Source organism: Bradyrhizobium sp. Ai1a-2 (assembly GCF_000426245.1).
GTDB lineage: Bacteria > Pseudomonadota > Alphaproteobacteria > Rhizobiales > Xanthobacteraceae > Bradyrhizobium.
Window position 1 is genome coordinate 159,248 of the sequence record NZ_AUEZ01000004.1, and the last position, 54,806, is coordinate 214,053.

The window sequence follows — 54,806 nt, forward strand, 5'->3', positions numbered from 1 at the left end:
CAGATTGTCGACTACTATGACGCACGGCGTGAAGCGATGGAGCATCCCGGTGGCGGCGCGATCTACAAGCCCTTGCCGCCGGACCGGCTGTATCTGACCGAAGCGGAATGGACGCAGCGCCTGAACGACGGCGCGGTGGCGCGGCTGACGCCGTTCGCCGTGCCCGAAGGCAGCACCGAGGTGTTCGATGCCGGCGCGCGGCAGGGCCGCAACTTCGCGCCGGAACGCGCCGACACGTCCGTCAACGTGTTCCAGGCCGTCGTCGCCCATGTCCAGGCCCTGCAAGCGCAGCGGAAGAAGGTCGTGATCGCGCTATGGAGCGAGGGCTCGCGCGACCGCATGGGCTCGATGCTGCAGGACCACAAGCTCCACAATCTCACCAACGTCAACACCTGGCGCATGGTGCAGGCCACGCCGCGCAACGAGGCGATGCTCGCCGTGCTCGGCATGGAAAGCGGCTTCGAAACCGACGACGTCGCCCTCATCAGCGAGCAGGATATCCTGGGCGACCGCCTGGTGCGGCCGCGCAAGGCGCACCGCAAGCTCGACAATTTCATCTCGGAGGTCACGAGCCTCGCGGCCGGCGATCTCGTCGTCCATGTCGAACACGGCATCGGCCGCTTCATCGGCCTGCAGACGCTGGAGGTTTCCGGCGCGCCGCATGACTGTCTCGAATTGCACTATGCGGCGGAAACAAAACTGTTCCTGCCGGTCGAGAACATCGAGCTGCTGTCGCGCTACGGCTCCGACGGCGCCAATGTCGAACTGGATCGTCTCGGCGGCACCGGCTGGCAGGCGCGCAAGGCCAAGCTCAAGAACCGCATCCGCGAGATCGCGGGCGAGCTGATCAAGATCGCAGCCGAGCGGATGCTGCACGAAGCGCCGAAGATGCCGGTGCAGCCGCATGTCTATGACGAGTTCTGCGCGCGCTTCCCCTATGAGGAAACCGAGGACCAGCTCGGCGCGATCAACTCGACGCTGAAGGACCTGGAGAGCGGCCGTCCGATGGACCGGCTGATCTGCGGCGATGTCGGCTTCGGCAAGACCGAAGTGGCGCTGCGCGCAGCGTTTGCGGTCGCGCTCGACGGCAAGCAGGTTGCGGTCGTGGTGCCGACCACGCTGCTCGCGCGCCAGCACAGCAAGACCTTTGCCGAGCGCTTCCGCGGCTTCCCGGTCAATGTCGCGCAGGCCTCGCGGCTGATCCCGACGAAGGAACTGACGCAGGTCAAGAAGGGGCTCACCGATGGCGGCGTCGACATCGTCGTCGGCACCCACGCGCTGCTCGGCAAGTCGATCAAGTTCAAGGACCTTGGCCTCCTGATCGTCGACGAGGAGCAGCATTTCGGCGTCGGCCACAAGGAGCGGCTGAAGCAGTTGCGGGCGCAGGTGCATGTGCTGACGCTCTCCGCCACGCCGATCCCGCGCACGCTGCAACTGGCGCTGACCGGCGTGCGCGAGCTCTCGATCATTGCCTCGCCTCCGGTCGACCGGCTTGCGGTGCGCACCTTCGTTGCGCCGCATGATCCGCTGATGATCCGCGAGGCCTTGCTGCGCGAGCGCTATCGCGGCGGGCAGGCGTTCTATGTGGTGCCGCGGATCGAGGATCTCGCTGGTGTAAAGGACTTCCTCGACAAGAACGTGCCGGAGATGAAGGTCGCGGTGGCGCACGGCCAGATGCCGCCGACGGTGATCGAGGACATCATCTCGGCGTTCTACGACGGCAAATACGACATCCTGCTGTCGACCACGATCGTGGAGTCCGGGCTCGATATCCCGAACGCCAACACGTTGATCGTTCACCGCGCCGACATGTTCGGCCTCGCCCAGCTCTATCAGCTCCGCGGCCGGGTCGGACGCTCGAAGCTGCGTGCCTACGCGCTGTTCACGCTGCCGGCGCAGCAGAAGATCACGGCGCAGGCGGAGCGGCGGCTCAAGGTGCTGCAGTCGCTAGAGACGCTCGGGGCAGGCTTCCAGCTCGCTTCCCACGACCTCGACATCCGCGGCGCGGGCAATCTTCTGGGCGAGGAGCAGTCCGGCCACATCAAGGAAGTCGGCTTCGAGCTCTATCAATCGATGCTGGAGGAGGCGATCGTCAACCTCAAGGCCGGCGTCGCCGAGCCGGCCGCCGACCGCTGGTCGCCGCAGATCACGATCGGCATGCCCGTGCTCATTCCGGAGGATTACGTCAACGATCTCGCGGTGCGATTGTCGCTGTACCGGCGGCTCGCCGATCTCGACACCGAGGAGGAGATCGACAATTTCGCGGTCGAGATGCGCGACCGCTTCGGCGTGCTGCCGGATGAGGTGCGCTACCTGTTCAAGGTCGCGACAATCAAGGCCTATTGCCGCCGCGCCAATGTCGAGAAGGTCGATGCCGGCCCGAAGGGCGCCGTGATCGCGTTCCGCGACAATGCCTTCGCCCAGCCGGACCGCCTGGTCGCCTTCATCCGCCAGCATGGCCAGGCCGCGAAGGTGCGGCCCGACATGAAGGTCGTGTTCTTCCAGGAATGGAAGACTCCGGAAGAACGGCTTGCAGGGACAACGGAAATCCTGCGGCAACTTGCCAATCTCGCCGAGAACAAGAAGGCGGCGTAAGCTTGCTTTCCTGTTCTGGGAAGCCGGTCGCACACGCGCTGCCGATCCCGATGTTTTGAGACAATAGCGCACTGTTAATATTACTGCTTAACTAACAGTTAAGTATGCGTTGGCGGCACGAAAGCGCATGGCCTAGCGTGCGCCGAGTGCGGCTCCGTAACCGGCGAGTTGGTGCGTACCATGAACTATCGAATCTATGGCGCGTTGATCGCGTCTGTTGGCGCAGCAGCGCTCCTGTTCGCTGCGAATGATGCATCGGCCAGGTCGGGAGGAGCAGCGCGCGCGGGGGTTGTTTCGGCGCCACCGGTTGCGCGTGGGCACGTCGGCCCTTCGTTCCGGCCGCATCGGAGAGGCTTTGTCGGCGGCTTCTGGCCGGGCACAGCAGGCTATTTCGATGCGCCTGCGGCCAGCGAAGGCTTCGCAAGCATTCCGCAATCGCAATCTGTCTCGGGTGACTTCCGCAACACCTACACCTATGACGTGCCCTGGGACTGGGCGCATCGCTATCCGCCGATGGTCGCACCGTCCGACCGACCCTACGTGTCGAGCTGCCCCTCGGAGAGCGTGACCGTGCCCGGACGTGGCGGCGAAGAGCACACCGTCAACATTACGCGGTGCTACTAGGCCAAATGAAGCGCACGTGGACCATCATCGGCGTCGTTGATGTGCCGCGGAGCTTCAAGTGGTACCAGTCGCTGCTTGGCCTGCCCGAGACGGCTCCCGCACACGATTACTTCGGGCAAATCGTCGACTCCGACGGAACGGTCTTGCTCTGCCTGCACGAGTGGGGTGCCCACGAGCATCCCACGTTGACAAGTCCCCAGGAGGCGAAGCCTGGCAACGGCCTCCTCCTGTTCTTCCGGGTCGACAACTTTGACGTAGCTCTGCCAAGTGCGCGAGCGCTCGTCAGCCAGCTGGAAGAAGAGCCGCATGTGAATCCCAACACTGGAACTGCGGAGTTTTCGCTCCGAGATCCTGACGGCTACTACGTCACCATCAGCGCGCTCGATCCGGCCTGACCCTTAGCCGAGAAGTTCCGTCAGGCTGTGGTGGCGGGTCCGATGGCGCTCGGCGCCTTGGGTTTGATACTGTCCGACCCTACCTTGCGGTTCAGCGCCGAAATCATGTTCGACGCCTTCAGAGAAGTCTTCCAGGCTGTGATCATATTCATGACCACGATCGGCGGCGTAGCTGTGGCACTTCCGGCGCAATCGTAGTGTGTCGGGAAGTAAGGCACCGTCTCCGAGACAACACGGAGATTATCCATGTCTCAGGCTGAACACTTCGATATCGTCATCCTCGGCAGCGGTCAGGGCGGAAAGCTGCTCGCATGGCACCTTGGTCGTTCCGGCAAGAAAGTCGCTGTGGTCGAGCGCCGCTGGGTCGGCGGTTCCTGCCCGGCAGTCGCCTGTCTCCCATCCAAGAATGAACTCTGGAGTGCACGGGTCGCCCACCTCGTCCGCAACGCGGCGCAGTTCGGGTCGATGACCGATGCCGTCAAGACCGATATGGCCAAGGTTCGCGCTCGCAAGCAGGGCATGGTCGATCGCGAGATCGCATTCCACCTGAATGCCTACAAGGAGAGCGGCGCGGAACTCATCATGGGCAGCGGCCGCTTCGTGGGTCCAAAAACGCTACAGGTCGCGCTGAACGACGGCGGCACGCGCATCCTCGCCGGTAATGAGGTTGTCCTCAACGTGGGTACGCACGCAGCCATTCCTGAGATCGCCGGTCTCAACGCAGCGCGCGCGCTCACTCATATCGAAGCGCTCGAGCTCGACTACGCGCCGTCGCACTTGATCGTGCTCGGGGGCGGCTATGTCGGTGTCGAGATGGCGCAGGGCTTCCGTCGGTTCGGCAGCCGGGTGACGATCATCGAACCAGGTCGCCAGCTGATGGGACGGGAAGATGCCGATGCCGCCGAAGAGATTCAGCGCATTCTGAGCGGCGAGGGGATTGAGATATTGCTGAACGCCCAACCTGTCAGTGTTCATGGCCTTTCCGGCGACACAGTCTCGGTGAGCGTGCGTACCCCCAAGGGTGAAGAGACGGTCGAAGGCAGCGACTTGCTTGTGGCGGTTGGCCGGGTCGCCAATACCGACGGCATCGGGCTCGACGAAGCAGGAATAGAACTCGATGCCCGCGGCTTCATTCGTGTCAACGAGCGTCTGCAGGCGACTGCTCCCGGTGTCTGGGCCATCGGCGAATGCTGCGGTAGTCCTCAGTTCACGCATGTCTCGGTCGATGACTTCAGGATTGTCAGGGACAACATGGCTGGCGGCAACCGCAGGACCGATGATCGCCTCATTCCCTATGTCGTGTTCACCGACCCGCCGCTAGCCCGTGTCGGCCTCTCCGAGCAAGAGGCCAAGCGGCAGGGCGTCCCTGCGCGTGTCGCGAAGCTGCCGATGAACAATGTCCTGCGCACGGAGGCAACCGACGAGACCGACGGCTTCATGAAGGTGGTCGTCAGCGCGAACGACGACCGTATCCTCGGCTTTTCAATGATCGGTTCCGAGGCCGGCGAGGTCATGGCCGTCATCCAGGCCGCAATGCTCGCCGAATTGCCGTACCCAAAGTTGCGTGATGCCGTCATCGCCCATCTCACCATCGCGGAAGGATTGGGCCCGCTGTTCGCAAACGTGCCGCCGAGGTCTTGATCGGACGCAGCCGCAATTGCGGCGAAGTACGGAAATGTCCGCTGAGCCTGACCAACTCGGCCGAGGCTCAGCCCGTTTTTGCGCGGTCGACGGTCGGGAGCCTATAGTCTCCATAGAGCTCCCGCAGTTTCGTCTTCAGGAGTTTGCCGGTTGCCCCATGCGGAAGCTCATCGACGAACAGCACGTCATCCGGCATCCACCATTTGGCGATCTTGCCTTCGTAAGAGGCCAGCAGATCGGCGGCCGTGAGCTGAGATCCCTTGCGTAGCACCGCGATCACAAGCGGACGCTCATCCCACTTCGGATGCTTGACGCCGATGACCGCCGCCTCGGCGACGTCGGGATGCGCCATGGCCAGGTTTTCGAGCTCAATCGAGGAGATCCATTCGCCGCCGGACTTGATGACATCCTTGGAGCGATCGGTGATCTGCATGTAGCCTTCATCATCGATCGTCGCGACATCGCCTGTGAAGAACCAGCCATCCTCCCGCTCGCTCTCAGGCATCTTGTAATAAGCGCGCGCAATCCAAGGTCCACGGATCACGAGATCGCCAAACGCTTTGCCGTCGTGCGGCAGCTCGTTATTGTCCCCATCGCGAATGCCGATTTCGACCCCGAACACAGCTCGCCCCTGTTTGACCTGCCGATTGCGGCGCTCGGTCTTTGACAGAGCATTATGCCTGGGCAGCGTCTTCGAGATCGTCCCGACGGGACTCGTCTCCGTCATGCCCCAGACGTGCAGCACCTCCACGCCGTAACGGTCCTGTAGCGCCTCGATCAGGGAGCGCGGGCACGCCGTGCCGCCGATCAGCACGCGATTGAGCGTCGTCGGCTTCACGCCCGCGATTTGCAAATACTGAACATAGCCGAGCCAGACGGTCGGCACGCCGTTGGCGAAGGTGACGCCGTGCTCCTCGAACAGCCTGTGCAGGCTTTCGCCGTCGACCTTCGGTCCGGGCATCACCAGCTTTGCGCCCATCGCCGGTGCGCAATAGGGCATACCCCAGGACATCGCGTGGAACATCGGCGAGATAAACGCGACCGTGTCGTTCAAGGAAATCCGGCAGGCGTCGGGGAGGGCTGCAGCAAAGGAATGCAGCACGGCGCTCCGATGGGCATAGAGCACGCCCTTGGGATTGCCGGTCGTTCCCGATGTGTAGCAGAGACCGCACGCCGTGTTTTCATCGAGTTGCGACCACGTGCAGGCATCCGATTGTCCAATCAGCAAATTCTCATAGGATGGGAAGTCTCCGGCTCCGGCCGCCTTGGCGTCCGCAGCCTCTCCAAGATAGATCCACTTTTCGACGCTCGCGCACTTCGGCATCAATGTCCTGACGAGGTCGACGAAGGTCAGGTCGAAGAAGACCAGACGGTCTTCGGCATGATTGATGATGTAGACGATCTGCTCGACGAACAGCCGCGGATTAACCGTGTGGCACACTGCGCCCATTCCGGAGATGCCGTAGTAGAGCTCGAGATGCCGATAGCCGTTCCATGCCAGGGTCGCTACGCGATCGCCGGGTTTGATGCCAAGCGAATTCAGGGCGTTCGCGAGCTGCGAGCTGCGGCGCAAGAGGCCGGCATAGTTCGTAACGTGATCCGGTCTGGCGGGGGAGCGCGAGATGATCTCGACGTCGGGAAAAGAACGCGCCGCATGCGCCAGGATAGATGACAATAGCAGCGGGGTTTTCATCATCAAACCAAGCATCGCGAATATCCCTTTGGTCCTGATAATCTGGCAACTTTGCCGTACAAAGCGCCCTGACCCCACGCATACGGCAGAGAAAATCATTCCAAAGCGAAATTTTGTTCTTGGTTCGCGCCGTGAGGGTAAAGTGCCAAATGAGCGCACTTTCCTCGATCTATCGCCCGCGGCGGCTACTCGTTAAGGTAGATAATATCATTGCTCAGGCAATCTTGGAAGATACGTGCCCGCACTGACCGAACCTTGCCCGACATGCCACCGCCGTCGAATGCGGCGACGGTGGCCGTGATTGCATTGAAGATCAACGCTTCGGCAGCGCTGCCATCACTTCGCCCGCGTCTGCGTCCTCTAGGCAAGGCGTGACGGTGAGCGGGAGCAGGTCGGCCCAGTGGGAAACCCAACGATACATGGCCTTTGGATCACTCGATTCGGAGATCGCAAATCCCTGACCGTTCATGCCATGCCAACGGCCCAACATCTTGACGCCGTCGGGTGGTCCGCCACCGGTCTCCAGGAAGCGTGCGACTGCTGCGTTGAAGGTGCCTTGAGGTACTGTCCAAGCGACTATGAACTTCATGCCAGTCCTCCATATCTGCAATCAATGGATGAATGTCGCGGCTTTGCCGCTTGTGCACGATAGCGCTTGCACGTCGAATAACAACGGCGAATGAACAGGTGTTGTGGGCAGAAGAACGCAGTTCATGTCGTTGCGCGGAATGCCTGTGTTGTGATCCAAATCGGTTAGCCTCAGATTTGGAAGAACACTTCCGCCTTGCCCACGAAGGCCCGTCGCGCGGGCGCGCTCTTCGCGGCCGTCACGACGCCGCGCGATGCGCCTCGTCATTTAGCCGCGCGAGCAGCGATCTTGCCGTGTCGTTGGGCAGCAGCGTAGCGACGCTCACGCTGGGCTCGGTGCGGATATCGCGCTTGCCGTGGCTGGTATGGCGCATGACGCTGGAGAGGCGACGCGCGATGACGTGGGCGTTGCGCAGGTCGGCGCCGGCGAACACGACGATGACCGATCCGTCTTCCTGGGCCGCGCCGAAATCCATCTGCCGCATCAGGCGGCTGATGATGCGCGCGCCGTCGAACTGCGCGCGGGGATGGACGGGATCGAAGGCGAAGCGCGCCACGCTCAACGCGCCGCCGTACTCGATGGTCTGATAGACAGCGGTGGCGAAATCGCGCTCGAAGGCAAAGCGGGTGAGCAGGCCAGTGCGCGCATCGATCAGGCCCTCGGCGTCGATTGCGCGGAGCGTCCGGCTCAAATGCATCTCGAATGCATGCTGGCGCACCAGGGGTAGCGCGATCGCGGCGACGTCGGCCGGCTCGCCGGCAACCAGCTCGAGATGCGGCAGCTCGTAACTCGGGGCGAGCCCGTCCGGCGTCACCACGACCGGCAGATTGCGGAAACGGGCGTCTTCCGCCAGCACCGTCAGGAAAGCATCGATCACACGCAGCGTGAAGCCTTCGCCGAGCACGATGCCGTCGACATCGCGGGAATTGAGATGCTTGGCGGCCGCCTCGATGCTGAGCGCGCCGACCACGCCGCAGCGCTCGCCGAGCACGACCGAGAGCGCCGGATAGGCACCGCCGCGGCCGATCAGGAGCACGGTCGCGTCGCGGCTGGTATCGATATCCGAAAGCAGGATCGGTGAGGGCGGCACCAAGCGGCGCATCACGGTCGAATGCAGCGAGCGGATGCGCAGCACCGCGTTGAGACGCGCGAGCAGTCGGTTGGGATGCTTCTGGGTGTGAAAGAACGGAATCGCATTGTCGGGCAACGCCACTTCGGGATCGACGGCGATCAGCGGCAGATAGGGCTGGCGCGGCGCCACCATCGCTGCCAATTCGGCGAGTCCTGCCTCGTCGGCAGTCGAGGCGGCGGCGATCACGGCGGCGGGCTGCACCTGGGCGACTGCGCGCGCGGCATCGGCCCATGTGGTCTCGACCACCGGAAACAGCCTGGCCTCGTCGAGCGCGCGCGCGAAGGCTGGCCGACCCGTGGTCGACGCAATCAGGATCGGGCGGCAAGCTTTGACCGCGATGCTAGTTGCAGCCGCTTAATGCAGCGTCAACGCCCGCTCTTGCGGCTATTCAGATGCCGCCGGCCCGATCGCGAAAGGCTTCGACCATCAATGGGTTGAGGCCGAGTTCTGTCATGGCGTTGCGGGCGCGTGCGTTGTCCTGGGCGCGCCCGGCGAGGCGATGGCCGGCGAGGCGGTCGGGCAGCGCGGTGAGCAGGGCGCCCTGGCCGAGTCGGCGCGACCATTCCTGCAGGTCGTTGGCGAGGAAGCGGTAACCACCAACTGCCATGATGCCGGACGGCGGCGCGGTGATATTGATGGCGCCGGTCGAACGGTCGAGCCGCGCTGCATATTCGGTGTCGACGTAATCGCGCGGCGGCGGGACTATCAGCGCGTCGTTCGGCACTTGCGATGGCGCATAGGCCGCGGCGGGCACCATTGGTCCGCGCAGGCCGAGCGTACCCGTTGGCGTCAGCAGGATCTCGCCGGCAATTGAGGAGCCTGGGAGCTCGCGCGGCGCACCGTGCGGACCGGGTTTGATCGGCGCCGGCGAGCCGTCCTCGGCGGTCCGGCGCGCGCCAAACAAGCCGGCTTCGCCGAACAGATAGACGTCCGTCAACGTCGCCCGCTGCGCGATCCAGGACGCGCCGGCGGCGACCTGCTCGGGTGCCCGCCACAGCCCGATCACGTTCCGCACGCTCGGCATGTTGGCGTCGAGGTCGAGTTCAGCCAGCCGCAGCGCCAGAGGCGCGGGCGCAATCAGCGTGTCGCAGGCATGGTCGTTGATCTGGGTCTGCAGCACCTCTTCGTCGAAGGGATGGTGCAGCACCAAGGTGCCGCCGGTGAGCAGCCAGACCGCAAGCGAAGAAGCAAGGCCCGCGAAGGACATCGGGGCGAAAGTTGACATGATGGTTGCGCCCTGAGGCACGTCGCTCTCCAGCGACATCGCAAGTCCGCCGGCGATCAGCGCGAAATGGGCGCGCGGTACCGGGCGGAAGCCATCGGCGGTCACATCGAAGGAGATCAGCGAGGCTTTTCGGCCGTCCTGGATCACCGCCCGCGTGGTCGAGGATTCCCGCAAGATGGCCTGGTCGAGCGAGGCCATGCCTTCGGGCAGATCGCTGCCGAAACCGCAGACATGGCGGATCGAGAACGCTTCCGCCGCCGCATTCATCGCGAAGTCGGCATAGATGACGCCGTCGACCCGGCTCGTCGTCACGATCGCCCGCGCGGCGGTGCGGTTCAATGCCGCGGTCAGTTCGGCGTGCCGCCAGAGCAGCGGCATCGGCGCGACCACCAGTCCGGCGCGATGGGCGGCGAGCACCGTCAGCGCGAATTCGACCGTGTTCGGCAGTTGCACCGCCAGCACCGAATTGGCCGGCAATCCAGCTTCAATGAAGTGCGCCGCGATCGCCGAGATCGCGCGGTCGGCTTGCGCGTAGGTCAGCCGCTTGCGTGTCTGGCCGGTGATGCGCGGCTTGTTGAGCGGATCGACCAGCGCCAGCGCATCCGGCTGTCGCGCCAGTACGCGCTTGAACAGGGAATCGAGCGTGGGCGAAGCGGACTGGGTCACGGGTTCAACGTCGGTTGCATCAGGTTGGCTGCGGCTACTTCGGTTGCGACTCTGGCCTCTGCCACCAAGTCTCCGGCAGGTAGCCGGTCAGGGCAGTGCTCTCTGGTCGTTCTATCCGATTCCAGCGCGCGATCCATTGCTCCGCGACGTTAAACAGCGGAATTGCGTAAAAGCCCGACATCAGGGTGCGGTCCAGCGCCCGCACCGCCGAGACGAAGGCGGGTCGCTCCCGCGCCTCCAGCAGCGCGGCGATCAGGGCGTCGATCGCGGGATCCTTGGCGCCCATGTAATTCCTGGTGCCGGGGATATCGGCGGCCTGGCTGCCCCAATAGAACGACTGCTCGTTGCCGGGCGATAGCGATTGATCCCACCGGTTCTGGATCATATCGAACTCGTAGCCGAGCCGGCGCTGGTCGAACTGGACCGGATCGACGGCGCGCACCCGCACCGCGATGCCGGCACGCTTGAGGTCGCGCTGGTAGGCGAGCGCGATTCGTTCCTGGTCGCGGGTCGTCACCAGGATCTCGAACGCAAACGGCACCTTGGTCGCGTGGTTGCGCAGCACCGTGCCGTCGACCTCGTAGCCGGCCTCCGACAGCAGCGCGAGGGCGCTGCGCAGCGCGGCGCGATCGCGGCCCGTGCCGTCGCTGACCGGCAGGTGATAACTGCCGTCAAGAATGTCGGGTGCAATATGCGCGCTTGCCCGCTGCAGCAATTCTCGTTCGCGCTCGTCGGCGGGGCGGCCATAGGCGGATAGCTCCGAGCCGGCGAAGAAGCTGCCGCTACGGGCATAGAGGCCGAAGAAGTAGTTGCGGTTGATCCATTCGAAATCGAACAGGAGTGTCAGCGCCCTCCTTACGCGGACGTCCGCAAACAGCGGACGGCGGGTATTGAACACCAGGAATTCGGAAGGCTGCGGCAACCCGGTCTTGATGGTGTCGCGGATCACCGCGCCGTTGCGGGCCGCAGGAAAATCATAGCCCTCATGCCAGCGTAGCGGCTCAGCCTCGACACGGAAATCGTAGAGACCGCGCTTGAAGGCTTCGAACTGGCCGTTTGCCTCGCGGTAGAAATCGAGCCTGATCTCGTCGAAATTGTAGAGGCCGCGATTGACCGGAAGGTCGCTGGCCCAATAGTCCGGATTGCGCACCAGCGTGACGCTCGCGCCGGGCTTCACCGCGCCGACGCGATAGGGGCCGGAGCCGATCGGCCCCGTCAGCGTCGTGTCCTCGAAGGTAGCTGGATCGACCGCGTGTTTTGGCAACACCGGCATTAGCCCCAGGATAAGCGGCAGTTCGCGGTCATTGGCGCCTGTGAGGTCGAAGCGCGCCGTGAGCGGGTCGGGGGAATCGGCTTTCGCGACCTTCGCATAATATTGCCGATGGTTGGGACGGCCGTGGTCGCGCAACAGCTCCCAGGAGAACAGCACGTCCTCGGCCGTGACGGGCTTACCGTCGGAAAAGCGGGCTCGGGGATCGAGATGGAAGGTGACGTAGCTTCTCGCATCGTCGGTCTCGACGGTCTTGGCGAGCAGGCCGTAGAGCGTGAACGGCTCGTCATTGCCGCGCGCGAGCAGGCTCTCGACGACGAAGCCCCTGATCTGCTGCACGGCCAAGCCGCGAACGATCAGCGGGTTGAGGCTGTCGAAGGTGCCAAGGATGCCCCAGGTCAGCCGGCCGCCCTTGGGCGCATCGGGATTGGCGTAGGGCATATGGGTGAAGTCGGCCGGCAGGGCTGGCGCGCCATGCATCGCGATGGCGTAGCTTTCCGCCGCCCCGGTCGGGCCGGTCCCGACCAGCGCGAGGGCGATACCGAGACCCAGCGCGGCGAGCGCGCCACGCCCAAATGCAACCCAGGAAACGCGCGGAGCAACGCGTCGATCTGATTCGCCAAATTTCACGGAACGAGCTTTACCACAGGACCTTGCAACTCGCCGTGACGTTGGGGCAAACCTGCTTGCCGGCATTGATCTTTTCGTCTGCCGCTGTATTGAAGGCGTGCAATTGAACAGGGCGGCAACGCCTGTCACGTATCCGCCTCAATTGACTAGGAGACAGCCGCCCCAAACGGCTAGGTGTCGGTGCCTGCAGCGGTTTCGGGCGCCGCCGTTGAGAAAGGGTTTTCCGCAATGAATTTCCGTATCTTGGCCGCGTCGGCCCGGCCGCGTGGGCGAATTTTCGCCGCCTTGGCAGCGACGGCCTTGTCGGCCGCGGTGCTGGTTCCCGAAGCGAGTGCCCAGCAGCCGGCGGCCCCGGCTGCGCCGAAGGCCGCGCCCAAGGCGGCGCCGAAGGCTGCCCCCAAGGCGCCCGCGCCCGCGCCGGCTGCTCAGGGGCAGCCGCCTGTCCCGGCCGCTCCGGGAGCGCAGGCCCAGCCGCAGCAGCCGCCGGCCCAGGACCAGCAGGTCCAGCTCATCTACGCGCCCTGGACCAAGTTCTGCCTCAAGGGCCAGGATGCCAACGCCAAGCAGGTCTGCTTCACCGGCAAGGACGGCCGTATCGAGTCCGGCCAGCCGGTGATCGCGGCCGTGATCATCGAGCCCGAAGGGGAGCCGAAGAAGATCCTGCGCGTGACACTGCCGCTCGGCATGCAGCTCGTGCACGGCACCCGCATCATCGTCGACAACAACCCGCCGCAGCAGGCGCCCTATGTGATCTGCTTCACCAATGGCTGCATGTCCGACTATGAAGCGACCCCCGAGCTGCTCAACAGCCTGAAGAAGGGCCAGAACCTGGTGGTGCAGGCGATCAACGCCAACGGCGCGCCGCTGACACTGCCGCTGCCTCTCGTCAACGAGTTCGCCAAGGCCTATGACGGCCCGCCGACCGACCCGAAGGTGTTCGAGGAGAATCAGAAGAAGCTGCAGGAAGAGCTGCAGAAGCGCGCGGAAGAGGCCCGCAAGAAGCTTGAGGCCAATCCGCCGGCAACGGGTGTCTCTAGCCCGCCAGCTGCTGCGAAGTAACGGCAAGATTTCCCAATACGTCAAAGGCGCTCCAGCAGGAGCGCCTTTTATTTGGGGAGATATCTGATCCGCGCCGCCCGGATGCAGTGCAGCATCCGCGTCGCGCGCGAGCTAGTTCAACGAGGGATTGCGAGGGCGGTAGCCGCCGGATTTGTCCTGGATGAATATCTCGGCCACCTGGGAGTGCCGGATCGGTTCGCCGGAATCGTCGGGCAGCAAGTTCTGCTCGGAGACGTAGGCGACGTACTCGGTCTCGGCATTTTCGGCGAGCAGGTGATAGAAGGGCTGATCCTTGTGCGGCCGCACCTCTTCCGGGATCGACAGCCACCATTCCTCGGTGTTGTTGAACTCCGGATCGATGTCAAAGATCACCCCCCGGAAGGAAAACACCCGGTGGCGGACGATTTGCCCGATCTGGAACTTAGCGGTACGCGCTTTTATCATAGTTCGTCGATAGACCATGATGGCGGCGGATGCTAGGGGCAAGCGGGCGAATTAACCTTTCGCCTCCTGCCGAATTTCGCGGCATTTCCCCTTGGAAAATCCCCCAAAAGACGTCTTCCGTGGTCGATATCCTCAATCTTGCACTGCCTTACTTCGGGCTGATCTTCATCGGTTTCGCCTGCGGCAAGGCCAAGGGCCTGCCCGAATCCGGGCTGGCCTGGATGAATTTCTTCCTGCTCTATGTCTCGCTGCCGGCGCTTCTCTTCGGCATCATGTCGAAGACTCCGTTCTCGGAGCTCAACAATCCGCCGTTCCTGGTTGCGACCACGCTTGGAACCGTGATCGCGTTTTTCCTGGCGATGCTGGTCGCCAAACTCCTGGGGCGGTTGTCGCTGCGCGAGGCGACGCTCGCAGGTCTCTCCGGCGCCTACGGCAATATCGGTTACATGGGCCCGGGCCTGGCGCTCGCGGTGTTGGGCCCGAAGGCCGCGGCGCCGACCGCGCTGATCTTCTGTTGCGACAGCATCTTCCTGTTCTCGATCGTGCCGCTGTTGATCGAGCTGACCGACCGCGAACATCCCTCGCTGTTGCACGCGTGCGGGGTGGTGGCACGCCAGATCGTGCTGAACCCGCTGATCATGGCGGCATGCTTCGGCGCGCTTGCCGCGGCATTGCACCTGCGTTTTCCGGTCGCGCTGGATAATACGCTTTTGTTCCTGCAGAACGCGGCGGCGCCGGTGGCGCTGTTCGTGCTCGGTGTCACGGTCGCGCTACGGCCGCTTGATCGGATTCCCTGGGACGTGCCGGGCGTGATTGCGGTCAAGCTTCTGATCCATCCGCTGCTCGCGTTCGGCTTGATGCTGGCGTTCGGCCCGTTCGCGCAGCCTTGGGCCGCGACCGCGGTGCTGATGGCCTCGCTGCCGCCGGCGCTGAACGTGTTCGTGATCGCGCGGCAGAACGACACCTGGGTCAAGCCGGCTTCGGTCGCCGTGCTGGTCGGCACGTTTGCGTCAGTCGTCACGCTGACCAGTGCGATGTGGATGCTGCAGACTGGACGACTGAGTTTTCCGTGAGCGTCTCGTTTTGATTTTGACGCGTTTTCCTAACGCGAGCCGGTCCCCACTTCGCTCGAAAACGCTTTGCTACGCCGCCATGATGGCGCGAGCCCCTCGCGCATGGCGAGCCGCCGCAGCGGGCCGATCGATCCGATCAGGTGCAGGCCCGCGGCGCGGATCGACTGCATCGGGAGGAAGTCGCTGAGCAAGGAGCGGTTGGCGAGGTCGATGACAAAGGTCCGGCTCATGACATCGCCCCGCCGCGCCGACTGGTAGCGCGCCAATACCTGCGGCGAGCCGGGGTCCTCGCCATGCGCGAGCGCTTCGCCGGCCAGCCCGGCGATATCGGTCGCATCCCGCAGCCCGAGGTTGAGGCCCTGCGCGCCGATCGGCGGCACCACATGGGCCGATTCGCCGACCAGCGCGATCCGGTTCCTGGCAAACTGCCTGGGCTGTTCGATCGCGAGCGGAAACACATTGCGGCCCGGCTCGACCTCGACGCGGCCGAAAATTGAATGCGACTGCTTCTCGGCGGCGTCGGACAGTTCCGCATCGGAGAGCGCCATCAGCCGCTCGGCTTCCGAAGGCGAGGAAACCCAGACCACACTGCAGCGGTTGCCGGGCAGGGGAACGAATACGACCGGGCCGTGCGGCGTATGGAATTCGGTCGAGATATTCTTGTGCGGCCGCGAGTGGGTGATGTTGAAGGTCAGGGCGGACTGCTTCAGCTCGCGGCGGCTGATTTCGATGCCGGCAGCCTCGCGCGACTGCGACTGCCGGCCGTCGGCGCCGACCACCAGCCGTGCCGCCAGCGGCTCGCCGCGGCCGGTCCGGATCGTGACGATGGCTTCTTCCGGATTGATCGCCTCGGCCTCGTCGTCGACGCGCGTGAGACCGGACAGTTCCGCCGCACGTTGTTCCAGCGCCGCGATCAACGAACGGTTGTCGACGTTGAAGCCGAACTGCTCAAGATCGATCTCGTCGGACGAGAACCTTACTTCCGGAGCGCGGATCAGCCGGCCAGTGTCATCGACCAGTCGCATCACCTTCAGCGCCGCCGCCTTCTCGGCCAGACGCCGCCAGACACCCAGCCGCTCGAGCAGGTCGACGGAGGCACCGAGCAGCGCGGTGGTGCGGTTGTCGGCATAGGGCGCGCGGCGGGCGAGCAGGGCGGTCTTCGCCCCGGCATCCGCAAGCGCGATGGCGGCGGTCAGCCCCGCAGGACCACCGCCGATAACCACTGCGTCATAGACATGCGGTGCATCGCTCATATCGGAACATTTGACGGGATTGGCGGCATTTTCAAGCCATCAAATTCGCTAAAATCTATCCACCGATTTGCGCGGCGGAACGCCGCAAGCGCGGATATGCAAACACAGGCGATTCCTGATAGCACTGCCGGGCGATGGAGATGGACCAGACCAGCCAGCCAGCTACGTTTCCGGCATCGCTGCGGATGCGGATGGCGGCATTCTCCGTGCATATCTTCACGGCGATGGGGGCGGGCGTTGCGCTGCTCGCGCTGATGGAGGCCGTGCGCGAGCACTGGGCCAACATGTTCGGCTGGCTCGGGGTGGCGCTGGTCATCGATGCGATCGACGGCCCGATCGCGCGCAAGCTCGACGTCGTGCGGCTGCAACCGAACTGGTCCGGCGAGGTGCTCGACCTCGTCGTCGATTTCCTCACCTATGTCTTCGTTCCCGCCTACGCGATCACGGCCAGTCATTTGCTGCTGCCGCTGGCGGCGCCGATCCTCGGCATCGGTATCGTGATCTCGAGCGCGCTGTATTTCGCCGACCGCAGGATGAAGGCCGCCGACAATCATTTCCGCGGCTTTCCGGGACTTTGGAATGCCGCGGCGTTCTATCTGTTCCTGCTGCATCTGCCGCCGGTATGGTCGAGCCTTGCGGTAGCGATCCTGATCGCGCTCACCTTCGCCCCGTTCCACGTGCTGCATCCGGTGCGCGTGGCGCGGCTGCGCTGGCTGACATTGTGGGTGATGGCCGTTGGCGCGGTGCTGGCGCTGTACACGCTCGCCTGCGACTTCGATGTCGGCGCGCCGATCGTCGTGGCGCTATGCGCGATCGCCGCCTATGTCGTCGGCAGCGACGCCGTCATCCGGTTGATGAGGTCGCTCAGAACATGATCGAACTGTTGGCCAGCCCGGAAGCCTGGGCGGCGCTACTCACGTTGACGGCGCTGGAGATCGTGCTCGGCATCGACAACGTGATCTTCCTGTCGGTGCTGGTCTCCCGCATCCCGCCGCATCAGGCGAAACGCGCGCGGCAGATCGGATTATTCCTGGCGCTCGTGTTCCGCATCCTGTTGCTCAGCCTGCTGGTGTGGCTGATCGGGTTGACGGAGCCGGTGTTCACGGCGAGGGGGCTCGCGCTGTCCTGGCGCGATGTCATCCTGATTGGCGGCGGGCTGTTTCTGATCGCCAAGGCGACGCATGAGATCCATGATGAAGTGGAAGCGCGGGAAGGTGAGGAAGAGGCGGCGTCGGGTGCCGGCAGCGCGTTCTTCTGGGTGATCGTCCAGATCATCATCATCGATATGGTGTTCTCGCTGGATTCGATCATCACCGCGATCGGCATGGCGCAGGATTTGGAGGTCATGATCGCGGCCGTCGTGATCGCCTGCATCGTCATGTACGTCTCGTCGGGGCCGGTGGCGCGTTTTGTCGCAGAGCATCCGACCACCAAGATGCTGGCGCTGGCGTTCCTGGTGCTGATCGGCGTGGCGCTGGTCGCCGATGGTTTCCACTTCCACATCCCGCGCGGCTACATCTATTTTGCGATGGCGTTCGCCGCCGCGGTGGAGATGTTCAACGTGCTGGCGAGACGTAACCGGAAGAAGACGGTCAGGTAGCCGATCCGGCCCGCGAGTTGACAACACGGCGCCGATGGCATTCGGTTCGGTGGCTACCGGATAGTTGAGGGAGAGCCCGACATGACCAAGGCCGTGCGCGTGCACAAGGTGGGAGGCCCGGAAGTCCTCACTTACGAGGATGTCGAGGTGCCGGCGCCGGCCGCGGGCGAAGTGCGGATTCGCCAGCACGCGATCGGGCTCAACTTCATCGACGTCTATTTCCGCACCGGCCTCTACAAGGCGCCCGGTCTTCCCTTCATCGCCGGCAACGAGGCGGCAGGCGAAGTGGTCGCGGTCGGACCGGGCGTAACCAACTTCCATCCCGGCGATCGCGTTGCCTACTATTTCAATCTCGGCGGCTACACAACCGAGCGCGTCATCCCCGCCGACAAGGTGGTGAAGCTCCCCGACCACATCACCTATGAGCAGGGCGCCGTGCTGATGCTGAAGGGGCTGACGGTTTGGTATCTCCTGCACAAGACCTTCAAGGTGGAGCCGCACCATCGCGTGCTGATCCACGCAGCCGCCGGCGGCATCGGCTTGCTCGCCTGCCAATGGGCCCGCGCGATGGGCGCCCACGTGATCGGCACCGTCGGCTCAAAGGAGAAGGCCGATCTCGCGCTCGCCAATGGCTGCGATCACGTCATCCTCTACAATGAGGAGGACTTTGTCGCGCGGGTGAAGCAGATCAGCCGCGGCGAGCTTTGCGACGTCGTCTATGACGGCGTCGGCAAGACCACTTTTCCGGGCTCACTGTCCTGCCTGAGGCCGCGCGGCCTGTTCGTAAGCTTCGGCAACGCGTCCGGTCCCGTGCCGCCATTCGCGCTCGCCGAACTCAACAACCATGGCTCGCTGTTCGCGACCCGGCCCAAGCTCAACGACTACGTCGCCACCCGGAAGGAATTGCTCGAAGGCGCCGATACGCTGTTTGCCGCCGTGATCAACGGCAAGCTGCACGTGCCGATCAATCACGCCTACGCGCTGAAGGATGTCGCGCGTGCGCATATCGATCTGGAGAGCCGCGCGACCACAGGGGCGTCGATCCTGAGGCCGTAGTTCGCCGCCGTCATTGCGAGCGAAGCGCAGCAATCCATCCCTCCGGCACGTGAGGACAGAATGGATTGCTTCGTCGCTTCGCTCCTCGCAATGACGATAAGACGGTCACGCCACTCGCCGCGCGGCGCCTGCTTGCGTCAGGATCGCATCGAGCGTCTCGATCATCTCGGAGACCTCGGCGCGCGACACGTTGAGCGCAGGCATGAAGCGGAGTGCGTCGGGTTGCGGCGAGTTGATCAGCAGCCCTTTCGAGAATGCCTGCGCCACGATCGCCGCACCGATCGGCAGCTTCAGATCGAGCGCCAGGAGCAGTCCGCGGCCCCTGATGTCGCCGAGGCCGTGCCGGGCCGAGAGCCGCTGCAACTCGCCTTCCAGGAACAGGCCGGTATCGGTGACTGACTTCAGGAATTCCGGCTTGCTGACCTGTTCCAGCACGGCAAGCCCCGCCGCGCACATCAGCGGATTGCCGTTGAAGGTGCCGCCCTGGTCGCCGTGCTCGAAGCAGGCCGCATGCTCGGTCGCGAGCAAGGCGGCGAGCGGTACGCCGCCGCCGATGCCCTTGCCGAGCGTCATGATGTCAGGCGCAATCCCGGCATGCTCGTAATGGAAGAGGTTTCCGGTGCGGCCCATGCCGGTTTGGATCTCGTCGACGATCAGGAGCAGGCCATGCTCGCTGGTCAGCGTGCGCAGCTCCTTCAGGAATTGATCGGTCGCGGGCCAGACGCCGGCTTCGCCCTGGATCGGCTCCAGCATGACGGCAACCGTGTTCGAGGAAATCAGCTTCTTCACCGAGGCGATGTCGTTGAGCCGCGCTTTCCGGAAGCCCGGCACCTTCGGTTCGAACAGCGGTTCGAACGCCTTCTTGCCGGAAGCCGACATGGTCGCCAGCGTGCGGCCGTGAAAGCCGCCTTCGAAGGTGATGATCTCGAAGGCGCCGCTTCTGTGTTTCGCGCCATATTTGCGCGCAAGCTTGATCGCGCCTTCATTGGCTTCCGCACCGGAATTGGCGAAGAACACCTGGTCGAAGCAGCTGTTTTCGACGAGCGCATTGGCAAGCTTGAGGCTGGGTTCGTTGTAGAAGGCCGGGCTCGGGGTCAACAGACAGTTGGCCTGCGCGGCCAGCGCTTCGGCGACAGCAGGCGGCGAATGGCCGAGGCAGTTGACCGCCCAACCCTGCATGAAATCGAGATAGCGGCGGCCAGTATCGTCCCAGAGATAGGAGCCTTCGCCGCGGACAAACACGGTCTTCGGACGTGCGGTGATGTCCATCAGCGCGTCGAACGGATGCGTAGCGTCAGGCATGTCAGGCTCCTTGGTCGGTTGGGATGAAAGGGCAGGCGGCAACGCAAGAAGGCCGCACTTTTGAGGGTGCGGCCTTCTCGAAAACCTTAGGCTGAACTAGCTAGTCAGCGCTGGCGTCGGACATGGCGCAACCCATCATCGTCGCGGGTGCGACGACGGAAAGTGGCGCGGCGGATGGTCCGGTTCAGCTTCATGGCGATGGGCCATACAGCCCAAGGGCGGGTAATGTCAAGTCGCGCGCGGCGCCTCTTCGCTTTCGTCCTCGCCCCAATCGGCGTCGGCAATCGAGGTGTCGAACAGTTCGCCACGGAGCAGGGCGAGCGGCGATTTGTAGTACAGCGCGATATTGTGGAACGGATCGGTCAGGACCTTCCAGACCCATATCAGCCCCGTCGGCACGTCCTTGATGACGAAGAGCTGGATCATGCGGGCGAGTCCGCCAGCGATGCCGATCGCGAGCCAGACCTCGCCGACATGGCGGATGAAATCGAGCCTGGTGGCCGGCGGTGAGAACAGGCCGAACAGCGTCGGAAAGGCGAACAGTGCGACCGGCGCGAGGCCCCAGACGACAAGCAGGACGATCTTGCGGCTCTGGTTGTACCCGACCTTGATCGCTTCCTTGTAATCGTTGGTGACCTTGTTCACGACGTCATAGCCGTTAGGCTCGAAGAAGAAATGCCCGGTCTGCCGCGTCAACATCGCGAGCCAGCCGACCAGACCGGCCATGGCCGGATCGGTGAACAGCAGCCCGTAGCAGACCAGGAATATGACGGCGCTGATCAGGTGCAGCGTCTGATTGATGCGGCTCTGGTGGTAGTAGCGGTAATCGTCCCAACGCTGTGTGCGCAGTGTCTTCGAAAAGCGGCTCATCGTTCACCCCTTGGATTTGAAGGTGCGCGAGCCATAGGCCGAGTCCGTGAATGCAACGTGACATCTTGAAGTTGTTATAACCTTCGATAGCAATCCAAGATGAGCGCGCGAAAGCGGCTTCGCAGGATGCGAACTATCAGGCAACGCCATTCCTTGCCGCCGGAGTGGCGGCAGGATTCTCTGAATTTTGAATATCGTTTCGCGGACGCTCACCGAGCATTGCGGTGGATCAAAACGCCCGAAGTGGCCGCAACTATCGTGATACGAAGGCGGCTCAGAATCCGGCGACGCTGCCGTGCAGGTCGTATTCGTCGGAGCGTTCGATCTTGGCCGTGACGATCTCGCCGATCCTCAGTGGACGGCGGCTCGAGAGATAGACCGCGCCATCGATCTCCGGAGCGTCGGCCTTCGATCGGCCTCTCGCCACGGTCGGGCCGACCTCGTCGATGATGATCTGTTGCCTTGTGCCGACCTTGCGCTTCAGCCGGCGCGCGGAGATATTCTGCTGGCGGGCCATCAGCGCGTTGTAGCGCTCCTGCTTGATCTCATCGGGCACCGCGCCGGGGAGCGCGTTGGAGGTCGCGCCTGCGACAGGTTCGTATTTGAAACAGCCGACGCGATTGATCTCGGCTTCGTCGAGCCAGTCGAGCAGATAGGCGAAATCGGAATCCGTCTCGCCGGGGAAACCGACGATGAAGGTCGAGCGCAGCGCGAGCTCCGGGCACTGCTCGCGCCATTGCTTGATGCGCGCCAACGTCTTGTCCTGCGCGGCTGGACGCTTCATGGCTTTCAGAACATCGGGGCTCGCGTGCTGGAAGGGGATGTCGAGATAGGGCAGCACTTTGCCCTCGGTCATCAGCCCGATCACCTCGTCGACATGCGGGTAGGGGTAGACATATTGCAGCCGCACCCAGGCGCCGAGTTCGCCGAGCTCCTTTGCAAGGTCGAAGAATTTGGCGCGGACGGCGCGGTCCTGCCACGGGCTCTCGGCATATTTCAGGTCGACGCCGTAGGCCGAAGTGTCCTGCGAGATGACCAGCAGTTCCTTGACGCCTGCATTTACCAGCCGCTCGGCCTCGCGGAGCACGTCGTTGGCCGGCCGCGACACCAGGTCGCCGCGCAGCTTCGGGATGATACAGAAGGTGCAGCGATTGTTGCAGCCCTCGGAGATCTTCAAGTAGGCGTAGTGGCGCGGCGTCAGCTTGACGCCCTGCGGCGGCACCAGGTCGAGATGCGGATTGTGCACCGGCGGCAGCGCGCGATGCACGGCGTCCAGCACGCTTTCATATTGCTGCGGGCCGGTGATGGAGAGCACGCCGGGATAGGCGCTCTCGATCTGCTCGGGTTCCGCGCCCATGCAGCCGGTCACGATCACCTTGCCGTTCTCGGCCATGGCCTCGCCGATCGCCGAGAGTGATTCCTGCTTGGCGCTGTCAAGGAAGCCGCAGGTATTGACGATCACGATGTCCGCGCCGTCATGCTTGCGTGCGAGCTCATAACCCTCGGCCCGCAGCCGCGTGATGATGCGTTCGGAATCGACCAACGCCTTCGGGCATCCAAGCGAAACAAACGAGATTTTTGGCGCGGCCGCCTGCTGCATATTCAAATCTGCCTGATTGATGGGCAGGAGCTAGTCCCAATTGTCCATAATTACAAGACTTTGAGCTGGCTTCCGTCGTGCTATGGATAGTTTTTAGGGAACACGAGTGAGCGATGGCCGCCGAGTCGTCTCCGAAAATCGTCATCGTCGATGAAAGTCCGATCCGCGCCGCGATCCTGGAGGAGGGCCTGCGGGAGGCGGGTTATACCAGCGTCGTGCATATCAGCGAGATGCACAGCCTGCTGGCGCGAATCTACGCCGTCGACCCCGATATCATCGTGATCGACCTGGAAAACCCCAGCCGCGACGTGCTGGAACAGATGTTCCAGGTCAGCCGGGCCGTGCGGCGGCCGATTGCCATGTTCGTCGACCAGAGCGATGCCGCCTCGATCCAGGCCTCCGTTGAGGCCGGTGTGTCGGCCTATATCGTGGACGGGTTCAACAAGCAGCGCATCAAGCCGATCCTCGACCTCTGCGTGTCCCGCTTCAACGCCTTCGCGCGGCTGCAGGACGAGTTGGACCGCACCAAGCACGCCCTGGAAGAGCGCAAGGTGATCGACCGTGCCAAGGGCATCCTGATGAAATTGAAAGGCCTCACCGAAGACGAGGCCTATGTGCTGCTGCGCTCGACGGCGATGCGCGAGAAAAAGAAGATCGGCGAGATCGCGCAGTCGATCCTGACCGCGTCGGAGTTGCTCAAATGACCACACCGCTTCGCATCGGTTTCATCCCGCTGGTCGACGCCGCCGCGCTGATCGTCGCCGCCGACAAGGGCTTTGCCGCCGCCGAGGGACTCGACATCACCCTGGTGCGGGAGGTGTCGTGGTCGAACGTCCGCGACAAGCTCAATATCGGCCTGTTCGATGCCGCGCATCTCTTGGCACCGGTCGCGATCGCCTCCAGCCTCGGCCTCGGCCACGTCAAGGTGCCGATCGTGGCGCCCTTCAATCTCGGCCTCAACGGCAACGCAATCACGGTCTCGCCGCCGCTGCATGCTGCGATCATGGAGGAGATCGACGGCGACCGTTTCGATCCGATGGCAACGGCGCTGGCGCTGGCGCGCGTGGTCGCGAAGCGGCGGAAGAGCGGGGCGGAGCCATTGATTTTTGGCATGACGTTTCCGTTCTCGACCCACAATTATCAATTGCGGTTCTGGATGGCGGCAGGTGGCGTCGACCCGGACGAGGACGTGCGACTGGTGGTGCTGCCGCCGCCTTACATGGTCGACAGCCTCGCCAATGGCCATGTCGATGCGTTCTGCGTCGGCGCTCCCTGGAACTCGGTCGCGGTTGATCTTCGCATTGGCCATATCCTGCATTTCGTTTCCGATATCCTGGTCGCCGCGGTCGAGAAGGTGCTGGCGATCAGGCAGAACTGGGCGGAAAAGAATCCGGATGTCGTCGCGGCGCTGGTGCGGGCGCATCTGCGCGCCGCCGAATTCATCGAGCGGCCGGAAAACCGCGCCGAGGCGGCTGCGCTCCTGGCACGGCCGGAGCGGATCGGCGTCGACGCCGAGGTGATCCAACGCACGCTCGATGGCCGGCTCAAGATTTCGCCCGATGGCGCCAAGCGCGAAAGCGGTCGCTACCTGTTGGTCGGGCGGCAAGGCGCGGCGCGACCCGACCCGGCGCAGGCCGCGTGGCTCTACGCGCAGATGGTGCGGTGGGGGCAGGCGGCCATGAAGCCGGATGCGCTGAAGACGGCCATGGACGTGTTCCGGCCCGACCTCTACGACGCGGCTGTGGGGCATCAACCGGCGAACGCCGATGCGCCCCAGCCGATCGGCGCTTTCGCCGGGCCGCCCTTCGATCCCAACGACATCCGGGGGCATCTGGCGGCATTCAAGATCGGTTACTGGAAACCGTAACGCCTGTGCTGCGATCGTAGGCAGCCCCCACGGCTCGGCTAAATTTTGAGCGGGCTGCTCGAAATTCGTTATGAGGCTGGCCGCCGGGTTTGCGGGCTGCTCGCCTAATATACTGAAACAGCGCAATATTTTCTGCGGCATCGTCTGGCACGCAACTTGAATGTTGCAGTGCGGCCAGCCTGTCGCAGATGCCTGCTGGCTCACGTCCAAGATGGATTTCCGCAGCAACGAAGCTGATCGGACCGTTTCCAGGAATCAAGCAAGGCAGTCCCAGGCCAAGCCGAATTCCGAACGGTCGCTTTCCACGTCGTTGACGCCACTCGCGGTGGCCGCAGGAGCTTCGTCGCAGACCATGAAAATCGAGCCGCTCTCAGTCGACTTCTCCGACGAGCAGAAACGCTACCTCGAAGGCTTTACCACCGGCCTGCAGATCAGCCGGGTCGGCCGCGGGCTTGGCGGGGGCGCCGCCAAAGCCAGTGCCGAGCCGACCGGCCCCGACGCCGTACATATCAAGGCGCAGGACAAGGTCATCGCCTCAGGAAAGAAGCTCGTCGATCAGGAAAAATTCAAACGGGACGAGCATCCCTTCGATGCCTATCCGCGCCTGAAGCAACAGGCGCTCGACAACGCGCCGCCATCGCCTGCCGATAATTTCCGCTGGCGCTATTTCGGCCTGTTCTACGTCGCACCGGCGCAGGATTCCTACATGAGCCGCCTGCGCATTCCAAACGGCATCCTGAAGCACTGGCAGTTTGCGGGGCTCGCCGATCTCGCCGAAGAACTCTGCGGCCCGTACTCCCACGTCACCACGCGCGCGAACTTGCAGGTGCGCGAAATCCCGCCGAAGAACGCCGTGAAACTGATCGAGGGCATCCAGGATCTCGGCCTGTGCTCGCGCGGCTCCGGCGCCGACAACATCCGCAACGTTACGGGCACGCCGACCGCGGGCATCGATCCGCAAGAGCTGTTGGACACGCGCGCTTACGCCCGCGAGTGGCACTACCACATCCTCAATGACCGCTCGCTCTACGGTCTGCCGCGCAAATTCAACGTCGCCTTCGATGGCGGCGGCCGGATCGCGGTGCTGGAAGAGACCAATGATATTGCGTTCACAGCGGTGGATGTGAAGGACGGGTTTGGCGTCGAGCCCGGCGTGTGGTTCCGACTCGGCCTCGGCGGCATCACCGGACACAAGGATTTTGCAAAGTACTCCGACATCATCGTCAAGCCGGAGGAGGCGACGAAGGTGGCGGACGCCATCGTCCGCGTCTTCATCGATCTCGGCGACCGCACCAACCGCAACAAGGCGCGGCTGAAATATGTCCTGGACGGGATCGGTCACGACCAATTCCTGAAACTGGTCGAGGAGCGGCTGAAGCAACCCTTCACCCGCGTGCCGACTGAGGCGCTGGCGCCGCGGCCTTTGACGGACCGCATGGCGCATATCGGTGTGCACAAGCAGAAGCAGGAGGGATTGAACTGGATCGGCGTGTCGCTGCCGCTCGGCAAGGTCACCTGCGAGCAGATGCGTGGATTGGCCAAGATCGCTCGCGATCTCGGCGACGGCGAGATCCGCCTCACGGTCTGGCAGAACCTGTTGATCCCAGGCGTGCGCAACGAGAATGTCGAACTCGCGATCGCGGCGATCAAGACGATCGGGCTCGCGGTCGAGGCCTCGCACATCCGCGCCGGGCTGATTGCCTGCACCGGCAATGCCGGCTGCCGCTTTGCCGCCTCGAATACCAAGCGCCACGCCGCCGAGATCGGCGACTGGTGCGAGCCACGCGTTGCCATGGACAAGCCGGTCAACATCCATGTCACCGGCTGCCATCATTCCTGCGCGCAGCACTACATCAGCGACATCGGCCTGATCGCGGCGAAGGTGGACGCCGGCGAGGACGTCGATCCGGTCGAGGGCTATCATCTCTTCACCGGCGGCGGCTTCGGGCCCGATGCCGATGTCGGGCACGAGGTCTATCACGACCTCAAGGCGGAGGACGCGCCGAAGACAGTCGAGAAGCTGCTGAAAGCCTATCTCACGCATCGTTCATCTCCCGATGAACCCTTCCTGTCCTTCGCGCGCCGCCATGATGGCGAGACGCTGCGCAAGCTCGCTGACGCCGAGGCATCCGCATGAACCAGATCACGCCGCCACCGAAACTCGACATCATCCCCGCCAGCGCGCCGTTCTCCGAAGCGCAGCGTTCCTGGCTCAACGGCTTCTTTGCGGGACTGCTATCGCCCGATGTCGCGACGCCATTGTCGGCAGAGCAGGGGGCCGCCGTCATGCAAGGCGCGGCCGGCGACGGCGATGACGGCGAGGTGCCCTGGCATGACCAGACCATGCCCATTTCCGAGCGCATGAAGCTCGCTGAGGGGCGGCCGCTGCGAAGGCGTATGATGGCAGCGATGGCGCAGCAGGATTGCGGGCAGTGCGGCTATAACTGTCATGACTACTCCGAGGCCATCGCCGGCAAGAGCGAAGCACGGCTCAACCTTTGCGTCCCCGGCGGCAAGGAAACCGCGAGGATGCTGAAGTCGCTGTACGAGGAACTGGACAAGGCGCCGTCAGCACCACCAGCCGCTGCCGCGCCCGTGACGGCGAACGTGACGCCTGCCGGCGAGCCCGGACGCTCGCGCGACAATCCGGTGCCTGCGAAGTTCGTCTCGCGGCGTCTCCTGAACAAGGCCGGCTCCGAGAAGGAGACCTGGCATATCGAGTTCGATCTCTCCACCTGCGGGCTCGACTATGTCGTCGGCGATTCCTTCGGCATTTTCGCCAAGAATGATCTCGGTCTGGTCGACCAGGTCATCGCACTGCTCGGCGCCTCGCACATGACCGAGGTCCGCGGCAAGACGCTGCGCGACGTTCTGCTCAATGACGTCTCGCTGTCGCCGGCGCCGGACTCCCTGTTCGAGTTGATCACCTATCTGACCGGCAGCGCACAGCGCGAGAAGGCGCGGGCGCTGGCGCAAGGCGAGGATCCGGACGGCGATGCCGCGACGCTCGACGTGATGGCGGTGCTGCAGAAATTCCCGAAGGTGCGGCCGCATCCGGAAGCTTTCGTCGAGGCGCTGGAGCCACTGCAGCCTCGGCTCTATTCGATCTCCTCGTCGCACAACGCTACGCCCGGGAAATTGTCGCTGACGGTCGACTGCGTGCGCTACGTCATCAACAAGCGCAAGCGGCTCGGGCTCGCCTCGACGTTCCTGGCCGAGCGCATCAGTCCCGGCGACGAACTTGAGGTCTATGTGCAGAAAGCGCATGGCTTCGCACTGCCGCAGGATCCGAAGACGCCGATCATCATGATCGGGCCGGGCACCGGCATCGCGCCGTTCCGCGCCTTCCTGCTCGACCGCCGCGCCACCGGCGCGCAGGGCAAGAACTGGCTGTTCTTCGGCCATCAACGCAGCGACTGCGATTTCTTCTACGCCGATGAGCTCAACGCGATGAAGACGGCCGGCCTGCTCACGCGGCTGTCGCTCGCCTGGTCGCGCGACGGCGAGAAGAAGTTCTATGTGCAGGACCGCATGCGCGAGGTCGGCCGTGAGCTGTGGACCTGGCTTGCTGAAGGCGCGCATGTCTATGTCTGCGGCGACGCCAAACGCATGGCCAAGGATGTCGAACGCGCGCTGGTCGATATCGTCGCCCAGTTCGGCGCCCGCTCGGTGGACGAAGCAATTGCCTTCGTCGCCGACCTCAAGAAGAAGGGCAGGTTCCAGCTCGACGTCTATTGATCACGAAATCCAGCGCAAATTCGAACGAATAATATTCTTTACGTGAAGCGGGCCGGAGAAGTTTTCTCCTCGAAGGAACCGGCCGGGAGCGCCGGCATCACTATTTTGCGCGTCGTCTTGCGTCAGAGCGCAAACGATATTCCATATGCGACGGATGTTGCACTGGAGATCGACGATGCGCGAACTTTCGGCGGAAGCCCGCCTGCATCTTTATGCGCGCAGCCTGTCGCGGAAATCGGGGACGGGATTCCACACGATTGCGCTCTATAGCGCGTTCGCCGTCATCGCGGCGATCGTGTTCGGCACGTTGTCCGTCCATCCATTTTGATTTGGTAGGTGGGCAAGGCGAAGCGTGCCCACCACGACGTCGAGCGGATTGTCAATGCGCTGTCTTGAACGGCGCGACCGCGATCCCGGCATCCTTCAAGGCCTGCCGCACGCCGCGCGCGATTTCCACCGCGCCGGGCGTGTCGCCGTGGATGCAGACCGTATCGGTGCGCATCTTGATCACCTTGCCTGATACCGAGACCACCGCGCCGTCCTGCACCATCCGCACCACGCGGTCGGCGATCGTTTTCGGATCGTGCAGCACGGCGCCCGGCTTCTTGCGCGAAACCAGATTGCCGTCGTCCTCATAGGCGCGGTCGGCGAACACTTCGTGCGCCAGGCGAAGGTTGGCTTCCTCGCCGGCGCGTACCAGTTTCGAGTTGGCGAGCACGACGAAGATCAGGCTCGGATCGACCGCCTTGATCGCGCTCGCGATCGCTTTCGCCGTCATCTCGTCCTCGCAGGCGACGTTGGAGAGCGCGCCGTGCGCCTTCACATGAGTCACCTTGTGGCCGGCCGCAGTCGCGATCGCCTGCAGCGCGCCAATCTGGTAGGCGACGAGGTTCTCGATCTCGGATGATTTCAGGCCAGGAACCGGGCGGCGGCCGAAGCCGTGCAGGTCGCGGTAGCCGGGATGTGCACCGATGCTCACCCCGCGCGCCTTTGCCAGATCCACGGTGTGGCGCATGATGTCGGCGTCGCCGGCATGGTAGCCGCAGGCGATGTTGACGGAGGTCGCAAGCTCGATCATCGCGGCGTCATTGCCCATCTCCCATGGGCCGAAGCTTTCGCCGAGATCGCAATTGAGGTCGATGGTAGCAGTCATGGTGCTTGTCCCGCTTTGAGTGGGTGGCTTTTGGCTAGCTAGTCGCAGATTCCGCCACCTGCCATGTCGCGGCGTCGACGGCATTGACGGCATGCCCTGCGACATTGGCCGCACTGAGCGCTTCGAGGTTCAGATCAAGGCTTTCGAGCATGCGCAGCCGGTCGGGCAGGGTACGGAGCAGTTCGGTGAATTTTCGGGCCTCCGCTTGCGCCTCGGCCATCGTGACCGCCTTGAACTGGAACGAGTGTCCGGCGGAAACCTGGGCAAAGCGGCCGAAATCCGCAGAGATCACGGTGGCGATCTTGGGATAGCCGCCGCTGGTGCCGCGGTCCGGCATCAGCACGATCGGCTGGCCGTTTCCTGGCACCTGGATGCTGCCGTTCACGGTGCCGTCGGAGACGATGTTGTGGCCGTGCAGATGCTTGATCACCGGGCCCTCGAGCCGGTAGCCCATGCGGTCGCTGGTCGCGGAAATCTTCCATTCGCTGTCGAGGAACAGTTTCTTGCTGTCCTCGGAGAATTCGTCGTCCTGCGGACCGAACAGGATGCGGATCGGCGCGTCCGGCCGTTCGGGCAATTCGATCCGCCGCTCGGCCGCGCCGCTGGCAGGATGCACCTGCAGTTCGTCGCCGTTCTGGAGCGGGCGCGGATAGGGGCTGCCGAGGCCTGCGCGCGCGTTCACGGCGAGGCTGCCGAACATCGGTTCGCCCGCAATCCCGCCCTCGATCGCGAGGTAGCTGAACGAGCCGCCCTTGGCAAAACCGAGCGTCAGCGTCTCGCCGTCGGCCAGCGTCGCCGAGGTGTCGAGCGCCATGGTTCGTCCCGCGATGTCAGCGCTGCGCGAGGCGCCCGAGAGCGCAATGCGGACCGCGCTGCAGCGCGCGGTGAAGCTCGCGCCGAACGGACCGATCTCCACTGCAGCAGCGAACGGCTCATTGCCGACCAGCGTATTCGCGGCCGCCAGAGCGAGGCGATCCATCGCACCGCTCGGCGTCAGCCCATAGCGCTGCGAGCCGGGACGGCCGCCATCCTGCACGGAACTCGCGGGACCGATCGAGGAGACGATGAGCTTGCTCATGCGGCGACCAGTTCGGCGACGAACTCGCCAGCTTCTGCGGCACGGTCCTGTTCGGCGAAAGTCTTGGCGTCGACCGGCGTGAAGCTGACGGTGTCGCCCGGCTCGAGCAGGAAGATCGGATCGCGGTGAAGCTGATAGGTGCGGACCGCGGTGCGGCCGAGCAGGTGCCAGCCACTGGGTCCGGCGATGCACTGGATCCCAGTTTGCACGCCCCCGATCGAAATCGTGCCGGCCGGCGTCAGCACGCGTGGATTCTGGCGACGCGGCATGTGCAGGAACTTGTCCAGGCCGCTGAGATAGGACCAGCCTGGGGTGAAGCCGATCATCGCGACGCGGTAGTCGCCGGCGACGTGGCGCCTGACGATTTCGTCCGGCGTGGCGTCGAGGGCCTTGGCGACGTCATCGAGGTCGATGCCATGTTCGCCGCCATAGGCCACGGGGATACGCCAGCGCCGGGTTCTTGCGGCGGCCGGATCGGGGCGCTGCGCCAGCGTCAGCAGTTGTTCCCCGAGCGCCCCGAAGCCGATCTGCACGGGGTCATAGTGCACCAGCAGCGAGCGATAGGTTGGAACGGTCTCGGTTACGCCCGCGATCTGCGCCGCGGCGAGGTTACGGTCGAGCGCCAGCACCCGCCCGTTGGCGGCGTCATCGATATCGCGGCTGAATTCCACCGTGACGGCGCTGTCGCCACTCGGCAGGAGACGGGGTTGGGCTACGCTTGCGGCCATGGCATCATTGCTCATCGAGCATCAAGCTAGCGTGTTTTGCTGCGGAGTGGAATTCGGCCTGTGAAAAATCACCAAGCAACTTCAATAAATTAAACCGCGGGCCGGCGATAAGCTAGCGTAATCGGTGATTGCATTCTCGCCCCCTTGACGCGAGTGTCGCGGCTCGCAAGATGCGGGCGCCAATTCATTCCCACCGGAGCCGATCTTTCAAGATGTCCCTCACTGCAGAAGCGATCGCGACGCTGTCGCACGTGTCCACCGCTACCATCACCACGGTCCTGCTCAAGAAGGGGCTGCGTAACGTCTGGATGCGCGGCACCAAGCCGCTCAAGCCGGGCCAGAAGCGGCTGGTCGGACCCGCCTTCACGCTCCGCTTCGTGCCGGCACGCGAGGACCTGGCGACGCCCGAGTCCTGGTCGTCGCCGATCTCGACGCGCACCGCGATCGAGGCGATGCCCGAAGGCTGCATCACCGTGGTCGATGCCATGGGCGTCAGTGACGTCGGAATCTTCGGCGACATCCTCTGTGCGCGAATGGTGAAGCGCGGCGTGAGCGCGCTGATCACTGATGGCGTCGTACGCGACGTCGAGGGCGTGCTCGGAACGGGACTGCCGGTGTGGTGCAACGGCTATGCTGCACCGCCGTCCGTCGCCGGACTGACCTTCGTCGGCTGGGGCGAGCCGATCGGTTGCGGGGGCGTGGCGGTGTTCCCGAACGACGTCGTGGTTGCCGACCAGGACGGCGCGGTGCTGATCCCACAGGCCTTCCTCGAGCAGGTGCTGGCCGAAGGGCCGGAGCAGGAACGGATGGAAGCCTGGATCGTCAATGAAGTGAACAATGGCGCGGCACTGCCGGGCCTCTATCCGATGAATGCCGAGACCAAGGCGCGCTACGCCGCGAGCAAGAAATAACTTTAAAAGAGCGAGGTAAGCCCATGGAAATCCATATCGCTGGCGCGCGGCCGACCCGCCGCGGGCCGGCCGAATATTTCACCGGCACGGTGCTGCAGGATCCCGTCATCATGGCGCCCGCGCCGGCGCGGCTGAATTCGTCGCGCGTCTCCTTCGAGCCGGGTGCACGCACTGCCTGGCACACCCATCCGCTCGGGCAGACGCTTTATGTGATCTCCGGGGTCGGCCGGGTCCAGGCCGAGGGCGGTCCTGTCAGGGAGATCAGGCCCGGTGACGTGGTCTGGATTCCGCCGAACGAGAAGCATTGGCATGGGGCTTCGGCCACCAACGCCATGACCCACATCGCGATGCAGGAAGCGCTCGACGGCGTCTATTCGAACTGGATGGAGCACGTCACCGACGAGCAATACAACGCGAAGGTCGGCTAAGTCTCGCGGCACGTTTCCGTAGCCCGGATGGAGCGAAGCGTAATCCGGGGGCAGGTTGAGCCGCGTGCCCGATTCCCGGGTTACGCTGCGCTTCACCCGGGCTACGGTTCGTCACCAACGCTCAGTTCACCCGCGTCCAGGTCTGGCCGCCGCAGAACATGCCGCCGAACGCGCAGCCCTGCACACGGAGGGTGTCGGAGCTCTTAAGCGCGATCGTTGAGTCGTAGGTGCTGCCGGAATTCGGATCGAGGATGCGTCCGCTCCATTTGTCTTTTCCCGGCTTCATGTTGATCAGGACCTGCTCGCCGTTCCGGTTTGAGTCCTTATCGACGGCATAGCCGCAGAGATTGGCGCCACATTGCTCGATGCGGACCTTGCCTTCCTTCTCTTCCGTCAGCCACACGCCGACCGGCGAATTGGCTTGTGCTGCCGCGGCTGATGTCACGGGCCTGGCGACCGGCGCCGGAGCGGCTGTGGCAATTGTCGGAGCCGGAGGCGGAGCGGGCACGGCGGTCTGCTGGGCGGGCGGCGCCGGTGGAGGCTGAGGCACGCTCGCGGCGTCGTTCGGCGAGACGGCTGCGGTCGTGCTCGAAGGTTCGGTGGAGGCCGCCGCCGGAGGCGGTGCGGCAGGAACGGGCGCCGCGATCTGCCCGGGTGCAGCGGGAGCGGCCGCGGCCGGCGCGGATTGCGAATCGGTTTTCGCTTCCTGCGACTTCTGCTTGCGAGTGCCTTCCTCGCTCTTGGCGCGCTTGGATTTGCGGCCAGTATTATCGTAGACGCCTGGGATCGAGACGGTGCCGCGGTCGGGGTCGATGCGGATGGTGTGGCCACCATATTCGAAGGTGTACTGGGCCTGCGCCGCGGTGCTGGCAAGCAAAAGCGCAGCGATAGCCAGAAGCTTCTTCATGATGACCTCCTGAGCAGGAATCCCCAGTCAGCGAAGCTACACATCAGCAACCTGATGCAACGTGACCAAGATCACTTTCAAAACGTAGGTCGTGTACTAGCGGCTTTGGTTCAAACGGCTGGCCCCCAAGTCTAGTTAGGGCTCATCAGGTGGTCAAACTTCCAGTCCGCCGCTGCCTGGATCATTCGAACCAGGCGGCGTAAATGCGCTTGAAGGTGCCGTCTTCCATCGCAATGTGCAGCCATTGGTCCACGAAGAACTTCAGCGCGACGTCGCGCGGCAGCCAGTAGGCCTTTTCCGCAAAGTCGAACGGTTGATCGGGATGCACCGCGCAGAGCACGCCGGGATGTAGCTTCTGCTGGTAACGCGTCTCGGCCGCATCCGTCATCATCAGGTCGGCATCGCCCTTGGCGATCTCATCGAAGATCCTGGTATTGTCGTTGAAAACCTTGATCTCGGCGTTCTTCGCATGCGCCCGCGCGAAGCGCTCGTTGGTGCCGCCGGGATTGACGATGACACGCGTGCCGGCACGGTCAATTTCGGCAAGCGTTTGGTATTTGTCGACATCCGCACAGCGGGTGATCGGCGTCTTGCCTTCGCGCATGAGCGGGATCGAGAAGAAGCCTTTCTTCTGGCGCTCGAGCGTGATCGAGACGCCGCTCATCGCAATGTCGAAGCGGTCGGCTTCCAAATCGTTCGTCATCTGCGGCCACGCCGTCTTGACATATTCGACCTTGACGCCGAGTGCCTTGCCGAGCGATTCCGCCATATCGACATCGAATCCCCTGAAGCCGGGCGTCGTCCTGTCGACAAAGCTGAACGGCGCGTAGTCGCCGGTCATGCCCACACGCAGCGTGCCGCGCTGGATGATCTCATCGAGCCGCGATGCGGCTCCTTGCTGGGCATGGGCGGAAGGCATCATCAGCATGGCTGCCACAAGGCCGACGAACGCGCGCAACATCAAAGTTTCCTCCATCGATTGCCGCGATGATAGTTTGCTGCAACGGCATTAAGTGAAACGGCTTTAGGTGAGATGCGTGCGTCGAGCCAATCAAAGGAAGTCAAATCGTGACAATCTCAGTTTACGAAGCATCGGTCGGCGTATTCGTGCCGTATCTTGGCAATCTTTCCGGGCTGCTTGATCGCGCCTCCGCCTACGCGAGAACGCGAAACATCGACCCTTCCGTGCTGCTCGGGATGCGGCTCTATCCGAACATGTATAGTCTCAGGCAGCAGGTGGGCGAAGCCAACCGCCATGCGATTGCCTGTTGCGCGCTGCTGGCCGGGCACGAGCCGCTCAGGTTCGGTGATATCGAGCCTGATCTTGATGAGCTCAAGCGCAGGATCGCAGCCACGATCGATTTCGTCCAAAGCCTGCCGCGCGCTGCGATCGACGAAGCCGGCGACAAGGAGGTGGCGTTCACCTTCAAGAGCGGCGCACGGCGCGCGTTCGACGGGCGGTCGCTGCTGCTTAGCTTCAGCGTGCCGCAGTTCTTCTTTCACGTCACGACCGTCTACGACATCCTGCGTCACGCCGGCGTCGATCTCGTCAAGAAGGATTTCCTGGGGCCGCCAAGACCGGCGTAGCTGCTAAGACTAGATCTCGCCGCCTTCCTCGCGGACCAGGCTCGCGACAGCGGCCCGGCTGGACATTTCTTGCTTCAAAACCTCAAAGCGGTGATGTGCCTCGGTCTCGCGGTCGTCGACGAACTTGATCGCGGCCTCGCTATCCATCGGGCCGCTGACCATGGGCTTCGAACTCTCGCCGATGGTCTCGTCGACATAATACTGGCCATCCTGCTCGCGCGCCGTCCATTTGAAGCGGAGGGCGGCCATCGGGCCGGGGCCGACCTTGGAATAGCCGTTGGCTTCCAGCGGCGGCGGGCTGGCGGGCTTGTCTTCGACCGCCGCCGGCTCGGCCTGCGGCTTCTCGATCGGTGGGGGCGCGTGCTGCTCGTCCAAAATGCTGGCGATGGCCGCAAGCGCGTTATCGGTAGGATCGCTCTGGCTCAAAATCTCTTTCCCCGGGGTTAGAGCATGATCCGGAAAAGTGGAGACCGGTTCTCCGAAAGATCATGCTCAAACAAAGAGCTAGAGCGGAATGACGAAGAAGTCATCACGCTCTGGCCGGCAACCATGGTTGCCGACACTTCGCCTCTACTCAACCCCGGAATGCGGCTGAGTTTTGGCTCTGCGGCTGCTTTTCCCCTACACACATATAGGCGGACGCTTGTCCTTCCAGGGCCGCACCTGCTCGAGCTGGCCGGCCAGGCGGAACAGCATTGCCTCCTCGCCAAGCTTGGCGGCGAACATCATGCCAAGCGGCAGGCCGTCCTTGCTCCAGGCCAGCGGGACCGACATCGCAGGCTGGCCGGACATGTTGAACATCGAGGTACCCGGCATGTAGCGCCGCAGGATCGGCCCGATATGCGCCAGGTCCTCCGACATGGTGTTGATCTCGCCGAGCCGGATCGGCGGCGTGCAGAGCGTCGGACTGAGGAACACGTCGCAGCCCTCGAAGAAGATCGCAAGACTGCGCGAGATCTGGAACGCCGCGAGCTGCATGGTGATGTAGTCCGCCGAAACGATGCCCTGCGCGTTGTGGGCGCTGGCGAGCGACAGTATCTCAAGATCGTCCCGCGTTACCGCGCGGCCGATGCGCTGCTCGATGGTCCGCACCGTGACCGCAGTGTTCGCGCTCACGATGGCGGTCATTACCACGGCGGGATCGGCGGGAAGGGTAGGCGCGCGCTCCTCGACATGATGGCCGAGGTCGGCCAGCAGTTTTGCGGTGTCGCGGACTGCTGCGGCGACCTCGGAGTCGATCGCGTCCCCATAGGGCGATTTGTCCGTGAAGGAGATGCGAAGCTTGCCGGGATCACGGCTGACTTCCTGCGAGAACGGCCGCGCCGGCGGCGGCGCAATGTACGGGCTCCACGGCTCCGGACCGTGGATTGCGTCCATCATCACGGCGCTGTCGCGCACGCTGATGCTGACGACATGCGCGGTCGAAAAGCCGCTCCAGCCTTCGCCGCGGTCGGGACCGACCGGATTGCGGGCCCGGCTCGGCTTCATGCCGAACACGCCGCAGGCGGAAGCAGGGATGCGGATCGAGCCGCCGCCATCGCTGGCATGCGCCACGGGCAGGATGCGCGCGGCGACAACGGCGGCGGCGCCGCCGGAGGAGCCGCCTGAGGAATGCGCGAGATTCCAGGGATTGCGGGTCGGCCCGAACAGGCGGGTCTCCGTGGTCGGCATCAGCCCGAATTCGGGGCTCGAGGTCTTGCCGAAGATGGTCACGCCGGTTTCGAGGAAGCGCTGGGTGAGGGTGCTGCTGTGGTCCGCGACAAAATCCCGATTGACGCTGGCGCCGGAGGTCGTGCGCGTGCCCTGCAGGAGATCGAGGTCTTTCAGCAGGAAGGGCACCCCCGTGAACGGCCCGTCCGGCAACCCTTTCTCGATCTGCTGCTCGGCATAGTTGTAGTGCTTGACGACGACGGCATTGATCTCCGGATCAACCCTGGCCGTACGGTCGATCGCTTCGTCGAGCAGTTCGCGCGCGGTCACCTGCTTGTCGCGGACCAGCTCGGCGAGGCCCACCGCGTCGTAATTGCCGAATTCCTTGAAAGCCATATTCCACACCTAGAGCCGAACGGCGCACCTTCGGGCGCGCTTCGTCCCTATCCCTTTTGTTGGAGCACGCCCCTTAGAAGAACCGGTATCCACGGGTCATTGCTCGAGTGACGGGCCGATCGTCGTCGGCCCGTCCGAAGATAGACGGTTTTAGCGGATTAGTTTAGCACGTCCAGGTTGACCACGTTCTGGCGCAGGGGCGCGCCGTCAAGGACGCTCAGGATATTGCGTGCGGTCTGCTCGCTCATCCGGTCGACAGCCTCGATGGTGACGCCGGCAACGTGCGGCGCCATGATCACGTTCGGCAGGCTGTGCAGGGGCTGACCGACCGGCGGCGGCTCCTGCTCGAACACGTCAAGGCCGGCGCCGGCAAGCCTGCCCGACACCAGCGCGTCGTGCAGCGCCTTCTCATCGACGATGCCGCCGCGGGCGGTGTTGATGAGGTAGGCGGTCGGCTTCATAAGCCTGAAGCGCGCCGCGTTGAACATGCCGATCGTTTCAGGTGTCTTCGGGCAGTGGATGGTGATGAAATCAGCACGCGGCAGCGCCGCGTCGAGATCAGTTACCGCCTCGCAGCCGGCGGCCGCGATTTCGCTGGCCGGCTTGTAGGGATCATAGACCAGCACCTTCATTTCCATCGCCAGGCACCGTTTGGCGGTACGGGTGCCGATGCGGCCGAAGCCGACGATCAACACCGTCTTGCCGTAGAGATCGAAGGGCAGCACGCCGAGCCGGTTCGCCCAGGTGCCGTCCCTGACCACGGCATGCATTTCCTGCGCGCGCTTGGCCAGGGTCAGCATCATGAACAGGGCCTGTTCGGCCACCGACGGCGAGTTTGCCGTGCCCGCTACCATCAGTGGCACCTTGCGGCGCGAGAGCGCGGGGACGTCGACCGCGTCGTAGCCGACGCCGATCCGCGTCACCACCTTCATGTCTCCGGACGCATCGAGCTCTGGCTCACCGAAAGGGGTAGGGCCAAGGGCGACACCATGTACCGGCGCATGCTGCTTCAGCAGGGCCTCGAAATCCTTGGCGGTGATCAGGTTGGGAAATTCGACGAGTTCGACGTCGTCCCGTTCGTTGAGGAGAGCCCGCGCTCCCGGTGAGAGTGTCTGGGTGACAAAAATCTTCTTCTTGTTGGTGGCCATTTCCTGCCCTTGGCTATTGCATCTCGCGCCGTCAGATCGTGGTCCGATTCCATGGAATCGGACCATGATCCTATCTCTATATTTAAGCATGGCCTTTTCGGAAAACCGGTTTCCACTTTTCCCCGCCATGCTCTAAAGGACGACGCCGGTCACCTCGTTTAGCAAATGCATGTTGTTGAGGTCCACAGCCAAGCGGAGCGGGGCGCCATCCTGCGCGCCGGCATTGGGATTGACCCGGCCGCAGATCTGGGTGCCTTCCAGGGTGAAATAGACCAGGGTTTCCATGCCCATCGGCTCAGTGACGTCGAGCACGGCGTCGAACGGCTCGATCCCAGGCTCGGTATGCGGCCGGGCCTCGGTGACGTGTTCCGGCCTCATTCCGAGCAGAAGCTTTTCGCTGCGCGGCACCGCCTGGTAGCGGGCGGCACGTGCCGGCGGCACCGGAAAGGCAAGGCGGTCGGTCAGGCGCACATGCAGCCGGCCGCCGACATCCTCGAGCCGGCAGGGCACGAAGTTCATCGCCGGCGATCCGATGAAGCTGGCGACGAAACGGGTCGCCGGCTTGTGATAGAGCTCGTTTGGCGTGCCGATCTGCTCGATGCGGCCGTGGTTCATCACCACCACGCGATCGGCGAGCGTCATGGCCTCGACCTGGTCGTGAGTCACGTAGACGGTGGTGGTGCGGACCTTCTGATGCACCTTCTTGATCTCGATCCGCATCTGCACGCGCAGTTTGGCATCGAGATTCGACAGGGGTTCGTCGAACAGGAACACCTTGGGATTGCGCACGATGGCGCGGCCCATGGCGACACGCTGGCGCTGGCCGCCGGAGAGCTGCTTCGGCTTGCGGTCGATCAGGTCGGTGATGTCGAGCATGCGCGCGGCTTCCGCCACCCGGCTCTTGATTTCGGCCTTGGGATAATGCTTCAGCCGTAGCCCGAACGACATGTTCTCGGCCACCGTCATATGCGGGTAGAGCGCGTAGTTCTGGAACACCATTGCGATGTCGCGGTCCTTCGGCGGCACGTCGTTGACGATGTCGCCGCCGATCGTGATATCGCCGTCCGAGATGTCTTCCAGTCCCGCGATCATCCGCAGCGTGGTCGACTTGCCGCAGCCGGATGGGCCAACCAGCACCACGAACTCATGGTCGGCGATGTCGAGATCGATGCCGCGCACCGCTTCGACCTCGTCATAACGTTTCACGACTTTTCGCAGCGAGACTTCGGCCATGCGTTCAACCCTTTGTCGCGCCGGCGGTCAGGCCGGCAATGTAATAGTCCATCAGGAAGGCGTAGATGATCAGTGGCGGCGCGGCGCCGAGTAGTGCCCCGGTCATGATCTGTCCCCAGTTGAACACGTCGCCCTTGATCAGGGTGGTGATAATGCCGACCGGCAGCACGAGCTGGTCGGTCGAGGTCGTGAACACCAGGGGATAGAGGAACTGGGCCCAGGAGACCGTGAAGGCGAAGATCGTCGCCGCGATCAGGCCGGGCAGCGCGACCGGAATGAAGATTCGCGTCAACGTCTGGAACCAGGACGCGCCGTCGATGATCGCCGCCTCATCCAGCTCCTTCGGGATCGAGGCGAAATAGCCGATCATGATCCAGGTGCAGAACGGCACCGTCAGCGTCGGATAGATGATCAGCAGCACGTACCAGCGGTTGACGAGCTGAATACCCGTGTAGTCGCCGAACAGCGCGAACATCTTGAACAGCGGGATGAACAACAGCGTGTCCGGAATGAGGTAGGTCAGGAACACGCCGGTCGCGAGCGTGGCCGAGCCCCAGAACTTCATTCGCGCCAGTGCAAAGGCCGCCGGCACGCTGATCAGCATGGTGATGGTCACCACAAAGATCGAGACCCAGGCCGAATTCCAGAAGAAGCGCAGGAACTGGTTCGATGTCAGCAACCCGATGTAGTTCTCAAGCGTCGGATGATACACCCACCATGGATTGGTCGCCGCCGAGATCTCGGCGCTGCTCTTCAGCGAAGTGATGAGCATGTAGAGCGGCGGCGTCAGCGACAGGATCGCGAACAAGATCAGGAAGAAGTACGACCAGCGCAGCGCCCAGGCGCGGTCGCGGCTGATGCTGCCATATTTGACCTTGCGGGTCGGTCCGGCCTTGTCGACGGTGATTGCGCTCATCAGGCTTCGTTCCCCCGCTTGGAGACATCACGCAGGATGAATATCGCGGCGACCGCGAGGATCGGCACCATGAACAGCGAGACGCTGGCGCCGAGCGGAATGTCGCTGCCCTCGATGCCCACCCGGAACGCCCAGGTCGCGAAGATGTGGGTATGATCGAGCGGGCCGCCGGCGGTGAGGATGCGCACGATGTCGAAATTGGCGAAGGTCACGATCAGCGAGAACAGCGTCGTGATCGCGATGATGTTGCGCATCATCGGAAGCGTCACATACCAGATGCGCTGCCACCAATTGGCGCCGTCGATCGCGGCCGCCTCATAGAGCTGTTCCGGCACCGATTTCAACGCCGCCAGATACATGATCATGAAGAAGGGGGCGCCGTACCAGACGTTGACGAGGATCACCGAGAAGCGCGCCCAGTTGGCATCGCCCGTCCACGGGATCGGCCCGATGCCGAAGAGGGCTAGCGTGTAGTTGAAGGCGCTGTACGACGGATCGAACAGCCAGAGCCAGGCGAGTGTGCTCATCGCCGGCGGGATCACCCAGGGCACCAGCAGCATGCCGCGCCATCTGCGCTGCTTGTTGGCGGGAACATTGTGCACGAAATGCGCGACGATGAAGCCGATCAGCGCCTTGAAGATCACGGCCGAGATCGCGAAGATGCAGGACTGCTTGACGACCAGCCAGAACGTGTCGCGCTTGAACAGGAACTCGAAATTGCCGAGGCCGACGAACTTCGTCATCGACTTGTTCAGCGTCGCCAGATGCAGGGAGTAGAAGGCCGGATAGACCACGAGTACGGCTATCAGAAGAATCAGCGGCAGCGTCATCAGGAACGCGACGGTCGACTTGCGCTTTAGCGCCTTGTGCAAACCGTTGCGTCTGCGCGCGGCTTTCGTCGCCTGAACGCGGTTCTGTTGAAATGCGACATCAACCATGATGCATTTCCTTGGCGCGGATGGTTCTTTAAACGAAAAAGAGCGAGGGCAGCTGCAAACGATGCGTCCCTGGCGGCGGCCGCGGCCACCGCCAAGCGATGCATCTCACGTCAGCTGCGCATGAAGCCTTCACACTCGCCTTCGGCCCAAGCGAGCGTCTTTTCCATGCTTTCACCTTGGTAGTACCTCAGGCACATCTTGGTCAGCGTCGCCTGGAAGTAGATCTGCTGCGCGATCTTGGGCGGAGCCGGTGAAGCCGCGATCGACAGCGTCTGGTGATTGTAGGGATTCGGGTAGTGGTAGAGCGTGCCCTTGGGCGGGCCTTCCTCCTGCCAGACTTTCAGCGTCGTCAGCTTTTCGTAGGCCGGGAGGTCATAGCCACCGCTGGCGACCACCATCTTCTCGATCGAGTCCGGCTTGGACAGCTGGACCAGCAAGCTCTTGGCGGCTTCCTTGTTCTTCGAGAACGACCAGATGCTCCAGAAGAAAGGCAGATAGGGCGCAAAGCGGCCTTTTGGCCCGGCCGGGAAGCCATGGGTCCAGCACTGCTCGGCCACCTGCGGCGCATCGCGCTTGGCGACGGCCCAGGCGCTTGGCGGGTTCATGATCAGAGCGCCCCTGCCGGAGACGAGCCATTTGTTGTTGGAGGCGTCGTCCCATGAGGGGACGTCTGGTGGCAGGAAGGCGAGCAGTTTTTTGTAGAATTCGAGCGATTGGCGCACCGCATCAGTCTTGACCGTAAGATTGCCCTTGGCGTCGACGAGATGCGCACCAAAAGACTGGAAGATCGCGCCGGCCGTGTCGACATTGTCGCTGGTCTCGCCGAGCCCGATGCCGAACGGCACACCGGCCTTGTGACAGGCCTCGGCCGCCTTCAAGAACGTATCGAAGGTCCAGTTGTCGGCCTTGGGCGGTGAACCGGCCGGATACATTTCCTGCACGTCAATGCCGGCGTGCTTCTTCATCAGGTCGATACGCGAGCAAGGACCCTTGATCTGACTGCCGACGGAGGCGGGGACGCCAAGCCACTTGCCGTTGGCCTGACCGAGGTAGGTGACGGTGCCGTTCACGTTGCCGTTCTGCTTGATGAGCGGCTCCATGATGTCGTTCACGGGTTCCAGCAATTCGGCATTTGCATGCGGCCACCAGGTCGGCATCTGGAAAATGTCGTGGCCTGATTTTGCCTGGGCTTCAGCGGCAATCGTCAGGATGTTCTTGTTTCCTTGGCTAGGAATGTAGTCGATGGTGACCTCGACCTTCTCCTTCTCGGCCCACTCGTTGACGATCTCGGTCGAAGCCTTGTTGGCGCCTGGCACCCAGTGATCCCAGAAGGCGATCGAGAGCTTGCCTGCGGCATATGCGCCGCGGATGTAAGGAGCCGTAATCAGCGCTGCCGATGACAGCGCTGTAGCCGCAACAAATTCTCGTCGAGACAGCTTCTTCCGTGACATGGCGTTCCCTCCCTGGTGAGCCGACGGTCAAAGGCTTGCGAATTCTCGTTTTTGTTTTTTGGCTCGCCGCATTCGAGGCGACGGGGCGATTTCCTTGTAATAGATCAGAGCAGAATTGTTGGCGCCTGTCGAGAAACCAGGTGCATGCTTTCGTAGAACTAACGTTGTGTACAAATCGCAGGCAGTCGCATCTGTTAATCTTCGCGCTATGCTTGCAGCAGGGCGCCGGCGAGAATCGTTTTGCGGCGCACGCGAGCGGCCGCAGACCCGCGAAGTCCGCGGTCGGGGTCTCTCGCAGCTTTTCGCCTTTGGCCCGAACGGGCGCGACGGTAGACCTGCTCACAGCGAGAACTATAAAGTCCGAAAATGGCGGCGCTTCAGCCGCAATCGAACGTCAGACTGGAAACCCACGATCGATCATGGAGACTCCGATAATGCCAAGCCTGGTATCGAAGCTGCGTGTGCGCTTGAGGCTCTGCGCCATGCTGGCGGCGGCGGCCATCCTGTGCGTCAACACGCCGCCGCGCGCGGAGGCGCAAGGGTTGGTTCAGGGCGTCCAGCAGGGCGCCCGTGAAGGCAGCAAGGCCGCTGGGCCGGTCGGTGGCGTGTTGGGCGGCGCGATCGGAGGTGTGGTTGGCGTGGTCACCGGGGTGACCGGCGTGCTGACCGGCACCAACCCTGGCAGCAACCCGGCGCCAGCCGACAAGCAAAGCGCTCCAGCCAGGAGCAAGGCCGCAAAGGCAGCCAAGGACAAGGCCGCCAAGCAACCGGCGCAGATGCTGACCCAAGCAGGCGTGCCGCAGCTCACGGCCGAACAGATCGTCTCCAACAGCGACTCCAACATCGAGCGGATCAAGAAGGAGCTGAACCTCACGCCGGAGCAGGAGCAGCATTGGGCGGGCTTCAATAGTGCGATGCACTATCTCGGTCACAACGGCGCCGATCGCGTGAACCTCCGCGTTGCCCGCGCCAAACGCGACCCGCCGGACGACGTCATCGAACAGATGCGCAATGAGGCCCAGTTCCTCAACGACCGTGCGGTCGACCAGCGCAACGTGGCCGATGCCGCCGAGCCGCTGTATGCGAGCCTCGACGACAAGCAGAAGCAGATCTTCATCAATGAAATGGTCCGCTTGAGCCACGAGCGGGGGCTGGATTGAGCGGAGGTGCGTCTCGACGGCCGCCACGAATAGCCGGGCAACCATGCCCTGGGGTAGGTTGAAGGCGCGGCACCCGGCTATCCTGCCGCAGCGGCGCGGCCCCCTCAATCGCCATGCAATGTTGAAGAAACGCCGGCCGATTCACGCCCGACTTATGGCTGATTGAAGGTCTTGTCGGGAACCCTTTGGTGCCACGCCATAAATGGCTTCGGCCAGCACGCAGGCTGGCCGATCGCATGGTCCGAAAAGCTGCAGCCGCGGAAGGCTCAGGCCTTGGCGAAATTGAGTTCCACGCCGACGCCGTCGGGGTCATAAAGGAAGAATTGGGTGTCGCCGGTGCGCGGCACGATGCTTTCGCGGAACTGGATGTCATGCTGCCGCAGACGCCTGCGCACGCCGTCGACGTCGGTGGCGGAAAAGGCGATGTGGTCGAGCCGGCCGGTGTCCTCGTATTTTTTCTCGGTGCCGCGGACCACGATGCCCTCGCGGGGCTTGCGGGTGCCCATCAGGTGCACGGTGGCGACGCCGCCGGAATAGAGCCAGTAGCCCGGGAAATCGAGCGGCGGGCGGTCGCCGTTCTCGAGACCCAGTACGTCGCAATAGAAGTTCTTGGTCTTCTCGAGATCCTGGGGTTCGATCGTGAAGTGCTGCAGTGCGCCAAGCGGCATGATGTTCTCCTGAAAGCTAGACGAAGGTGAGGTCGCAATCGGCACCCATCATCCAGGCACCGACGGTTTCGAAATGGCTGAGCCGGCCCTGCAATTGCTGGGTCACGGTGTGGATGTCGCGGAAGCGGCGCTCGAGCGGATGCCCTTCGAAGATCGCGGTTGCGCCCGCAGCATTGTAGGTGAAGTCGACCGCCTCGCGCGCCTTGTGGATGGCGTGAGTGGCGGCCATGCGGATGGTGATCCGCTGCTCGACCGTAATGTCGTTGCCGGCAATCAGGTCCTTCCAGATGTCGGCCATCGACTGCAGCACGAAGCCGCGCGCGGCACGCAGATGGACTTCGGCTTGGGCCAGGCCGGACTGCACCACCGCGTTGTCGCGCAGCGGGCTTTTGGCGCCGCGCGGCACCTTGTTGCGCGCCACATCGACGAAATTGTCGAGCGCACCGCGGGCGATGCCGCAGGCGACGCCGGCAAAGCCGACCTGGTAGCAGGTGCCTGACCCCATCCGGTAGAGCGGGCCGCCCTCGCGGCGTTCGCGCTCGAATTCGCGGGTGATCGAATAGTCCGCGCGGACGAAGAAGTCGCTCAGCGTGAACTGGTCGCTGGCGGTGCCGCGCAGGCCGACCGTGTTCCAGATGTCGGTCCATTCGACGTCCTCGGTCCGCACCAGCATGGTGCGCTCGATCTGCGCACCGTGGGCGTCGCGTTTCGGCGAACCGTCGGCCGCATAGACCGGGCAATGCGCGCCGAGCCAGGTGGCGTGTCGGCCGCCGGAAGCGAACGACCAGACGCCGGTGACCCGGTAGCCACCGTCGCATTCGACCGCCTTCACCCTTGGGCCGGGACCCCAGGCCAGCACCGCACGGGCATCGCCGAACACCGCTTGCGCGACCGGCAAATCGAGATAGGCGGCCGCCATCGCGCAACCGCCGGCCTGGCTGAGGCACCACGCCGTCGAGGCATCGGCCTGCGCGATGGTCTCCATCACCTGGAAGAAGGTGAGGGGATCGGTCTCGATCCCCTGTGACGACCGCGGCAGCAACAGGCGAAACAGCCTGGCGTCATGGAGCTGGTCGAGCAGCGCCGGCGGCAACCGGCGCGTTTGCTCGATCTCGTTCGCAGCCGATGCAACCAGCGGCTGGACAGCTTTCGCGCGGGCGATCACGGCTGGATCGCCCACAAGTTCAGCAGACGTCGCGATCATGGGTCGCCGTCCTTCAGGCTTGCCGAACCGACGCGGCCGCCGCCACGTCGTCTCCGGCCGTCAGCTCGCGATCGATCTGTTCGATCGACTTGCCCTTGGTCTCGATGCCGAGGAAGTAATAGACAAGGCCGGCCATCAGGAACCAGCACCCGAGATAGACAAAGGCGGTCGGGATTTGCGTCAGCGGCACGTCGGGCTTCAGGTAGTTGCTCGAGCCGACGATCAGCGCGAGGCCGACCGGACCGATGATCTTGCCGATGCCGCCGAAGCCATAGGCCGAGCCCATGCCGGTGGTGCGCAGATGCGAGGGCCAGACCTCGGCCGCGTAGGGCCCGACAATGGCAAAGCCGCCATCGGCGAAGAAGAATGCCAGGGCCAGGAGCAGCCAGAACGCCGAAACGCCGAACAGCGTCGCGTCGTAATGATAGCCCGCGATGATCGTCAGCGCGCCCGCGCCGAAGCCGAGCAGGCCGCCGGAGGTCCGCCGTCCCAGAAGCTCCGAGAGAAAGGAGAAGGAGATGCGGCCGAGGAAGCCGGAGATGCTGAGCAGGATCATCATCTTGGCGGCTTCCTGCGGCGTCACCTTCAGGATCAGCACGAACAGCGCCGGCGCCCACAGGGTGATGCCATACACGCCGGTCTGCGCGCCGGCATTGCCGAGCCAGGAGACGATCAGGCTGCGCGGATATTTGAAGAGATCGAGCCAGCTCGTCTTGATCACCGGGCCGGCATCGGCCGCCGTCGGCAGCGGGAGGGAGGACGGCTCGACCTGCAGCGCCCAGGCGAGCGATTTGCGGGCTTCCTCGTAGCGGCCCTGGCGGCACAGCCAGCGCGGGCTCTCGGGAACCCAGAGCCTGACCAGCAACACGAGCAGGGACGGCAGCACGCCGATCGCGAACATGAGCCGCCACTGGTCGGAGCCCATGAAGGCACCAAGGACGGCACCGAGCCCGACGCCGAGCGGGATCACGCAGGTGACGAGGCCGCCGACCCAGCCGCGCTTGTGCGAGGGCACGAACTCCTGCACCAGCGGCAGGTCCACGCAATAGAGCCCGCCGACACCGGTACCGACGAAGAACCGCAGGACCGCGAGATAGATCCAGCCGTTATCGGGGGTGAAGTACAGAAGGCCCGTGGCGATGGAGAAGTTGAGTACGGTGCCGATGAACACGATCCGGCGGCCGACGCGGTCGGCGAGCCATCCCCAGACATAGGCCCCGATGATTGCGCCGATGCCGGAGCTCATCAGCACCGTCGCCGACTGTCCGAAAGTGAGCTTCCACGGTCCGATCAGAAAGGCGAGCACGAAGCCGATCAGGAAATAATCGAAGAATTCCAGCGCGTCGCCGATGATGGCAGCCGAAAGGATCTTGATCTGGTTGCCGGACAGACTCCTCTGGCGATCGAGAATCTCGAACATGGCGTTTCCCCTTGGCGCCTGTTCATTTTGATTCAAGCGGACGTCGCGCCATCGCCCCGCCTATGGGCAGCGAAGCTATCCTTGAGCCGCGGCGAACGGCAAGCCCACCGGCGCGCGGGGCACATCTGCGTTGTGACAATGAGACGATGCATGCCGCTCTGCACAATCGCATATGCGAGAGCGGGGAGTGTTAGCGCTTGAGCAGGGTCTTGAGTTTCTTGTCCAGCTCTTCGTAGGACATCGCGCCCATCCATCGTTCGCCATTGACGAAGAAGGTTGGCGTGGCGTCGACCTTGAGCGTCTCCATTGCGTAGCGCTGGTCGGCGGCGATCTTGTCGAGCAGCGTCTGGTCGGTCTCGCAGGTTTCGACTTCCTGGTCGCTCATCCCGTTGAGCTTGCCGACGAGGAATAGCGTTTCCTTCGTTTGATCCATCAGGCGGGCCTGCTGCTTGAACAGCGTCTCGATGACGGCGAAATGCTTTTCCGGGTCGTCCTTGCCAATGCAACGCACCAGCATCGAGGCGGCCGCGGCCTTGATGTCGAGCGGGAATTCGCGAAACACGAACCGGACCTTGCCGGTGTCGATATATTTCGAACGCAGCATCGGAAAGACGTTCTCGCCGAATGCCGCGCAATGCGGACAGCTCATCGAGGCATATTCGGTGATCGTCACCGGCGCCTTCGGCGAGCCGATTGCGATGTCGGGCAATGACACGGGCTTGGCAACGGCGGCAGCGTTCGCGCTTTGCGCCTTCGCCTCCCGATCCATCGGCGGAGCAAGGAACGCAAGCAGGAGAATGAACCCCAAGGCGGCGCTGGTCGTGTGATTGAGAACAGGCAAGGAAATACTCCGCGAGTGATGCCTTTTCCGATGATAACCCGGCAGCCAGCTATGCCTGAGCCAGCGGCAGGCCGAGCCGGCCGATGCCGGGGAACTTCAGGGCCGGGCGACGGATATCGATGCCGAGAACTCCGCCGAGCAAGTTCAGCTCGATCCCTTCGATCCAGCCGATTGTCAGACCGAGATAGCCGCCCAATGTGGCGAAGACACCGGTACGTGACGCAGTGAGGCCAAACCACTCGCCCCGGTAAGGATAGTCCTTGCCGATCGCCGTCGGCGGCAGCACCGCCTGCAGCTCAGGGACGGCGTCGAGCGTCGCCTGCACAAAAGTGTTCGAGTTCGGACCTGGCCAGGCGCTGTAATCGCCATAGTCGCGAAATCTGTAATTCTCGATAACCGCCCTGATCTTCGGGATCAGCGGCTCGGCGCTCGCGCCGTCCACACTCACGATTGATTCCGGTACGGCGCCGAACCATCGGCCGTCGGCTACGAATCCGTCGGCCCGGATCGGTGCCCCCCACGCCGTGTAGTCATAGCGGCTGTAACGCGGCGCATCCCGTTCCTTGACCACGATCCAGGTGTGGACCGCGAAAATCCCGCGCCAGCGCACAGTGCGCGCAGCATAGACGCGGATGACGGCGTCCGGATGTTCTGAGGCTTTCGGCAACAGGCCAGCGCTCGAACGGTCGGCCGTCTGCCAATTGACGCGCCTGTCTCCGAGCAAATAGGTGACGGTCGAAAAGCCAAGCGGAACGACAATCAGCAGGATAAGGGTGACCACGGATTTCTTCACAGGGGGACATCGGCGGAGGGGTGGTCATCCCGATCTAAGCATTCCGGCGTGCCGGAACCAGAGCGGGCCAGCGGGCATCAGTATTTCTTCATTTCGGAAGCGAAGCCGACCCACAGCGCGACCGAGACCAGGCCGAGTGCGCCGAGCAGGACAAATGTCGGCGGGAAGCCGATCCATTGCGCGATCCAGCCGCCGAGCGCGGGGCTCAGCGAGGCGCCGACACCCTGAACGGTGATCACCGCACCCTGTCCGAGATTGATGCGGCCGGTCCCGTTCAGCGAGCGGGCGACCATTCCCGGGACTGCGACGCTCTGCAGGCCGGTGCCAATGCCGTCAAGAATTTGCACGGGCAGCACGCCCCACCATCCCGTCAGGAAGAACGCCAGGACGCCGCGCACGGGCAGCACCAGGAAGGACGCGAGCAGCACCGGCCAATAGCTGCGGCTTTCGGCCGCGCGCATGCCAACGATCGAGGTCACGACCATGACGGCCTGCGCGATCACGATCGTGGTCGCCACGAAATCCGGCCCCTTGGCATAGCCGTCGGCAACCGCCGCCAATCCATAGAGCGGAATGATCGCGGCATTGCCGAGATGAAAAGCGGCCAGCGCCACTGCGAGGACGAGCAGCGGCTTGTGTCTGGCCAGCACGGTGAAGCCGCTTGGCTGGCTCTCCGGGTCATCCTCTTTGCTGCCGCGCGCGGCGTTGTTGTCGATGGCATCAGGCGGGATCAGGAGGACGCAGGCGATCGCAATGGCGCCGAAGAGCGCGGCCAGCAGGAACACGGCCGTGTAGCCGTATTTCCAGCCGAGATAGCCCGATGCGGCCGCGCCGACCATGTTGCCGGCATGGTTGAAGGCCTGGTTTCGACCGTTCTGCCGGTTGAAGCCTTTCTGCCTGACGATGCCGAGCGTGATGCCGGTAACCGCGGGAACGATGGCGGCGCCGGCAAGCGAGGTCGCGATTTGCGATGCGGCGACAGCCCAGAAGTTCTGCGAGAGCAGAATGAGGGCCGAGCCGATGACGACGGCGACGCCCGGCACGATCACCCAGGCTCGCTTGTGCCGGCTTGCATCGATGAAGCCGCCGATCGGGGTCGTGATCAGCATGCCCGCGACGTTGCCAATCGTCATCACGGTCCCGATCCAGCCGCTCGCCCAGCCATGCGCCTGCAGGAAGACGCCGACGAATGGCCCGATGCCGGACTGCATGTCCGCCATAAAGAAATTCAGAGCGAGCAGAGGCCACAGCCGCGCCGCCTTGTCCGATCGCTCATTCTTCTTGCTGACACGCATGGCAAGTAGACTCGTGGCCAGTTAAGCGATTACCAGATGATTCTCCGAGACCGGCGGCGGGCTTGTGCCGCGGCGGTCGGAACAAAGCGTGGGATCATGAATTTGAAGGCGATGGTTCAAATCGACGTTCTTGAAAAACCGATCGAACGCATCAAGGAAACCTGCGTGATGATGGGCATCACGGAGAAGTTCGAACGCGCGCTTCCGGAGCTCGAGACGTTCCTGGAAGGCGAAGTGGCGAAAGGCGAGACCCGCGAGACGCGGCTGACTTACGAGGGGCTCTGCTACCTCAAGCAGATCTTCTCGAGGGGATAGGCGCGCTGCGCAGGGGAAGGTTTTCACGATCGGTCATCGGAGGATGGTTAGCGCGGCTTCGTTATCCGCCACGGGAGCCGTCGCAAATGTTTTGGACTTGGCATCAACGTGGCGCGGTAGGGATCGTTCCCGATCACCGTCCCGGCTAGCGCCACATCCCCCGCATCTTGGCGCGGATGTCGACAGGCGCTGCACGACCTGCCGGCCCAGTGGTCGCCGGGCGAGCGATCGGCCAGACGGTGCGCTCGAACAACGGCACCAGCCTTTCCGGAATGAACCGCGTGCGTGAGGCGTACATGTGCCGGTCGCCCTTGGCGCTCTGGCCGTGCACGAAGAAGCGCTGCGGCAGGATCAGGTGCAGATCATCCTTGGCGCGGGTCATGGCGACGTAGAGCAGGCGGCGCTCCTCTTCGAGCTCGGCGCTGGTGCCGGCGCCGAGATCCGACGGCATGCAGCCGTCGACGACGTTGAGCACGAAGACCGACTTCCATTCCTGTCCCTTGGCGGAATGGATCGTCGAGAGGATCAGATAGTCCTCGTCAAGCAGGGGCGGACCGGCCTGGTCGCTGGTCGCATCCGGCGGGTCGAGGGTGAGTTCGGTCAGGAAGCGCTCGCGCGATGGATAGCCGCTCGCGATCTGCTCGAGCTGGACCAAATCCGCGCGACGGACCTCGGCGTCCTCATGGATGCGGTCGAGATGCGGCTCGTACCACAGCCGTGCCCGTTCGATATCGGCGGGCCATTCGGAATAGCGGAGGTTCTCGATCGCGCGGACAAATCCCTTCCAGTCTTCGCCGGCGCGTGGCGGCGAGGGCAGGGTGCAGAGTGCGGCAATCGGATCGGCAGTCTCGGCCATGCGGTCGAGCACCCGCTGCGCCGAACTCGGGCCGACGCCCGGCAACAGATGCAGGATACGAAAACCGGCGACGCGGTCCCGCGGGTTCTCTACGAAGCGCAACAACGCCAGCATGTCCTTGACGTGGGCGGCATCGAGGAATTTCAGCCCGCCGAACTTCACGAAGGGAATATTGCGGCGGGTGAGTTCGATTTCCAGCGGACCACTGTGCGAGGAGGTGCGAAACAAGACGGCCTGGTGCTTGAGCAGTGCGCCTTCCTCGCGGTTCGCCAGGACCTGCTCGACGATGTAGCGGGCCTGATCGGCCTCGTCGCGGACAGCGGCGAGCTGCGGCTTGCGCGACGATGTCCGCTCGGTCCAGAGATTCTTGGTGAAGCGCTCCTTGGCCAGTGCAATCACGCCGTTTGCGGCCGACAGGATCGGCTCGGTCGAACGATAGTTGCGATCGAGTGTGATGATCTCTGCCCTCGGCGTAAACTGGTCCGGAAAGTCCAGGATGTTGCGGACCGTGGCAGCGCGGAACGAATAGATCGACTGCGCGTCGTCGCCGACGACCGTGAGTCCGCTCCCTCCGGGTTTCAGCGCGAGCAGGATCGACGATTGCAGGCGGTTGGTGTCTTGGTATTCGTCGACCATGACATGATCGAAACGGCCGCCAATCTCGTCGGCAAGCGCAGCGTCGGTCACCATCTGCGCCCAATAGAGCAGGAGGTCGTCATAATCGAGCACGTTCTGCTGCTGCTTGGCGTCGACGTAGGCGGCGAACAGCCGCTTCAGTTCGCTCGCCCAGCCCGAGCACCAGGGGTAGAACGTGCCTAATACGCCCTCGATCGGCGTCTCTGAATTGACGCAGCGGGAGTAGATCGAAAGGCACGTGCCCTTGGTCGGGAAGCGACTCTCGGTTTTGGAGAAGCCGAGGTCGTGCCTGACCAGGTTGATGAGGTCGGCGGAATCCTCGCGGTCATGGATGGTGAAGGCAGGATCGAGCCCGATCCGCTCGGAATATTCCCGCAACAGCCGCGCGCCGATGCCGTGAAAGGTGCCGGACCAGGTGAGAGCGTCGGTCATGACGCCGGCGTTGTCGCCGAGCACGCGGCGAGCGATCCGTTCGACGCGCTTGGTCATTTCCGCCGCGGCGCGGCGCGAGAAGGTCATCAGAAGGATGCGGCGTGGGTCAGCGCCGCTGACGATCAGATGCGCGACGCGGTGGGCCAGCGTGTTGGTCTTGCCTGATCCGGCGCCGGCGATCACCAGAAGCGGCGCGCCAATGGTTCCATGCGGCCCGACGCCGTGCTCGACGGCGCGCCGTTGCGCAGGATTAAGCGCTTCCAGATATGTGTCTTTGCTGTCCGCGAGCACGAATCACCCCGGAGAAAGCTAACAGATGTCGAGCCAGTGCGGATGAACGTCAGTGGCGGGAGCCAGAATTAGATTGACTTTGGCTACGCCCGTTGCACAACCGGGTCATGGGTGACGTATCGAGTTCCGACACACCGCTGAAGGCGACGTTCAAGATCAAGCTGAACGGCGAGACGGTCACGATCGCGACCGTCGGCCAGGCTTACCGCTTCATCACCAATCTGAATTCGGTGGAGTGGATGGAATTTCGCACGCTGCATGATGAAGCAGTCAGCGCGCTGGAGAAAGCCGCCGACAACGCGATGCTGGCGATCCCGGCGACAAATGCGCTGCGCGCTCTGTTCGTGCGCGCAAGACTCCTCTGAAAGGAACAAGACTCCTCTGAAAGGAAACGGGCCGCCTGGCCCCGTATCGTCGGCTATCCTCGCCGAGAAATCTCGTTCCGGCACGGCGAGGGGCTCTCACCATCGGCTAGAACGAATCCGCCAGGGCTATTTCTGCCTCGAGCGCATGAATGCGCCGCTCGGCTTCATCAAAGCTGAGATCTCGCGCGTACTGCTTGGGCTGGTAGGCCTCCTCCGCAAGACCCTTCAACTGCAATGCCTGGGCGCGGGTCATTTGAGCGCTGGCGCGCTCGCGCACCCCGCCGTACTTCACCATCGGTGTCCTCATGGGTCGGCCTCGTGGTCTCAAATCCGTGACTTGACTTTTCGTTCTATTTTTGTTCTAACAAATCATGGATAATAGAGTCAATGAAATTCGTCGCAAGATCAGTACGTTACGGGACGAGATGATCGTCGTCGAGGGCGTGATCCGCGACCAGGTCAATCACGATCACGATTGCACGGAAGCGGCGTGCCGGCTGCTTGCCATGCGTTCGGAGATGAGCGTGCTGATCGGTCAGTGGAAGGCTGCCGGTGGCAGCGAGCGGCTCCCAGACGTCAGAGAGCACCTGAAACGCCAGCCGGCTGCGCGACCGAAGAAGGATTGAGCGCCTCGCGAGCGGAGCCGCGTTTGCGGATCCGTACGCATGGAGTTGCGCGACAGCATGATAGCGTCGCGCCCGTTTCGAACCAGGAACGGACGTCGTTTCCGCGCGTTTTCATCGCGAGGAGACCATGACTGAGCCCTTGTCCATATTGATCGAAGATTCGGTGCAGATCGCCTGGGATTTTCTCGAGCGCACCGGTGAACTCGAAGATGCCGTAGTCGCGAGCCGCTTTCTCGTGGACGATATCGAATTGATGGTGCTGCGGGGAGAGCGGCGGCGCCTTCTGCTGTCGAACAAGGCGATCGACGACTATCGGCGTTTCAAGCACAAGCGCGCGATGCAGGTCGGGCGGGAATTTGCGACGTTTCACCGGGTGGATTGATCTGGTCGCGGATTGATCTGGTCAGGCCGAGCAGTTAGAGCGTTTTCGAGCGAAGTGGACATCGGTTCGCGTAAAGAAAACGCGTCAAAACAAGAATCTAGAGCTTCGGTTCTGATCCAATCAGAACCGAAAATGGTCTATCCGATCTCTGGCAGCCGGAATGATGCGGCGAGGATTTTGCGTCGCGTTGCCCGATGCTTCCGTTGGTGGGAGCGTCAATCCAGCACTGTCTCGGAAAGAGAGGGGGACAGCCGCGAAAACCCCCGGTGACGACCCTCGAGCAGAGCCTCCATGCCACGGCGGTGCAGCCACAGCAGGCCGACGGCAAGCTGGCGAAGATCGTTGCGGTCGGCGCCGACGGGAAGCCGGCGTGCACGGCGCAGCGCGTCGGCCGCCTGTTGCTCCAGTCGTCCGTGAAGAATCGCCCAAGCCATTGATGTGGAGTCGATTTTTCGGTCGTGAGGGGGTTTGAGATTGCAAGCTTTCGGGGTTTGACGCCGCAAAAGCTTGCAAATCTGCATTTGAGGATACCGCCGAATCGCGCGTCGTGATTCCCTCGGTCTGACCGGAGGGGACGATGAAGCCAAAGGAACGACGCGACAGCGGACAGGCCGATCTTCTGCGCTCCCGGCTGGACGCGATCCTCGACATGGATCATGCACTGGTAAAGCTTTCG

General features: G+C 63.5%; 54 protein-coding genes (1 of these 54 cut by a window edge). 24 read left to right on the top strand and 30 right to left on the bottom strand.

Going from position 1 to position 54,806, the window contains the following annotated elements; translation table 11 throughout:
- From mfd to K288_RS0105140, 5 genes are all read left to right on the top strand, one after another.
- On the top strand, positions 1-2,595 hold the 3' portion of the coding sequence (gene mfd / locus K288_RS0105120; protein ID WP_027578559.1) for a transcription-repair coupling factor. Its footprint begins 924 nt before the window's first position; the window shows 2,595 of its 3,519 coding nt (coding positions 925-3,519); its start codon lies beyond the left edge, outside the window; the stop codon is at positions 2,593-2,595.
- A 180-nt stretch (positions 2,596-2,775) separates the two neighbouring features.
- The gene (locus K288_RS0105125; protein ID WP_027578560.1) at positions 2,776-3,219 is read left to right on the top strand and encodes a hypothetical protein; all 444 of its coding nucleotides are present in this window, start codon (positions 2,776-2,778) and stop codon (positions 3,217-3,219) included.
- A gap of 5 nt (positions 3,220-3,224) precedes the next feature.
- On the top strand, positions 3,225-3,614 hold the full coding sequence (locus K288_RS0105130) for a VOC family protein (protein WP_027578561.1): 390 nt from the start codon (positions 3,225-3,227) through the stop codon (positions 3,612-3,614).
- Between the two features lie 42 nt (positions 3,615-3,656).
- A complete protein-coding gene (locus tag K288_RS53515) occupies positions 3,657-3,812 on the top strand; it encodes a hypothetical protein (protein WP_160168936.1) in 156 nt (51 codons plus the stop codon).
- Positions 3,813-3,860: 48 nt separating this feature from the next.
- Positions 3,861-5,255, top strand: a complete 1,395-nt coding sequence (locus tag K288_RS0105140) for a mercuric reductase (RefSeq protein WP_027578562.1) — start codon at positions 3,861-3,863, stop codon at positions 5,253-5,255.
- Positions 5,256-5,322: 67 nt separating this feature from the next.
- Here K288_RS0105140 and K288_RS0105145 read toward each other — a convergent pair whose 3' ends face one another.
- The 5 genes from K288_RS0105145 to K288_RS0105165 all read right to left on the bottom strand — a co-directional run bounded on the left by K288_RS0105145 (position 5,323) and on the right by K288_RS0105165 (position 12,382).
- Positions 5,323-6,963, bottom strand: coding sequence for a long-chain-fatty-acid--CoA ligase (locus tag K288_RS0105145; protein ID WP_027578563.1), 1,641 nt, complete (start codon positions 6,961-6,963; stop codon positions 5,323-5,325).
- A 298-nt stretch (positions 6,964-7,261) separates the two neighbouring features.
- Complete coding sequence (locus tag K288_RS0105150; RefSeq protein WP_027578564.1) at positions 7,262-7,537, bottom strand: DUF3303 family protein; 276 nt, start codon at positions 7,535-7,537, stop codon at positions 7,262-7,264.
- Between the two features lie 238 nt (positions 7,538-7,775).
- Positions 7,776-8,984, bottom strand: coding sequence for a GGDEF domain-containing protein (locus K288_RS0105155; protein WP_152535397.1), 1,209 nt, complete (start codon positions 8,982-8,984; stop codon positions 7,776-7,778).
- 73 nt (positions 8,985-9,057) lie between these two features.
- Positions 9,058-10,560, bottom strand: a complete 1,503-nt coding sequence (locus tag K288_RS0105160) for a class I adenylate-forming enzyme family protein (RefSeq protein WP_027578566.1) — start codon at positions 10,558-10,560, stop codon at positions 9,058-9,060.
- Positions 10,561-10,594: 34 nt separating this feature from the next.
- Entirely contained in the window at positions 10,595-12,382 is a 1,788-nt protein-coding gene (locus tag K288_RS0105165) for an extracellular solute-binding protein (protein ID WP_051334369.1), read from the bottom strand.
- Between the two features lie 306 nt (positions 12,383-12,688).
- On the opposite strand from K288_RS0105165, the gene K288_RS0105170 reads away from it, so the two are divergent.
- Positions 12,689-13,519 (top strand): invasion associated locus B family protein, encoded by an 831-nt coding sequence (locus tag K288_RS0105170; protein ID WP_027578568.1) that lies wholly within the window; start codon positions 12,689-12,691, stop codon positions 13,517-13,519.
- A 111-nt stretch (positions 13,520-13,630) separates the two neighbouring features.
- On the opposite strand, the gene hspQ is transcribed toward K288_RS0105170, so the two are convergent.
- On the bottom strand, positions 13,631-13,963 hold the full coding sequence (gene hspQ, locus K288_RS0105175; RefSeq protein WP_027578569.1) for a heat shock protein HspQ: 333 nt from the start codon (positions 13,961-13,963) through the stop codon (positions 13,631-13,633).
- A 119-nt stretch (positions 13,964-14,082) separates the two neighbouring features.
- Between hspQ and K288_RS0105180 the strand changes: the two genes are divergently transcribed.
- Positions 14,083-15,036, top strand: a complete 954-nt coding sequence (locus K288_RS0105180; protein ID WP_027578570.1) for an AEC family transporter — start codon at positions 14,083-14,085, stop codon at positions 15,034-15,036.
- Between the two features lie 29 nt (positions 15,037-15,065).
- Here K288_RS0105180 and K288_RS0105185 read toward each other — a convergent pair whose 3' ends face one another.
- A complete protein-coding gene (locus tag K288_RS0105185; RefSeq protein WP_027578571.1) occupies positions 15,066-16,289 on the bottom strand; it encodes a UbiH/UbiF family hydroxylase in 1,224 nt (407 codons plus the stop codon).
- Between the two features lie 140 nt (positions 16,290-16,429).
- Here K288_RS0105185 and pcsA point away from each other — a divergent pair, with 140 nt between their 5' ends.
- The 3 genes from pcsA to K288_RS0105200 all read left to right on the top strand — a co-directional run bounded on the left by pcsA (position 16,430) and on the right by K288_RS0105200 (position 18,945).
- Positions 16,430-17,164, top strand: a complete 735-nt coding sequence (gene pcsA, locus K288_RS0105190; RefSeq protein WP_027578572.1) for a phosphatidylcholine synthase — start codon at positions 16,430-16,432, stop codon at positions 17,162-17,164.
- Positions 17,161-17,889: a TerC family protein gene (locus K288_RS0105195; protein ID WP_027578573.1), complete on the top strand. Its 729-nt coding sequence runs from the start codon at positions 17,161-17,163 to the stop codon at positions 17,887-17,889. The genes pcsA and K288_RS0105195 overlap by 4 nt, the downstream gene beginning before the upstream one ends.
- A gap of 81 nt (positions 17,890-17,970) precedes the next feature.
- Positions 17,971-18,945 (top strand): quinone oxidoreductase, encoded by a 975-nt coding sequence (locus K288_RS0105200; protein WP_027578574.1) that lies wholly within the window; start codon positions 17,971-17,973, stop codon positions 18,943-18,945.
- Positions 18,946-19,050: 105 nt separating this feature from the next.
- Here K288_RS0105200 and K288_RS0105205 read toward each other — a convergent pair whose 3' ends face one another.
- From K288_RS0105205 to rimO, 3 genes are all read right to left on the bottom strand, one after another.
- Positions 19,051-20,247, bottom strand: coding sequence for an acetylornithine transaminase (locus K288_RS0105205; RefSeq protein WP_027578575.1), 1,197 nt, complete (start codon positions 20,245-20,247; stop codon positions 19,051-19,053).
- Between the two features lie 228 nt (positions 20,248-20,475).
- Positions 20,476-21,117, bottom strand: coding sequence for an Mpo1-like protein (locus K288_RS0105210; RefSeq protein ID WP_027578576.1), 642 nt, complete (start codon positions 21,115-21,117; stop codon positions 20,476-20,478).
- Between the two features lie 274 nt (positions 21,118-21,391).
- A complete protein-coding gene (rimO, locus tag K288_RS0105215) occupies positions 21,392-22,717 on the bottom strand; it encodes a 30S ribosomal protein S12 methylthiotransferase RimO (RefSeq protein ID WP_027578577.1) in 1,326 nt (441 codons plus the stop codon).
- Positions 22,718-22,830: 113 nt separating this feature from the next.
- On the opposite strand from rimO, the gene K288_RS0105220 reads away from it, so the two are divergent.
- The 5 genes from K288_RS0105220 (at position 22,831) to K288_RS52160 (ending at position 28,650) form a co-directional block, all read left to right on the top strand.
- On the top strand, positions 22,831-23,421 hold the full coding sequence (locus K288_RS0105220) for an ANTAR domain-containing protein (RefSeq protein WP_027578578.1): 591 nt from the start codon (positions 22,831-22,833) through the stop codon (positions 23,419-23,421).
- A complete protein-coding gene (locus tag K288_RS0105225; protein WP_027578579.1) occupies positions 23,418-24,584 on the top strand; it encodes a CmpA/NrtA family ABC transporter substrate-binding protein in 1,167 nt (388 codons plus the stop codon). The genes K288_RS0105220 and K288_RS0105225 overlap by 4 nt, the downstream gene beginning before the upstream one ends.
- 352 nt (positions 24,585-24,936) lie before the next feature.
- Positions 24,937-26,721, top strand: a complete 1,785-nt coding sequence (locus tag K288_RS0105230) for a NirA family protein (RefSeq protein ID WP_027578580.1) — start codon at positions 24,937-24,939, stop codon at positions 26,719-26,721.
- Positions 26,718-28,322 carry a sulfite reductase subunit alpha gene (locus K288_RS0105235; RefSeq protein ID WP_027578581.1) on the top strand — a complete coding sequence of 535 codons (1,605 nt, stop codon included), beginning with the start codon at positions 26,718-26,720 and terminating at the stop codon, positions 28,320-28,322. Before K288_RS0105230 ends, K288_RS0105235 begins: the two co-directional genes overlap by 4 nt.
- A 175-nt stretch (positions 28,323-28,497) precedes the next feature.
- Positions 28,498-28,650, top strand: coding sequence for a hypothetical protein (locus tag K288_RS52160; protein WP_165421481.1), 153 nt, complete (start codon positions 28,498-28,500; stop codon positions 28,648-28,650).
- A 51-nt stretch (positions 28,651-28,701) separates the two neighbouring features.
- Here K288_RS52160 and K288_RS0105245 read toward each other — a convergent pair whose 3' ends face one another.
- Genes K288_RS0105245 through pxpB form a run of 3 tightly spaced genes read right to left on the bottom strand, consistent with a single transcriptional unit; the run spans position 28,702 to position 31,281 of the window.
- The gene (locus K288_RS0105245; protein WP_027578582.1) at positions 28,702-29,475 is read right to left on the bottom strand and encodes a 5-oxoprolinase subunit PxpA; all 774 of its coding nucleotides are present in this window, start codon (positions 29,473-29,475) and stop codon (positions 28,702-28,704) included.
- Between the two features lie 34 nt (positions 29,476-29,509).
- Entirely contained in the window at positions 29,510-30,553 is a 1,044-nt protein-coding gene (locus K288_RS0105250; protein WP_027578583.1) for a biotin-dependent carboxyltransferase family protein, read from the bottom strand.
- Entirely contained in the window at positions 30,550-31,281 is a 732-nt protein-coding gene (gene pxpB, locus K288_RS0105255) for a 5-oxoprolinase subunit PxpB (RefSeq protein WP_027578584.1), read from the bottom strand. Before pxpB ends, K288_RS0105250 begins: the two co-directional genes overlap by 4 nt.
- Before the next feature lie 212 nt (positions 31,282-31,493).
- On the opposite strand from pxpB, the gene K288_RS0105260 reads away from it, so the two are divergent.
- Positions 31,494-32,192, top strand: coding sequence for a ribonuclease activity regulator RraA (locus K288_RS0105260; protein ID WP_027578585.1), 699 nt, complete (start codon positions 31,494-31,496; stop codon positions 32,190-32,192).
- A gap of 23 nt (positions 32,193-32,215) precedes the next feature.
- Complete coding sequence (locus tag K288_RS0105265) at positions 32,216-32,620, top strand: cupin domain-containing protein (protein WP_027578586.1); 405 nt, start codon at positions 32,216-32,218, stop codon at positions 32,618-32,620.
- A gap of 121 nt (positions 32,621-32,741) precedes the next feature.
- Here K288_RS0105265 and K288_RS0105270 read toward each other — a convergent pair whose 3' ends face one another.
- Both K288_RS0105270 and K288_RS0105275 read right to left on the bottom strand, forming a co-directional pair.
- Complete coding sequence (locus tag K288_RS0105270) at positions 32,742-33,527, bottom strand: DUF2147 domain-containing protein (protein ID WP_027578587.1); 786 nt, start codon at positions 33,525-33,527, stop codon at positions 32,742-32,744.
- A gap of 181 nt (positions 33,528-33,708) precedes the next feature.
- Entirely contained in the window at positions 33,709-34,488 is a 780-nt protein-coding gene (locus K288_RS0105275) for a transporter substrate-binding domain-containing protein (RefSeq protein ID WP_027578588.1), read from the bottom strand.
- Positions 34,489-34,595: 107 nt separating this feature from the next.
- On the opposite strand from K288_RS0105275, the gene K288_RS0105280 reads away from it, so the two are divergent.
- Complete coding sequence (locus K288_RS0105280; protein WP_027578589.1) at positions 34,596-35,114, top strand: DUF1993 domain-containing protein; 519 nt, start codon at positions 34,596-34,598, stop codon at positions 35,112-35,114.
- Between the two features lie 9 nt (positions 35,115-35,123).
- On the opposite strand, the gene K288_RS44730 is transcribed toward K288_RS0105280, so the two are convergent.
- The 7 genes from K288_RS44730 to K288_RS0105315 form a co-directional block, all read right to left on the bottom strand.
- On the bottom strand, positions 35,124-35,540 hold the full coding sequence (locus K288_RS44730) for a hypothetical protein (protein WP_043159328.1): 417 nt from the start codon (positions 35,538-35,540) through the stop codon (positions 35,124-35,126).
- Between the two features lie 195 nt (positions 35,541-35,735).
- Complete coding sequence (locus tag K288_RS0105290; RefSeq protein ID WP_027578590.1) at positions 35,736-37,160, bottom strand: amidase; 1,425 nt, start codon at positions 37,158-37,160, stop codon at positions 35,736-35,738.
- Between the two features lie 158 nt (positions 37,161-37,318).
- Complete coding sequence (locus K288_RS0105295) at positions 37,319-38,308, bottom strand: hydroxyacid dehydrogenase (protein ID WP_027578591.1); 990 nt, start codon at positions 38,306-38,308, stop codon at positions 37,319-37,321.
- Between the two features lie 132 nt (positions 38,309-38,440).
- Positions 38,441-39,541, bottom strand: a complete 1,101-nt coding sequence (gene ugpC, locus K288_RS0105300) for a sn-glycerol-3-phosphate ABC transporter ATP-binding protein UgpC (protein WP_027578592.1) — start codon at positions 39,539-39,541, stop codon at positions 38,441-38,443.
- A gap of 4 nt (positions 39,542-39,545) precedes the next feature.
- The gene (locus K288_RS0105305) at positions 39,546-40,457 is read right to left on the bottom strand and encodes a carbohydrate ABC transporter permease (RefSeq protein WP_027578593.1); all 912 of its coding nucleotides are present in this window, start codon (positions 40,455-40,457) and stop codon (positions 39,546-39,548) included.
- The gene (locus K288_RS0105310; protein ID WP_027578594.1) at positions 40,457-41,395 is read right to left on the bottom strand and encodes a sugar ABC transporter permease; all 939 of its coding nucleotides are present in this window, start codon (positions 41,393-41,395) and stop codon (positions 40,457-40,459) included. Before K288_RS0105310 ends, K288_RS0105305 begins: the two co-directional genes overlap by 1 nt.
- Positions 41,396-41,505: 110 nt before the next feature.
- A complete protein-coding gene (locus tag K288_RS0105315; RefSeq protein WP_027578595.1) occupies positions 41,506-42,846 on the bottom strand; it encodes an extracellular solute-binding protein in 1,341 nt (446 codons plus the stop codon).
- Between the two features lie 482 nt (positions 42,847-43,328).
- Here K288_RS0105315 and K288_RS0105320 point away from each other — a divergent pair, with 482 nt between their 5' ends.
- Positions 43,329-44,006 (top strand): Spy/CpxP family protein refolding chaperone, encoded by a 678-nt coding sequence (locus K288_RS0105320; RefSeq protein ID WP_244443056.1) that lies wholly within the window; start codon positions 43,329-43,331, stop codon positions 44,004-44,006.
- Positions 44,007-44,272: 266 nt separating this feature from the next.
- Here the strand turns inward: K288_RS0105320 and K288_RS44735 are convergent, their stop codons facing one another.
- The 6 genes from K288_RS44735 to K288_RS0105350 form a co-directional block, all read right to left on the bottom strand.
- Positions 44,273-44,674 carry a VOC family protein gene (locus K288_RS44735; protein ID WP_043159330.1) on the bottom strand — a complete coding sequence of 134 codons (402 nt, stop codon included), beginning with the start codon at positions 44,672-44,674 and terminating at the stop codon, positions 44,273-44,275.
- Between the two features lie 16 nt (positions 44,675-44,690).
- Positions 44,691-45,878: an acyl-CoA dehydrogenase family protein gene (locus K288_RS0105330; RefSeq protein WP_064737296.1), complete on the bottom strand. Its 1,188-nt coding sequence runs from the start codon at positions 45,876-45,878 to the stop codon at positions 44,691-44,693.
- A 13-nt stretch (positions 45,879-45,891) separates the two neighbouring features.
- Positions 45,892-47,298 (bottom strand): MFS transporter, encoded by a 1,407-nt coding sequence (locus K288_RS0105335; RefSeq protein WP_027578598.1) that lies wholly within the window; start codon positions 47,296-47,298, stop codon positions 45,892-45,894.
- Between the two features lie 190 nt (positions 47,299-47,488).
- Complete coding sequence (locus K288_RS0105340; protein ID WP_244443059.1) at positions 47,489-48,106, bottom strand: DsbA family protein; 618 nt, start codon at positions 48,104-48,106, stop codon at positions 47,489-47,491.
- Positions 48,107-48,188: 82 nt separating this feature from the next.
- Positions 48,189-48,920, bottom strand: a complete 732-nt coding sequence (locus tag K288_RS0105345; protein ID WP_027578600.1) for a DUF3750 domain-containing protein — start codon at positions 48,918-48,920, stop codon at positions 48,189-48,191.
- An 89-nt stretch (positions 48,921-49,009) separates the two neighbouring features.
- Complete coding sequence (locus K288_RS0105350; protein ID WP_051334364.1) at positions 49,010-50,227, bottom strand: MFS transporter; 1,218 nt, start codon at positions 50,225-50,227, stop codon at positions 49,010-49,012.
- Positions 50,228-50,323: 96 nt separating this feature from the next.
- Between K288_RS0105350 and K288_RS0105355 the strand changes: the two genes are divergently transcribed.
- On the top strand, positions 50,324-50,542 hold the full coding sequence (locus K288_RS0105355; RefSeq protein ID WP_027578602.1) for a hypothetical protein: 219 nt from the start codon (positions 50,324-50,326) through the stop codon (positions 50,540-50,542).
- 145 nt (positions 50,543-50,687) lie between these two features.
- Here the strand turns inward: K288_RS0105355 and K288_RS0105360 are convergent, their stop codons facing one another.
- On the bottom strand, positions 50,688-52,757 hold the full coding sequence (locus tag K288_RS0105360; RefSeq protein ID WP_027578603.1) for an ATP-dependent helicase: 2,070 nt from the start codon (positions 52,755-52,757) through the stop codon (positions 50,688-50,690).
- Positions 52,758-52,864: 107 nt separating this feature from the next.
- Here K288_RS0105360 and K288_RS0105365 point away from each other — a divergent pair, with 107 nt between their 5' ends.
- Positions 52,865-53,122 carry a hypothetical protein gene (locus K288_RS0105365; protein WP_027578604.1) on the top strand — a complete coding sequence of 86 codons (258 nt, stop codon included), beginning with the start codon at positions 52,865-52,867 and terminating at the stop codon, positions 53,120-53,122.
- 106 nt (positions 53,123-53,228) lie between these two features.
- Here K288_RS0105365 and K288_RS0105370 read toward each other — a convergent pair whose 3' ends face one another.
- Positions 53,229-53,417: a DUF3072 domain-containing protein gene (locus tag K288_RS0105370; protein WP_027578605.1), complete on the bottom strand. Its 189-nt coding sequence runs from the start codon at positions 53,415-53,417 to the stop codon at positions 53,229-53,231.
- A 130-nt stretch (positions 53,418-53,547) separates the two neighbouring features.
- Here K288_RS0105370 and K288_RS0105375 point away from each other — a divergent pair, with 130 nt between their 5' ends.
- From K288_RS0105375 to K288_RS53520, 3 genes are all read left to right on the top strand, one after another.
- A complete protein-coding gene (locus K288_RS0105375) occupies positions 53,548-53,748 on the top strand; it encodes a hypothetical protein (RefSeq protein ID WP_027578606.1) in 201 nt (66 codons plus the stop codon).
- A gap of 127 nt (positions 53,749-53,875) precedes the next feature.
- A complete protein-coding gene (locus tag K288_RS44740; protein WP_051334365.1) occupies positions 53,876-54,130 on the top strand; it encodes a hypothetical protein in 255 nt (84 codons plus the stop codon).
- A 266-nt stretch (positions 54,131-54,396) separates the two neighbouring features.
- Positions 54,397-54,567 carry a hypothetical protein gene (locus tag K288_RS53520; protein ID WP_160168937.1) on the top strand — a complete coding sequence of 57 codons (171 nt, stop codon included), beginning with the start codon at positions 54,397-54,399 and terminating at the stop codon, positions 54,565-54,567.
- Positions 54,568-54,806: the final 239 nt, after the last annotated feature.

What these genes read in the sequence shown, in the direction of transcription:
- K288_RS0105275 (WP_027578588.1), bottom strand. Translation starts at nt 34,488, where the DNA reads ATGTTGCGCGCGTTCGTCGGCCTTGTGGCAGCCATGCTGATGATGCCT.
- K288_RS0105330 (WP_064737296.1), bottom strand. Translation starts at nt 45,878, where the DNA reads ATGATCGCGACGTCTGCTGAACTTGTGGGCGATCCAGCCGTGATCGCC.
- K288_RS0105140 (WP_027578562.1), top strand. Translation starts at nt 3,861, where the DNA reads ATGTCTCAGGCTGAACACTTCGATATCGTCATCCTCGGCAGCGGTCAG.
- K288_RS0105130 (WP_027578561.1), top strand. Translation starts at nt 3,225, where the DNA reads ATGAAGCGCACGTGGACCATCATCGGCGTCGTTGATGTGCCGCGGAGC.
- K288_RS0105370 (WP_027578605.1), bottom strand. Translation starts at nt 53,417, where the DNA reads ATGGTGAAGTACGGCGGGGTGCGCGAGCGCGCCAGCGCTCAAATGACC.
- K288_RS0105220 (WP_027578578.1), top strand. Translation starts at nt 22,831, where the DNA reads ATGGCCGCCGAGTCGTCTCCGAAAATCGTCATCGTCGATGAAAGTCCG.
- ugpC (WP_027578592.1), bottom strand. Translation starts at nt 39,541, where the DNA reads ATGGCCGAAGTCTCGCTGCGAAAAGTCGTGAAACGTTATGACGAGGTC.
- K288_RS0105170 (WP_027578568.1), top strand. Translation starts at nt 12,689, where the DNA reads ATGAATTTCCGTATCTTGGCCGCGTCGGCCCGGCCGCGTGGGCGAATT.
- K288_RS0105295 (WP_027578591.1), bottom strand. Translation starts at nt 38,308, where the DNA reads ATGGCCACCAACAAGAAGAAGATTTTTGTCACCCAGACACTCTCACCG.
- K288_RS0105250 (WP_027578583.1), bottom strand. Translation starts at nt 30,553, where the DNA reads ATGAGCAAGCTCATCGTCTCCTCGATCGGTCCCGCGAGTTCCGTGCAG.
- K288_RS0105355 (WP_027578602.1), top strand. Translation starts at nt 50,324, where the DNA reads ATGAATTTGAAGGCGATGGTTCAAATCGACGTTCTTGAAAAACCGATC.
- K288_RS44740 (WP_051334365.1), top strand. Translation starts at nt 53,876, where the DNA reads ATGACTGAGCCCTTGTCCATATTGATCGAAGATTCGGTGCAGATCGCC.
- K288_RS0105265 (WP_027578586.1), top strand. Translation starts at nt 32,216, where the DNA reads ATGGAAATCCATATCGCTGGCGCGCGGCCGACCCGCCGCGGGCCGGCC.
- K288_RS0105320 (WP_244443056.1), top strand. Translation starts at nt 43,329, where the DNA reads ATGCTGGCGGCGGCGGCCATCCTGTGCGTCAACACGCCGCCGCGCGCG.
- K288_RS44735 (WP_043159330.1), bottom strand. Translation starts at nt 44,674, where the DNA reads ATGCCGCTTGGCGCACTGCAGCACTTCACGATCGAACCCCAGGATCTC.
- K288_RS0105200 (WP_027578574.1), top strand. Translation starts at nt 17,971, where the DNA reads ATGACCAAGGCCGTGCGCGTGCACAAGGTGGGAGGCCCGGAAGTCCTC.
- K288_RS0105150 (WP_027578564.1), bottom strand. Translation starts at nt 7,537, where the DNA reads ATGAAGTTCATAGTCGCTTGGACAGTACCTCAAGGCACCTTCAACGCA.
- K288_RS0105290 (WP_027578590.1), bottom strand. Translation starts at nt 37,160, where the DNA reads ATGGCTTTCAAGGAATTCGGCAATTACGACGCGGTGGGCCTCGCCGAG.
- K288_RS52160 (WP_165421481.1), top strand. Translation starts at nt 28,498, where the DNA reads ATGCGCGAACTTTCGGCGGAAGCCCGCCTGCATCTTTATGCGCGCAGC.
- rimO (WP_027578577.1), bottom strand. Translation starts at nt 22,717, where the DNA reads ATGCAGCAGGCGGCCGCGCCAAAAATCTCGTTTGTTTCGCTTGGATGC.
- K288_RS0105145 (WP_027578563.1), bottom strand. Translation starts at nt 6,963, where the DNA reads ATGCTTGGTTTGATGATGAAAACCCCGCTGCTATTGTCATCTATCCTG.
- K288_RS0105185 (WP_027578571.1), bottom strand. Translation starts at nt 16,289, where the DNA reads ATGAGCGATGCACCGCATGTCTATGACGCAGTGGTTATCGGCGGTGGT.
- K288_RS0105245 (WP_027578582.1), bottom strand. Translation starts at nt 29,475, where the DNA reads ATGACTGCTACCATCGACCTCAATTGCGATCTCGGCGAAAGCTTCGGC.
- K288_RS0105210 (WP_027578576.1), bottom strand. Translation starts at nt 21,117, where the DNA reads ATGAGCCGCTTTTCGAAGACACTGCGCACACAGCGTTGGGACGATTAC.
- hspQ (WP_027578569.1), bottom strand. Translation starts at nt 13,963, where the DNA reads ATGATAAAAGCGCGTACCGCTAAGTTCCAGATCGGGCAAATCGTCCGC.
- K288_RS0105125 (WP_027578560.1), top strand. Translation starts at nt 2,776, where the DNA reads ATGAACTATCGAATCTATGGCGCGTTGATCGCGTCTGTTGGCGCAGCA.
- K288_RS0105195 (WP_027578573.1), top strand. Translation starts at nt 17,161, where the DNA reads ATGATCGAACTGTTGGCCAGCCCGGAAGCCTGGGCGGCGCTACTCACG.
- K288_RS0105225 (WP_027578579.1), top strand. Translation starts at nt 23,418, where the DNA reads ATGACCACACCGCTTCGCATCGGTTTCATCCCGCTGGTCGACGCCGCC.
- K288_RS53515 (WP_160168936.1), top strand. Translation starts at nt 3,657, where the DNA reads ATGGCGCTCGGCGCCTTGGGTTTGATACTGTCCGACCCTACCTTGCGG.
- K288_RS0105270 (WP_027578587.1), bottom strand. Translation starts at nt 33,527, where the DNA reads ATGAAGAAGCTTCTGGCTATCGCTGCGCTTTTGCTTGCCAGCACCGCG.
- K288_RS0105230 (WP_027578580.1), top strand. Translation starts at nt 24,937, where the DNA reads ATGAAAATCGAGCCGCTCTCAGTCGACTTCTCCGACGAGCAGAAACGC.
- pcsA (WP_027578572.1), top strand. Translation starts at nt 16,430, where the DNA reads ATGGACCAGACCAGCCAGCCAGCTACGTTTCCGGCATCGCTGCGGATG.
- K288_RS0105315 (WP_027578595.1), bottom strand. Translation starts at nt 42,846, where the DNA reads ATGTCACGGAAGAAGCTGTCTCGACGAGAATTTGTTGCGGCTACAGCG.
- K288_RS0105335 (WP_027578598.1), bottom strand. Translation starts at nt 47,298, where the DNA reads ATGTTCGAGATTCTCGATCGCCAGAGGAGTCTGTCCGGCAACCAGATC.
- K288_RS0105350 (WP_051334364.1), bottom strand. Translation starts at nt 50,227, where the DNA reads ATGCGTGTCAGCAAGAAGAATGAGCGATCGGACAAGGCGGCGCGGCTG.
- K288_RS0105310 (WP_027578594.1), bottom strand. Translation starts at nt 41,395, where the DNA reads ATGGTTGATGTCGCATTTCAACAGAACCGCGTTCAGGCGACGAAAGCC.
- K288_RS0105365 (WP_027578604.1), top strand. Translation starts at nt 52,865, where the DNA reads ATGGGTGACGTATCGAGTTCCGACACACCGCTGAAGGCGACGTTCAAG.
- pxpB (WP_027578584.1), bottom strand. Translation starts at nt 31,281, where the DNA reads ATGGCCGCAAGCGTAGCCCAACCCCGTCTCCTGCCGAGTGGCGACAGC.
- K288_RS0105305 (WP_027578593.1), bottom strand. Translation starts at nt 40,457, where the DNA reads ATGAGCGCAATCACCGTCGACAAGGCCGGACCGACCCGCAAGGTCAAA.
- K288_RS0105235 (WP_027578581.1), top strand. Translation starts at nt 26,718, where the DNA reads ATGAACCAGATCACGCCGCCACCGAAACTCGACATCATCCCCGCCAGC.
- K288_RS0105260 (WP_027578585.1), top strand. Translation starts at nt 31,494, where the DNA reads ATGTCCCTCACTGCAGAAGCGATCGCGACGCTGTCGCACGTGTCCACC.
- K288_RS0105205 (WP_027578575.1), bottom strand. Translation starts at nt 20,247, where the DNA reads ATGCCTGACGCTACGCATCCGTTCGACGCGCTGATGGACATCACCGCA.
- K288_RS0105375 (WP_027578606.1), top strand. Translation starts at nt 53,548, where the DNA reads ATGATCGTCGTCGAGGGCGTGATCCGCGACCAGGTCAATCACGATCAC.